The organism is Legionella maceachernii, assembly GCF_900167045.1.
Classification (GTDB): Bacteria; Pseudomonadota; Gammaproteobacteria; order Legionellales; family Legionellaceae; genus Tatlockia; species Tatlockia maceachernii.
The window spans coordinates 1-57,671 of sequence record NZ_FUXJ01000002.1 but is presented as its reverse complement, the minus strand read 5'-3'; the positions used below and the strand labels follow the sequence as shown (position 1 = coordinate 57,671).

The window sequence follows — 57,671 nt, the reverse complement described above, 5'->3', positions numbered from 1 at the left end:
GTCCTAAGCGTAGCGAAGGATCTCCTGAATTAAGGCACTGTCATGAGCCAGGAGGCCCTTCACTTTGCTCAGGATGACAGAGGGGGGGTGTCGTCCTGAGCGTAGCGAAGGATCTCCTGAATTAAGGCACTGTCATGAGCCAGGAGGTCCTTCGCTTTGCTCAGGATGACAAGTTAGATAACTAAGGATTTCCATGTTTAATAAAATTCTCATCGCTAATCGTGGAGAAATTGCTTGCCGTATCATAAGAACCGCAAAGCAACTGGGTATCCATAGCGTTGCAATCTATTCGACCGCTGATAAACACAGCCAACACGTGCTGCAAGCTGACAGCGCCTATTGGGTTGGCGATGCACCAGCCAAAGCAAGTTATCTTAATATTCCTGCAATTATTGCAGCCGCAAAAGCCAGTGGTGCAGAAGCAATTCATCCAGGCTATGGTTTTTTATCTGAAAACCCTCTTTTTGCTCAAGCCTGCGCTCAAGAAGGCATTATCTTTATTGGCCCTCCAGCTTCAGCCATGGAAGCCATGGGGTCGAAACAATTAGCAAAACAAATGCTGGAAAAAACCAATGTCCCCCTCACTCCAGGCTATCATGGTAGCGATCAATCCGATGAACGGTTGTTGAAAGAAGCCCTGCAAATCGGTTTCCCTGTTTTATTAAAAGCAGCCTCTGGTGGGGGGGGTAAGGGAATGCGTGCTGTTCATAGTGAAGCTGATTTTTCCCAAGCCTTAGCAAGTGCTAGACGAGAATCCATGGCGAGCTTTGCCGATGATACCATGATCATCGAAAAATTAATTACCAATCCTCGTCATGTGGAAGTACAAATCATGGCGGACAATCAGGGTCAGGTCGTTCATCTTTTTGAGCGTGACTGTTCTATCCAAAGACGTCATCAAAAAATCATCGAAGAAGCCCCCGCTCCCCACTTGCCTGAATCTTTGCGTCAAAACCTTGCTGAAGCGGCTTGTGAAGTAGCCCGTTCAATTGATTATCGCGGCGCAGGTACAGTGGAATTTTTAGTGGATGGTAAGGATCATTTTTATTTCATGGAAATGAATACGCGCTTACAGGTTGAGCATCCCGTTACTGAAATGATCACTGGGCTTGATCTGGTTGCCTGGCAATTAAAAATCGCAGCAGGCGAACCGCTTTTGCTGACACAAGCTAAAATTTCCGCGAAAGGTCATGCCATCGAATGCCGAATTTATGCAGAGGATCCGCATCAAGGCTTCATTCCTTCAATTGGCAAAATTGATTTCCTTAAACAACCAGAAGGAGAAGGCATTCGGATCGACAGTGGTGTAGCGTGTCATTCGGATATTACTAAGTATTATGATCCCATGATTGCAAAGTTGATCGCTTGGGGAGAAACACGCGAACAGGCTTTACAGCGTTTAAGACAAGCTTTGCAGCATTTTGCTATTGGCGGAGTAAAAAGCAATATTCCTTTTCTACTCGCCATTTGTGAGCATCCACGTTTTACTCAAGCGGATTTGAGCACTGATTTTTTAAGCCAAGAAACGATTCACTTTCCTAAGCCCGATGAAAATTTAGCGGTCTTAATGGCCGCTGCTTATGATTATCTTATGTTGGCTCAACGTCATGATGAGGCACTTTTTCGTCAAAGTTTTGCTTGGCAAATGCATCTATCAAGCCACTGGTATTGGCGATATGTCATTGGGGAAAATCAGCTCGAAGTTAAAGTGATTCCGATAAACTTAACTGCGCTCAAATTACAGCTTAATGAACAAGAATTTGTTTTGAATGCTTGGATTGACCACAATCGAGTGTACGTTAATGATGGTCAGCAACTTTACCATGCTCTATTTGCAAACCAAACCCATCGCATTTATTTTTACACCGAACAAGGGCCACTCGCCATTGAGCGCTTTGATTGGCAAACCTTTGGTGCACAAGGCGCCGCAAAAAGAGGACAACTGACAGCCCCCATGCCTGCCACGGTGGTTGCGATTTTGAAAAATAAAGGGGATAGGGTTAAAGAAGGTGAGAGCTTAATTGTTTTGGAAGCAATGAAAATGGAGCATACTATCCATGCACCTAAAGATGGCATACTTGCTGAGCTGTATTATGAAGTGGGCTCACAAGTCAATGAAGGGGCTGAGTTGCTGGCCTTAAAAGACTAATTCGGTTTAGGGATAACCATGAGCTACCCACAAAAAGTCACGCTTGTTGAAGTTGGTCCGCGCGACGGTCTACAAAATGAATCCTCTTTTGTAGCCACCGAGACAAAAGTAAAACTGATTAACTTGCTTAATGAAAGCGGTCTTAAAAACATTGAAGTGACTAGTTTTGTTTCGCCAAAAGCAATCCCACAACTTGCCGATAACGAAGCGGTATTTACCTCCATTGATAAAAAAGCCCCTATTCATTACTCCGCTTTAGTTCCCAACGAACGAGGTATGCTTAAAGCACTCGAAGTGGGCGTAAAAGAAATCGCAGTGTTTACCGCAGCCAGCGAAACATTCAATCAACGCAACATTAATTGCTCAATTACAGAAAGCATCGCCCGCTTTGAACCCGTGTTTACTTTGGCGAAAGCACATCATATCCGTGTTAGGGTTTATATTTCTTGTGCCCTAGGCTGCCCTTATGAAGGGAGCATTAATCCACAGCAGGTCACGTCGGTTGCTCGTCAATTATTGGCTTTTGATGCAGTCAATGAAATTTGTTTAGGGGATACTATTGGCGTGGGTACACCTAAGCAAACCAAGGCGGTCATTCACGAAATGTTAGGACTTATTCCCCTATCACGATTAGCCATGCATTTTCATGACACTTATGGACAAGCGATTGCTAACATTTATGCGTCTCTGGAGTGTGGTATTACTCGTTTTGACAGCGCTGTAGCCGGACTTGGAGGCTGCCCTTATGCACGAGGCGCGACGGGCAACGTGGCGACTGAGGATGTCTTATATCTTATGCACGGGTTGGGCATTGAAACCGGTGTCGATATTTTTAAAATCGTGGCCGCTGGCGATATGATTTGTAAGGCCTTGGGCAAAAAAAATCAATCGAAAGTAGCCAACGCGTTGATGGCTAATCAAACTTAATACCCCCTCCCTTTTCCTGAACTTTATAGTCCATTAGTTAGGCAATTAATTCTTTTATTTTCCAAAAAGAATTTTGGTGATAAAGTACGCCTTCTGGAATAGCCTCTATCTTTCCCCCGGTTGCGGCTCGAACTACTTAACTTAATAACCGAGACCCAGATGAATAAAAACACATTAAAAATAGGTTTAGTGCAAGAAAAATGGAGTGAAAATCCTAATGAACATCAAGATCGCCTTGCTTCAGGTATTGTTGCTGCAGCCAAACAAGGAGCCCAGATCGTCTGTTTACAAGAATTAACCTTATCGCCTTACTTCTGCACGCGCACTAATGTCGACCCTACTCCCTATATGGAAGACCTAGCCACAGGCCGCACTGCACGCTTTGTTTCAGAGATGGCTAAATCCGCTAAAGTGACCATTACAGCATCGCTCTTTGAAAAAGCTGGCTATAACACCGCAGTTGCTTTTGATGAATCCGGTACATTGGCTGCTGCAACGCGTAAGCAACATATTCCGAGTGGGGAAAAATACCACGAAGACCACTATTTCAAGCCTGGCGACTCCAATTATCCAGTCCATGAATTACTGGGCCATCGTTTTGGGCTCCCTACTTGCTATGATCAGTGGTTTCCCGAGCTATCGCGCATTTATGGCTTGAAAGATACGGAAGTTTTAGTGTATCCCACAGCGATTGGCGCAGAACCTACCGCCCCTGGTTTTGATAGTCAACCCATGTGGCAAAAAGTCATGATTGCTCAAGGAATTATGGCCAACACTTTTATTGTTGCTGTTAATCGCATTGGTTGTGAAGATGGCCTTGAGTTTTATGGCAGCAGTTTTATCGCTAATCCAATGGGTGAAATTCTCGTACAAGCACCGCGTCATGAACCCGCTGTCCTTGTCGCCGAATTGGATTTTAGTCAACGCGCACTGTGGGGACGCTTATTTCCCTTTGCGCTGCAACGTGAACCTGAGACCTATCAGGAATTACTTAAGCCACGTAAATTGGGACGACTTTAATGACAATCAACGCCTTATCTGATGACAATTTATACAACATCGACAACTGGGGTGAAGGGTATTTCAACATAAACCCCTATGGTAATATCGCTGTCAGCAAAAATCCGGCAGATAAAGGAGTTGAACTGCAAGCGATTGTGAATGCTGCAAGTCGTGCTGGTTTGCAATTACCCCTATTGATTCGCTTTACCGACATTTTGCATGACAGAGTGCTGAAGCTCAATAAAGCGTTTGCAGAAGCAATTAAGGAAAACAATTACAGCGGTAGCTATAAACTGGTCTACCCGATTAAAGTGAATCAGGAATACACGGTGGTTAGGGAAATTTTAAAAGCACCTGAGTACTCTGTCGGTCTCGAAGCAGGAAGTAAACCCGAGTTAATGGCAGTTATTGGCCTATTAGGACAGACGCCTTCTACCATTGTTTGTAATGGCTATAAAGACAGCTGCTATATTCGTACTGCTTTAATTGCCCAACAAATGGGGCATGAAGTATTCATTGTCATCGAAAAACGTTCCGAACTCGATATTATCCTCAAAGAGTCAGCACGATTGGACATAAAACCAAAAATTGGCCTACGCATTCGGTTAGTGACCAAAGGAGCAGGTAAATGGGAAAATACCGGCGGTGCTAAATCGAAATTTGGTTTAAATGCGGAACAAGTTCTCGATATGGTTAATCAATTAAAATCCCAAAATTACTTAGATTGCCTGCAATTAATGCACTGCCATTTAGGTTCACAAATTGCCAATATTCATGACATCCGCCATTGCATGCAAGAAGTGGCGCGTTATTACATTGAACTGCGTCATTTACAAGCCCCAATCAATACCATTGACGTCGGGGGCGGATTAGGTGTTGATTATGAAGGAACACACTCAAGTTCAGAGTGCTCAATGAACTACAGCATCAAAGAATATGCAACGAATATTCTTTTAGCGCTTCGTCCTCTTTGCGAGGAGGCCAACATGCCCGAGCCAAATCTCATTTCAGAATCAGGAAGAGCGCTCACTGCTCATCATGCGGTTTTAGTCACCAATATTACCGACGTGGAATCGGTCAAAAAAACCCACGTCCTTCCCCCAGTGACCGATGAAGATCCTCATGTTATTCATGATATTTGGGATACTTACCAATCCATCTCCGAAAGCTCCCCCTCTGAAATTTATAATTATGCGAGCCACTCTTTGGATGAAGCCCATTCTCTCTTTAAACACGGCGTCATGAGTTTGCAGGAAAAAGCTAAGGTGGAACAATTATTTACCGCAATTTGTTTCGAAATTCAGCAAATGCTGGACGAAACCAATCCGATTGACAGCGAATTGCAAACTCTTATTAATGAGCGGATGGCAGCTAAAATATTTTGCAATCTTTCTTTTTTTCAATCACTCCCTGATGCTTGGGCCATCGGACAAATTTTTCCCGTAGCCCCGATTTCGCAATTAACAGCAAAACCCAGCATGCACAGTATTTTGCAAGATTTAACCTGTGATTCTGATGGCACAATCAAAGAATACCCAGGTAAGTCTTGCATCAACACCACCCTCATGCTCCCTCCGTATGAGGAGAGTAATCCTTTTAATATTGCCTTCTTTCTAGTTGGCGCTTATCAAGAAATTTTAGGTAATCTACATAATCTCTTTGGGGACACCAATTCACTCGACGTCAAATTGCTTGGCGATGGTCAATTTGAAATTACTGATTTGGTCAGTGGCGATACCGTCACCAATGTCTTGAATTTCGCCCATTTTGATACTAAAAAATTACTTTTGTCTTATGAAAAACAATTAATTAGTGCGGATTTACCTAGCGAAAAAATTCAAGCTTACCTCAACGAGCTTCGCAGTATTTTTACTCAACAAACTTACCTTGACGGTAATAAAATAAAGGGATAATGATGACGACGACACCTAAACAAGCCGGATTTAGTATGCCACCTGAATGGCATCCTCATGCAGGTTGCTGGATGGCGTGGCCCTGCCATCAAGACACCTGGGCACTCATCGGATTTGAGCGCGCACGTAAGGCTTATGCGCGTGTGGCTAAGGCCATTGCACAATATGAACCGGTGACAATGCTGGTTAACCCCGGTGATGAAGCATCCGCCCGGACATTGTGTGGAGAGCAAATTCGGCTAATAACCCTACCTATTAATGACTCTTGGACTCGAGACACTGGCCCTACTTTCTTAATCAATGCGCAAGGTGAATTAGCAGGAGTGGATTGGATCCACAATGCCTGGGGAGGCAACTACAACGATTGTGCATTAGATAATCAAATTGCGGGAACAATCATTCATGAAACCCAGGCGCGCCATTTTAAAGCCCCTTTAGTGATGGAAGGTGGCTCATTTCATGTCGATGGTGAGGGAACTGTCCTAACCAGCAAAGAATGCCTATTGAATGCTAATCGTAATCCCCATTTGTCTCAAGCTGAAATTGAAAATTACCTTTATGACTATCTTGGTGCACAAAAAATCATTTGGTTAAATCGCGGGTTGATTGGTGATGAAACCGATGGGCACATTGATGAAATTGCCTGTTTTGTCGCTCCCGGCAAAATACTTTGCTTGATTACTCCTGATGAGCAAGATGAAAACTATTCTATTTTGCAAGAAAACTTGAAAATCCTTCAATCGGCGACCGACGCCAAAGGGCGCCCTTTGGAAATCTTCACTGTCGAACAGCCTCCAGCAACCTACGTGGAAAACGAGCGCCTAACGTTGTCTTATATTAACTTCTATTTGGCTAATCAGGGCATTGTGATGCCTGCCTTCGGTTATGAGAAGCAGGATAAGGCAGCTTATCAACTCTTCTGCGAGCTCTTCCCCAACCATCACATCACGCAACTTAATGCGCTGGATGTGTTTGCTGGGGGAGGAGGGATTCATTGCATTACACAACAACAGCCAGCACTATGAGGGTAAAAGGGGTGTTCGCTCCTCGTGTACAGGACTGTTCAACATGTTTTTACCCCATTCAGTGAATGTTCTCCAAAAATAAAAGGGATTATCTGACGTTTTTGGCAGCTCTTCTTGTATTGGCACGCTTTGTCGTTGAGTCAAGGCTAAATAATTTGCAAAAATACGGGGAAAACTGGCTTTAATCTGCTGTAACGTCATTTCCTTAGGAAACTCAATGGCATAAACATCGTTGCCCCTTGCGCTTTTTATTATCTTCCCATCCTCCTGAAGCGGCGCATCAAATAAAAGCCAACGCGAAATGTCCCATATTTTATCACCCAACTCATCCCATAAGGAATCATCATCGACGAATAGCATTATTTCGCTATTATTCCGATAAAATTTACTATAAATAAAGTCCGTTGGAGTCGGATATTGCGACAAAAAATTCTGAATTATTTCTTCTTCACTGCCAGAAAAAATAAGACCAGAATGACAGTTAGGATGCGTGTTATCGGCTAAAAGATAAACTTTTTCTACTGCAAATTTTTCAAGATTTTTACCCTTCATAGCAACAGGCCCCGAGTGGGGGATGGTTATTGTCCGACCATTCCCTGCCGTGTAAACCACAGGCAAATTCTCAACAGCCCTCACTATATGGCCCTCTACCAGAAAAAGGTGGCTTTTTTCTTTAAGGGTTCTCATTGCATCTTTAAGTTCATACCCGTACACTTTGCTTACTTGCTGGCCTTGTTCAGCGCGGCGAAGCCTCCGGTAATTAAGAGGTATGGTATTTTCACTCAGCCATTCTTTTGTTACTTCGAATGAAATGAGGTTGTTAGAAGCATTTAGACTTTTATGAATTCGCCATAAGTCAGAAAATTTTACTCTTAGATCACTTAAGTGCAGTGTGTTTGGGAAAAAAACGGCATAAAGCGTTTGAGGGGCATGGTTTTTATAAGTATCAGGTAAAGTTCTTCCTATCGATTGGTATGCATCATTGTTGTCTTTTTGGTGAAGTTTCCAGATTACAATTTCAGGATCTCCAGATCCTTGTTCTTTGCGATGTTGTTGATAATAATGATCGATAGATTCTATAGCAATATCGATTAGCGTCGATGGGAATAAAAGGGAGAGGGATGAAGCAGCCTGAAAACGTTTACTTTCAAAAAAGTGACTCACGGAGCCATATTTTGTTATAAATTCTTCAGCTAATTGCCTACCCTGTGGCGAAGCATAGAAAAAAACCCCTGTCTTTTGACGCTGTAGTTCTTGCAATTGCCCTTGCACGTGATTATACAACTGTTCTTCCAATTGTTTTTGCTCTTGCAATGTTTGATGCAATTGCTCTTGCGATTGCTTGTATTCTTGCAATTCCGATTGCTGTTGCTCTTGCTCTTGCAATTTTTTTTGCTCTTTTTGATGTGCTTCAAGCCTTGCCGCTGTTCGACTGATTTGCTCTTGCAAAGACGTTGCTTCCACAGTGAGTTCTTCAATCTTCTTAGACAGTTTCTCATCTTCTAAGAAAAGAATAGCTGTAGTATCTCGGCCCTCTGGAGCGATTTGATTGCAAGGGATAGAAAGCATCTGCCCGTTGGCCCCTACCAATACCGTTTTAATTCCCTTAGAGACCTGACCGTCATTGACGAATAATGGAAGGAGGCACCAGTTACCCACTTCGGTATTCGATGATGCATCATACCGTCTTCCATACACTTGTTCCCCTTCCTCACTCTTTGTAGGTCCGAATCGGATCGAGGTCGTATTTATTTCTAACCAATCCGTTTTGACATGCAATTGGGTTATTTTTTCTGGCATTATGATTCCTAAAAGCTATAAGGGAGGACCATTATACTCAATAGTATGTAGATATTTCCTATAGTGTGAATAAAAAAAATCCACCACCTTCATCCGAGCAAAAGGGAGGGAGATCCCTCACTACGTTCGGGACGACAATACCACCGTCATCCTGAGCAAAAGCGAAGGACCTCCCAACTCTTGGCAGTAATCCCACCAAGGTGATCCTTCGCTTCGCTCAGGACGATACCACCGTCATCCTAAGCAAAAGCGAAGGACCTCCCAACTCTTGGCAGTAACTCCACCAAGGCGATCCCTCAATAAACCCAAGACGAAATAACCCCCGCGGGTAACTCTGACATTTTTTTATTGACAAGCGGTAATGAATACCTAAAGATTTTACTTCAGATTCATGACAATAACTCTCAATCAGCAAGGATAGTCATAATGAAGTCAGTCGTGTGGGAACCAAAGCAGCCAGAAAAAACCCGAATGTGGCAATTCATGCGTTTTGCCGAGCAAACACACCAAATGCAATTTAAAAACTATCAAGAACTGCATACCTGGTCTACCAATAACCCAGCGCATTTCTGGCAAGCCCTGATTGATTTTTTTAAAATGTCGTTCACAACTCCTGCAGAGGAAGCGCTTAATCACTATGATCACATGATTAACGCAAGATGGTTTAGCGGAGCAACGTTTAATTTTGCTGAAAAGCTATTATCTCGAAAAGATGAGCATCCAGCGTTAATTAGCATTAATGAAAGCGGCGACCGGCACCTTTTAACTTATAAAGAACTCTATGAACTGGTTGCCCGTTGTGCGGAAGGGTTAAAAAAAGCAGGCGTCGTCGCTGGCGACCGAGTGGCGGCCATTATGCCCAATGTCTCTTACACGATTATTGCCATGCTTGCCACTACTTCGATTGGTGCTATTTGGTCTTCCTGCTCCCCTGATTTTGGTCCGCAAGCGGCTCTCGATCGATTAGGGCAAATTGAACCGAAAGTTCTTTTTATTTGCGATGGCCATCAATATTTGGGCAAAACCCATAATGGCGGTCCGAAAATTATTGAAATGAGTAAAGCAATTCCCACCCTGACTAAAGTGATAGTTTGCCCTATTATTTTCAGTCATCCCGACTTAAGCTCGGTGGAGACAGCAATCTTTTGGGATGAGTTTTTAGAGCCTGCGAAACGGTGTGAATTTAAACAACTCCCTTTTGATCACCCAGTGTATATTCTCTTTTCATCAGGCACAACCGGAAAACCTAAATGCATCGTCCATGGTGCCGGTGGTACCTTATTGCAGCACATTAAAGAACTGGGTTTACATACCGATCTCACTGCCACAGACAACCTTTGCTTTTACACCACATGTGGCTGGATGATGTGGAATTGGATGGTATCTGCGTTAGCTTTAGGGACAACATTAACGCTTTACGAAGGGGCGCCTACGTTTCCTAAAGCAGATCGGCTTTTTAAACTCATTGATGATGAAAAAATTACCGTTTTCGGTACCAGTGCTAAGTTTATTTCCTCAGTCGAAAAAGCCGGAGTCCTCCCCAATAAAAAATTCGCTTTGAACTCATTGCGCGCCATTCTTTCCACCGGTTCACCTTTGCTCCCTAAAAATTATGATTTTGTGTATCAGCAAATTAAACCTGATGTGCAACTGAGCTCCATTTCTGGCGGTACTGATATTGTTTCTTGTTTTGCTTTAGGTAATCCTATCCTTCCTGTTTATCGCGGTGAACTACAATGTCTTGGGTTAGGAATGGCAGTTCAAGTCTTCGATGAGCAAGGACATGCCGTTCGCAAAAAACGCGGTGAGCTCGTTTGCACTAAACCATTCCCTTCTATGCCTGTCAGCTTCTGGAATGACCCTGAGAAAAAAGCGTATTACCGTGCTTATTTCGAGCGTTTTGAAGACGTATGGGCTCACGGTGATTTTGCTGAAATTACGCAACACAATGGGCTTATCATTTATGGACGTTCCGATGCCGTATTAAATCCAGGAGGCGTACGTATCGGTACTGCTGAAATTTATCGCCAAGTGGAAAAAATTCCTGAAATTTTAGACAGTATTGTTATCGGGCAGAATTGGCAAGAAGATGTTCGAGTTGTTCTTTTTGTAAAATTAAAAGATGGCTTAGAGCTTGATCAATCGCTTGAAGACACGATTCGTCAAACCATACGCCATAATGCCTCCCCCCGCCATGTCCCAGCTAAAATCCTCCAAGTTGCTGATATTCCGCGTACCATCAGCGGTAAGATCGTTGAAGTAGCCGTGCGTCAAGTTGTTCACGGGGAAGAAGTGCAAAATGCGAGTTCTCTTGCCAATCCCGAGGCGCTAAAACACTTTAAAAATCGCAAAGAGTTAAGTGAGTAAAATACACCTAAGCAATTTTATTCTAAGGGATGGAAACAGCATTCTTTCAATTTTCGTCTATACTAAAAGCGGAGATATCCAATAAATACAGTGATTTGCTACAAACTCAGTCAAGCAGTAATAAGGAGATGTTCATGTACGACAAGAAAGGTATCAGCAATGGAATAGTTGCTGGGGTGGTAGCTGGTATCGTGTTCGCCTTTTTTTTAATTCTTGGCGGGATGACAGAAACTTTAGGTAGTCTTATTGGTTGGCCAACCAAGCTTGGTGGCTTGATTGTTCATTTTATTGTGAGCATCATTGCTGGTATTGCCTTCGCACTTATTTTAGGCTGGCTAATTCATTCATGGTGGTCTGCAGCGTTTTTGGGACTCTTATTTGGTGTAGCAATGTGGATTGCAGGTCCAATGACTTTATTGCCCAGTATAGCTGCCGGTGCCCCTTTGTTTTCTAAATGGAATTTTGCAGGTATTCAAGCCAATATTCCTCCCTTAATCGGCCATCTGGTTTATGGCCTGGTGCTCGGACTTGGTTATTGTTTCCTGAAAAAAGGAAAATTGCATAAACTCAAGAAACCAAAGCTGTGATTTTGCCACAATCCTAACTAGATGAATTAATTTATTTATAGTATTATGCAGCTTTGCGCCGATTTGAAACTCAGCTTGCGGGCGCTCACTTGTATGGCTTAATTACCATGCACTTGTAAATACGGCTAAAGCGGGTGGGTATCCCTCCCTCACTGTTGTTAGCACCCCGCATTCTGTATACCTAGGTTGATGTGATGATTGAATTAAGCGGGTTAACAAAATCCTATAATGAAACAGTTGCTTTGCGCGACATTAATTTATTTATTCAAGAAGGTGAGATATTTGGCATAATTGGAAAAAGTGGTGCTGGCAAATCCACCTTATTGCGTACCATTAATCTCTTAGAGCAACCCGATAGCGGGGAGGTCATTGTTGATAATCAGACCATTACCGAACTACCACAGAGCAGTTTACGTAAAGCCCGTCATAAAATGGCCATGATTTTTCAGCACTTCAATCTACTGAACTCCAAAACAGTCTATGACAATATCGCTCTCCCCATGCGTATTCAGGGGATTGATGAGGAAAACATTAAAAATAAAATTAATGAATTACTGCCCTTGGTAGAACTCTCAACAAAAGTGGATGCTTACCCACACCAACTCAGCGGTGGACAGAAACAGCGTGTAGCCATTGCTCGCGCCTTAAGTTGCTCACCTAAAATTTTGCTCTGCGATGAAGCCACTTCCGCTTTGGATCCTGAAACAACCAATTCTATCCTTAAATTACTGAAAAAAATTAATCAACTCTATGGAATAACCATCGTATTAATCACGCACGAAATGGAGGTGGTTAAACGGATTTGCCATCGTCTTGCCGTGATGGAAAACGGTGAAATTGTCGAAACGGTTGCTTTATCCAATGTCTTTGCCAACCAGGAAAGTATTGCAAAAGCAATGCTTTACGCCCAGTTAAGCCCACAATTACCTGTTTGCTTAAGCTCCAATATCTCGAGTATTCCCAACGATAAACCTTTATTACGTTTGTTTTTTCAAGGTGAAACAGCAACCGTGCCTTTCATTAGCAAAACGAGTCGTGAGCTACACCTGGATATTAATATTCTACTCGCCAACATCGACCGGTTTGATACGATTACCTGCGGTGTTTTAGTCGTCGAATTAACAGCAAATGATGTTTTATTAAAGCAATTTATTGCACGATGCGAAGAAGCCAATTTAACTGTGGAGATTTTAGGTTATGTCACTGACCATGTTCTATGATTTGCTAATAGCCAGTGGTGAAACGCTCTACATGGTTATTGCCAGCACATTATTTGCTATTTTGCTCGGGCTACCCTTGGGCACGCTGCTTTTTACGAGCAACAAAATTAAGCCTCATCCCTGGCTCAGTCGGTTCATTTCCGGATTAATCAACATAAGTCGTTCTATCCCTTTCATTATCTTGCTGGTGGCTTTGATTCCTTTTACTCGATTTTTGGTCGGAACTTCCATTGGAATTCATGCTGCCATGGTACCTTTGACTTTAGGCGCTACTCCTTTTTTTGCCCGTTTAGTCGATAATGCTTACCAAACACTACCCTACGGTTTAATCGAGGCAGGTTCTTCCATGGGAGCCAGTACTTGGCAGATGATTCGTTTTATCCTATTGCCTGAGGCTTTTCCCGCTCTAATTCAAGCTGTCACAGTGACAGCAATTACGCTCGTGAACTATTCGGCCATGGCGGGTACAGTGGGTGGAGGCGGTTTGGGTGATTTGGCCATTCGCTATGGCTATCAACGCTTTAATGTCGTGATCATGTTAGCAACGGTTTTAATTTTAATTATCATTGTGCAGTTACTGCAAATGGGGGGGGATCGATTGGCGCGTCATTATTCGCACAATTAATCCATCTTATTGCGATAACCCTATTTCTGGGAGATTTTTAATGCGTATTTTCAGTGTTTTTATATTGTTAATCAGTTTAGTCGCTTGCAACAAGCCTTCTCCGAATACGTTGACGATAGGGACTATTGCAGGTCCCGAGACTGATTTAGTGGAAGTAGCAAAAGAGGTCGCGCAAAAACAGTATGGTTTAACCATAAAAATTGTTGAATTTAACGATTACAATTTACCGAATGAAGCGCTCCAAGACGGCAGCTTAGATGCTAACGTTTATCAGCATTTACCTTATTTACAAGCCTCTATTAAAGCGCATGGTTATAACCTAGAACCCATCGGCAAAACGTTTGTTTATCCCGCAGGAATTTATTCCCATAAAATCAAATCGCTCGCTCAATTACCCGAGCGCGGCACTGTTGCAATACCCAATGACCCCAGCAATGAAACGCGGGCTCTGCTACTATTGCAAAAGGCTGGCTTAATCAGCTTAAAAAATGCAAGTATGGTTACTGTGGCTGATATTACCAATAATCCTAAACACCTCGCCATTAAAGAACTCGATGCCGCACAGCTCCCTCGAGTTTTAGACGACGTTGATGCCGCAGTCATCAACACCACGTTTGCTATTCCAGCGGGCTTAAGCCCTTCACGCGATGCCATTTTTATCGAAGGTAAGGATTCACCTTATGCCAATTTAATTGTGATTCGACGTAATAGTGCTAAAAAACCGCAATTGGAAGAATTTGTTAAAGCAATGAATTCACCCGAAGTAAGCCAGAAGGCGAAAGCTCTTTTTGGAGATTCAGCAATACCCGCTTGGTAATTGCCAAGCTTAAGCATCAGTTAAGCATTTAATGTTATACTTTTTATATGCTGTATGCGCGCAAACTCATTTAGCAGGTGAAACATGGCGGATCTTGACGTTAAAAAAGACCTTGAAGCAGAAAGTACGGTTGAAAAAAAGAGAGTTTATAACTACTACATACGCAGCCTGAATGATAGCGGCGGCTTACCCAGTACTAACAATTTTAATGATTTCGAGGCAAATCGTGTAAAAGGCGTTGACGGTTTTGCTAAAATTAAAGCACCCGGTGGCGGAACCATTGCTGAAAAATTAAAAGCAACTGACCCCAGAGAGGCGCCTCTAGCCAAAGTTAAAATCGAAACTGCACTTGAGGAGTCCGATCCATATAAAGCGGCAAGAAAAACATTCAACACTAACTTGGCTAATTTAAATACTCTCCTGCGATCTGGAAAATACACTCTTTGTGACGCAGCTTCTTATTTATTAGAAGCCAAAAATACTGCTGTAAGCGCAATAAAAGCACAACAAAAACAAGAAAAAGATAACCTAGACAATCTTTTTCAGGATGATGCATTTCGGAATGAAATGAAAATGAGCCTCAGCTGTAGTGATGCTCAACTCAATTCCATTAAAACTGAAATGATGTCAGAACTGGCTAAATCCCAAAATGAAGAACTGAAGAAATTTGAAAAATCATTACAAGATAATTCCAATACCCTCTTTAAACGGGCTGAGCAAGAATGGTATCGAATTAGTTTTCTGGGACAAAGGCGTGGCGTCTCGGATAAAGTAAAGAAAGAGATTGACGCCCTTCACTCAAACGCAAATCAGCATGGTGAAAACCTGTCTATTGAAACAGGTAACAAAGGATCCGCAAGGCTCAAAAATGTAAATCCCAAAGATTTACAAACTCATATCACACTAACAGGTAAAACGCTTCAGGCGGGTGAAGATGGTTCTCTTAATACACAGTTCGGACGATGGTTCCAAACTGACGCGGATGTCTATGAGACTATCACTAGCATGGCCGAAGAGATGAAAGCGCGTGGATGCGAATCAATCACCATTCGTGTCAATAATTCCACTGATCCTAAGCTCGCCGAAGAAATTGGTCGCAAAGCGTATGAATCTGCTATTTTAGCTGGTTTTGATCCGAAAAAAATCACTATTCTTGTTAATGGTGACCCTAAATATAAGCATGATGACAAAGGCAAACCTGAGAAGACTGATTTATTTAAAGAATACCCTCAACGGCTTAAATTTGCTCAGGAAAAAGCAATTAAAATAGCCGCGAATAGGGATGTAGCACTCAAGGATCCTGCTAATCAAGCTAACTTGAAAAACGAACTGCAGAAACTTCGACAAGAGCAGGAAGCGGCAGAGCAAGCTGCTCCGGCTAATCCGCAAGTCCCTTAAGCTGCTCCCCATACTGAGCAAAATACTGTCATCCTGAGCAACGCGAAGGACCTCCCAACTCTTGGCAATAACCCCACCAAGGAGATCCTTCGCTTCGCTCAGGACGACAATACCCCTGTCATCCTGAGCAACGCGAAGGACCTCCCGACTCTTGGCAATAACTCCATCAGGGAGATCCCTCACTACGTTCGGGACGACAACACCACCGTCATCCTGAGCAACGCGAAGGACCTCCTAACTCTTGACAATAACTCCATCAGGGAGATCCCTCACTACGCTCAGGACGACAATACCACTCACTGTCATCCTGAGCGAAGCGAAGGACCTCCCAACTCTTGGCAATAACTCCATCAGGGAGATCCCTCACTACGTTCGGGACGACAATACCCCTGTCAACCTGAGCAACGCGAAGGACCTCCCAACTCTTGGCAATAACTCCATCAGGGAGATCCCTCACTACGTTCGGGACGACAATAACCTGTCATCCTGAGCAACGCGAAGGACCTCCCAACTCTTGGCAATGACTCCATCAGGGAGATCCCTCGCTACGTTCGGGACGACAACACAACTCACTGTCATCCTGAGCAACGCGAAGGACCTCCCGACTCTTGGCAATAACTCCATCAGGGAGATCCCTCACTACGTTCGGGACGACAATACCCCTGTCATCCTGAGCAACGCGAAGGGCCTCCCAACTCTTGGCAGTAACTCCATCAGGGAGATCCCTCACTACGCTCAGGACGACAACACCACCGTCATCCTGAGCAACGCGAAGGACCTCCCGACTCTTGGCAATAACCCACCAACAAAATCCCTCACTACGTTCAGGACAATATCCCCACAAAGGATAACTGCACTTTTATTTCTACCTAATTGCTGTTCTCATTTGATTTATCTTAAATAATCCAGATAAAATTGATTTTAAAATTCTAAGGATTGAGGGAGCAGATCTACTTGATATCAAGATCTCTATTTGCAAGGCGCATTTTTTTGGGATTTTTAGCTCTTCTCGTTGCGATGCTTGCCTTCTGGTTCATCCTTACTCACAGCACAGGACCGAAACCGATAAAGAATACCTCTCCTTTACTTCACATCGGTGGGCGCTTGGTTATTCCTCCAGAATCTCCCCTGCGTCGATTCATTGTGATTAAACCGGTAGTAGAGCAATTAGTCATCACGCCTTTTACCCTCCCAGCCATTATTGAAGCTGATCCCGCTAAGCTTGCGAGAGTGCAACCTCCTCTTTCAGGACGCATAGTAAGTCTCAATAAACGCCTCGGCGATTCAGTCCAGGCAGGAGATATTTTATTTACTATCGATTCAGCTGATCTCGCTCAGGCACTGAGCGATGTAGAGAAAGCAAAAGCCAGTTTAACTTTTGCTGAGGCGAATCTTAAGCGTCAACAACGATTAAGTGTTTCCAACATCAATGCTCGGCGTGAACTACAGCAAGCCCAAAGCGATTACGAACAAGCGATGAGTGAATTACTCCGTGCTAATGCACGATTGAAAGCACTCAAAGTCGAAAACATGAACATCAAAGACAATGTACTGGCCGTTCGTTCCCCCATTTCTGGCCAAGTCACTGAATTAAATGCAGCGATAGGAAGCTATTGGAATGACATCACAGCACCTATTATGACAGTAGCAAATTTATCGACTGTGTATATTGATGCAAGTGCCCAAGAGAAAGATCTAAAACACCTTTATGTAGGACAGGATGTGGATGTGGTGATCGACGCTTATCAACAACATTTTCGGTCCAAAATTGATTACATAAGCCCTATGCTCAATCCCAATACCCGCACCGTCGAAGTGAGCATGATCTTTGAAAATAAATTGGGACTATTAAGACCTAATATGTTTGGTAAAGCGATTTTCCTAAGCCAACCGCATAAACGGATCGTTCTCCCTTTAACCACCGTTATCCAAAGAGGATTTGATAGCATCGTGTTTGTTGAAGTCGCCCCCTGGCAATTTGAACCTCGTTTACTCGAGCTTGGTCCACAACTCAATGATAAAGTTGAAGTGCTTTCTGGGCTCAAGGCGAACGAACGAGTTGTGGTCAAAGGGGGAATTATACTCAATGGTTGAAACTATAGTCAGGCAATGCTTTCACCGGCGTGGAATTGTCGCTCTCGTCTTTGTCTTTATTTGCTTTTATGGCTATTACTGCTGGAAACAAATACCGCTTGAGGCTTATCCTGATATTGCCCCTACGACCTCACAAGTCGTCACTCAGGTTAATGGCCTTGCCGCTGAAGAGGTTGAACAGCAAATTACCATTCCTTTAGAACGTGAAATTATGGGAACACCTGGTATAAGTATTATGCGCTCGCGAAGTACTTTTGGGTTATCTCTAATTACCGTCGTTTTCCAGGATGGTTCCGAAGATTATTGGTCACGCCAACGTTTATTGGAACGCATTAATAACGTCAATCTCCCTTATGGCGCACAACCTGGTTTGGATGCGTTAACTTCGCCCATCGGTGAAATCTATCGCTACACCTTAGACTCAAAAACACGAACTTTACGTGAATTATCTGAATTACAATTTTGGAAAGTAATTCCAAGACTCAAGCAAGTTCCTGGAGTGACCGATATCACCAATTTTGGCGGTGTCACTACGCAATTTCTTCTTGAATTTGATCCTATTAAATTAGCCAAATACCATCTTTCGCTTGGAACAATCATTCAAGCGATTAATAACAACAATGCGAATGCCGGCGGAAGTATAATGGTCCGCGGCGAACAGGGTATTGTCGTGCGTGGTGTCGGTTTAATCCGCAGCTTAGAGGATTTTGCAAATACCCAGGTTACACAAGACAAGGGCGTACCCGTTTTTATAAAAGACATAGGCAAAGTGACTCTGGGTTATAAACAGCGTCATGGAATTGTGGGTAAAGATAATAATCCGGACGTGATTGAAGGCATCGTATTATTACTCAAAAAGGAAAATCCATCTCGTGTCATGAAAGGAGTCCAAGATGCAATCAATGAACTTAATGAAAAAATTTTACCCAAAGATGTCAAAGTTGTTCCCTATCTTAATCGCAGTGACCTGGTGAATGCGACCGTGCATACTGTCGGTAAAACCCTATTTGATGGGATGACGATGGTCACGCTTGTCCTACTCTTCTTTCTTGGAAGTGTACGCGCTGCCGCCATCGTTGCCATTACGATTCCGATTTCACTCTTAGTTGCTTTTATTTTAATGTATAACTTCAATATCCCTGCCAATCTACTCTCACTGGGCGCCATTGACTTTGGGATTATTGTGGATGGTGCTATAGTGGTCATGGAGAATATTTTACGCCGCCGTGAAGCCAATGAAGAGGCAACACTGACCGAAGAAGAAGTATTAAAATCCAGCCTACAAGTCACTCAGCCTATTTTCTTTGGTATTTTGGTGATTATTACCGCTTATTCCGTGCTTTTCGCGTTTCAGCAAATCGAATACAAATTATTTTCACCAATGGCTTTTGCGGTGGGTTTTGCCTTAATCGGTGCCTTATTAGTGGCGCTAACACTAATCCCAGGATTAGCTTATTGGGCTTATCATAATCCCATAAAAATATATAAAAACAGAGCCCTCAACTGGTTGTTGCCTCGTTATGAAGCCTTATTAAGGCGATTAATCGGTCGAAATAAGCTCGTAGTGAGTCTTTTTGCAGTGACGCTAGTACTCGTTACTTTTTTTGGCATGTGGATAGGCCGTGATTTTTTACCTTACTTGGATGAAGGATCCATCTGGCTGCAGGTCACTTTGCCTCCAGGTATTTCGTTAGAAAGGGCAACCGAAATGGCCAATGAAATCCGTTCAGCCACTTTAGAATTTAAGGAAGTGGATCATGTTATTTCTCAAGTGGGACGAAATGACGAAGGAACGGATCCATTTACGCCCTCTCACATTGAATGCGCAATTACCCTACATCCTTATAACACCTGGAAATCAGGCTGGACTAAACAAGATCTGATCAGGCATCTTTCTGAACGGTATATGGAATTAGCCGGAGTCCATGTAGCCTTTTCCCAGCCTATGATAGATGGGGTATTGGATAAAGTAGCGGGTGCACACAGTGACTTAGTGGTAAAAATTTTTGGTAATAACCTTATTGGTGTACGCAAAATTGCCAATTCTGCGGTACGGATTTTGAGATCAGTGCCTGGAGCTAAGGATGTGATTATCGATCAAGAGCCTCCTATGACCGAATTTCGTATCGACGTGGACCGCAAAGCGATCGCGCGATTAGGAATTAATATCTCAGATATCATGGATGTGATTCAGACAGGCATAGGCGGGAACCCCATTACCAAAATTTATATTGAAGATCGCAGTTATGATGTCACCGCGAGATTCATGCCCAGTACGAGAAGTAATCCACAAGCAATAGGTAATCTTCTTCTCACTGCAAGCAACGGTGCGCAAATTGCATTGTCACAGCTCGCGAAAATTAAATTCATTGAGGGTCAAACGACGATCACACGTGAAATGAACAAACGTCAACTCACCGTCCGCCTCAATCTTCGCGGACGAGATTTAGCTTCTTTTACTGAAGAAGCACAAAAGCGGCTTGAAAATGAACTTCATTACGACCACACCCGTTACCAAATCACTTGGGGTGGCCAATTAGAGAATCAACGTAGAGCTCAAGCACGCCTCGCAATTATTATTCCAATGCTATTAGGACTGATGTTCGTCCTTTTATTCTCCCAATTCGGCAATTTGCGCCAACCCGGATTAATTCTTTCGGCGGTTCCCTTGGCCATGGTCGGCGGCTTAATTGCTCTTCTGGCACGAGGAATGACCTTCAATGTATCCAGCGCAGTCGGGTTTATTGCTTTATTTGGGGTAGCTGTTCTTAATGCGATTATCATGATTGCTAATTTAAACCGCTGGCAACGACAACCAGAGATCAGCAGCTTAAAAGAAGCAGTCGTTCATGGGGCTAAGGAGCGCATGCGACCAGTGTTAATGACAGCGACTGTCGCCGCGATTGGTATGATTCCTGCGGCTTCTGCACATGGACTTGGTAGTGATGTACAGCGCCCTTTAGCAACAGTTATTGTTGGAGGCTTAATTACAGCAACAGCCCTCACCCTCATTTTATTACCTGGTTTGTACTATTTAATTGAAGAACGATTTCTGGCCCGTAAAGCAAAAAAAGCAGCCAATTCACAAGGGAAGAAAGAGCCATGATAAGCGTTTGGGTAAAAAGGTTTAATTCCTGCTTATTTATCCTACTTACCCTGTCCGTCAGCGGGTGCAAATTGGGTCCTAATTTTTTACGCCCTCCTCCGCCGGCTGTAAACCGTTATACTGACCAACCGATCCCTTTGCGTACCGCTTCAGCACCAACGACAGCGGGAAAAAGTCAATGTTTCGTTATTAATAAGGACATCCCTGCTGAATGGTGGGAAATTTTTCACTCCGAAACGCTTAATCAATTAATTAAGGAAGCACTACTCACAAATCCCGATTTGCGTGCAGCTGATGCCGGATTACGCATTGCTCAGGAAACCGCTTTAGCTCAGCGCGCTGTTTTTTGGCCCCGAGTTGATGCTAATTTGAATGTGACACGTCAAGAAACAGCACATACTTTAACGCCAGTTGTCTCGACCAATTCCTTTTTTTACACTTTAATTACTCCTCAACTCACTGTTTCTTATGTACCTGATGTCTTTGGCTTAAATCGACGTCAAGTTGAATCATTAGAAGCACAGGTAGCGAGTGAAGTTTTTCAGCGAGAAGCGCTGGCTTTAACCATTACCACGAATATTGTGATGGCTGTTGTTCAAGAAGCGTCCTTACGTGCCCAAATTCAAGCGACTCTTCGCAGTATTGCAATCGGTAAGGAGCAGCTTCGATTATTGCGTATTGAACATAACACCGGAGAGATTGGCTTAGAAGGCGTTGCCGCGCAAGAAGCGGCCTTAGCACAACTTGAAACCAATCTTCCCCCCCTACAAAAACAACTGGCTCAGCAACACCATTTAATTAGCGTACTTTGCGGACACTTTCCCAGTGAAATATTACTTAAATTTGATCTGAATAAACTGCATTTACCCAGCGAATTACCTTTTAGTGTCCCTGCTGCTCTTGTAGAACAGCGTCCTGATATTCGTGCTGCGGAATCACAAATTCATGCAGCCAGTGCACTGATTGGTGTGGCTATTGCCCAACGTTTTCCTAATATAGTATTGACCGCCACAGGCGGTTCAGCTGCGTTGACCCCAGAGATGCTATTTAATACCAATACACTTTTCTATGCTTTAACAGGAAACGTAGCTCAAACTGTCTTTGCAGCAGGCATGCTAAAACATAAACAACGTGCCGCAGTTGCCGCCTTTAAACAAGCCGACGCGCAGTACCGCAGTGTTGTTCTGTCTGCATTTCAAGATGTAGCTGATACACTAAAAGCGATTCAATTTGATGCGACCAATCTAAGAGCAGCGCAAAAAGCCGTTCAGGCTACTCGCAGAAGCCTTTCGATTGCCCAACAACAATGGAAAGCCGGGGAAGTAGGCTACTTAGAAGTACTTAATGCTGAACAAGCCTATCAACAAGCACTGATTACTCTCATCCAAAACCAAGCTAATCGCTTTGTCGATACAGCAGCCTTGTATCAAGCGCTTGGTGGCGGTTGGTGGAATCGAGGAGCAATAAAAACAACGACTATTGTACAAAGAGATCATTGCGCGGAGAAACCCAAGAGAGGGTAATCATTAGACAGGATAAACGCATCTATAGGGATATAAAACCAAAAATCGACGTTCCGCGCTTTATGCAACACCGCATAAAGCGCGAGAAATAGGCAAAAAGAAAGGGATTTATGTTCAAAAATTAGAGAGTTTCCTTGGATCATTAGATCTATTGCTTGAGTGATTAAACGTGGTATATTTATTAGTTGTATATCTGGATAAGGAATTCCATACATGAAACCTGTAAATGCCTATCTAAAAACTAACATTGCTACTCAAGTCATTCTTATTCTCTTTTTACTCATTTTCTTACTGAATGAATCTTATGCTAAAGCGGGATGCTGTGCAAACCATGGCGGCGTAGCGGGATGCAATTCTTCTGCAGGATTTCAAAAATGCAACGACGGTACCACGTCACCGACATGTGCATGTGGAGATACGAGTACGTCTAAATCCACAAATACCTCTGGCACGACCAAATCTAAATCAACCAGTACTTCTGACACGACCCAGTCTAAATCAGCCAGCACCTCTGGTAAGACCAAATCTAAATCAACGAGCACCTCTGGTAAGACCAAATCTAAATCAACCAGCACCTCTGGCAAGACCAAGTCTAAATCAACCAGCACCTCTGGTAAGACCAAGTCTAAATCAACCAGCACCTCTGGCAAGACCAAGTCTAAATCAACCAGCACCTCTGGCAAGACTAAATCTAAATCGACCAGTACTTCTAAATCCTCAAGCAAGAGCAAATCTAAATCAAAGAGTACCAAATCAACAAAATCACCTACAACCATCTCTGCAAAAACTAAATCAACAGAAACTCAATCCACTGCAGGAGTGCAATAAATAGTAAGTAGGTAGCCCGGGGTGTAGGCGTAGCCGTAACCCGGGAAATCAAAAAAGAAAGCCCTGGGTACGGCTACGCCTACACCCGGGCTACCTAACTACGCCCAAAAAAGCGTCTAAATGAGTGTGTTTAACCCGCACTTTAAGTCACACCCTATCAAGATTGAATTTTTGCCTTACCTTTTATAATCTTGATACACTACGACAAAACTTTCGCTCTACCAATGATTATTTTATCGCTTAAATTTAAGATAGAAAGAAACAACTATGCTAAATAAAGAAGCAACGAAAGAGAGCTCCCAAGCAACAACAAAAGAATTTTCTAAGAATGTAGCAAGCCTAGCACCCATTAAATCAGACATAAGGACAAAATATTGCGTGAATTGATTAATACTATACCTTTTTGGTGGCTCATGATCGCTAGCATTGTTCTATTTGCTAGTTTGAGCTATTTTTCCTCAAGATTATCAACCCATTTGATTTCTATCTCTAACGATAAAAAACATCGAGCTCTTGTTCACACCTCGATCAATATTCTTAGCACTGGTTTTTTTATCTTAATTGCTTTCGTGATCATCAATACATGGAATTACCTCATGGAAGCGAGAAATGTGACATCCAAAGAAGCGGATTCTCTTGCTTTGCTCTTTCACAATATTTCACAATTTCCTGAGGAAAATAGAGTAAATATTTTTAATGCTGCTCGCAATTATCTTGTTTCTGTCAGAGTTAATGAATGGAAAGCAATGAGAAAAGGGGCTACAAATCAATCCTCTTGGAATAATTTGGAAACATTGTACGGGGAACTACAACACTATAAACCCCAAACACCTCATGAAACCCTTTTCTATTCTCAAGCCATTTTAAATGTGAATAATATTATCGAGGCCCGAAGAGGCAGAGTTAACAAACTCGACAGTGTCATCCCCAGACAAATCTCTGAATCGCTTATTGTAGGTACGATTTTTCTTACAATATTCATTGGACTTATTAGGGCAAGAAGCGATTTAATTTCAAATATTCCCATCTTCCTTTTTGCGATGTGCCTCGCTTTTAATTTGGCTTTAGCATTAAGTTTTGATTATCCCTTCTCGGGTAGCATCTCGGTGAGTAACAAATTATTTTACCAAGGGATATTAGGTAAAATCCCTGATTGATACGTTAAGTTAGCGCAAAGACAGGCGTAACCGTAACCAAAGATTTTCTTTTGATTAAAGGTAAGCGCTCCAGCACTATCCCTAACCCGGACTCTACCTGACTGAGTTATCCTTTCCCCTTACTCCTTCATTGAGGGATGGGGGAAGAATTTACTTCATCTACCGGTGAATCCACATCACGCTCACAAGCCTCTGTTGGTTTTTGCTCATTCAATAAATCCTGGCTAAAAAACCCTAAATTAGTGTGAAAATGAGCATAATAATTCATCTTCCATTCAGGTCTTACGGAAGCGACTAAAAGAGCAAGGCCTGCTACTAAACAAACGAGAGACACAACTAAAATGGCCAACGGAGGGTTAGCGAAAAAGAAAACTGTCAAAGGAGCAAGCACAGCTGCAGCTTCCATCCCAATACCCAATGTTATTAGCCCATTTCTGTATCGCTGTTGCGTGATAATTTTGAGGTCAATTTTTTGTTGAAATTCGTTTAATTGATCAATTATTTTTGACTTATCAGGAGCCGTAGATAGTGAGGCTTCAATGATGTCACAAATTTGATAAAGTTCGTTTAATGATAGAAGGTTCTTTAGATAAATATAATTTAAATTATCAAAGAGAGCCGTTAAATTTTCTTTTCTACCCCATAGCCCTAAATCTTCGTCTGGAAGCCTATCAATATACGCCCAGAATTGGAGTAGAAAGTTAGTCAATTTAACCGGTGCCTGCCTTTTTGCCATAGCACTCCCTCTATTTAGCAATCAAAAAAGTCGTATTATATAAAAAGGGCTAATGATTATCTATCAATTAGCCGCTACCGCCAGGAATTATTTGGATTGATATTGAACTTCTGATCGTCTTAATTTTCAGAAAATGACAATGGATTATAGCTATCAAACCGCACTGTTTTACCGGAAACACTGGACGTTGGTTTTAAAAGTGGCGGCAAATGTTGTGGCCATTTGATTACTACCCTTTTTAGCACTTTGGTTACAGCAAACTCTAATAATTCAAGCACATCGGAATCAGCACCAATAAGCTGCTGCAAAGCCTGCATGTCCTTCTTAACCAATGCCGACTTATTGCGCTGTGGGTGCATTGGATCAATATAGATCACATCAGGATGGTCTTTCTCTTCAAGATGCCGCAGATAATCCAGGGCATCAACGTGGCATAGCTTAAGCTTTAACACTTCTTTCGAGTGCTCATCTTGGCGTTCTAAAGCGTCCCTAAGCAAAACCGCCATCACCGGATTGCGCTCAAGCATCAATACTTCAGCACCAAAACTAGCAAGCACTGCTGCGTCCCGTCCCCAACCTGCCGTCAAGTCAATGACCTTAACACCAGGTCCTGGTTTGCAAGCACGAACAAGTCCTTGTTTCTTGCCTGCATCCCGCCGCTTTTGCCACGTTTTACTGGAAAAATCAGCAAATAAAGCAGCAAAATTCCCCATTTTCAGCTCTAACCTATCTGCTGTCACAAGCAGCTGCTGCTGTGCATGATTATCAATGGGGAGATGCAGTTGCTCTTGCAATTGCGTTGCTTTGGCGAAAAGTGCTTCCGATTCATAGCCGATTGCTAATGCGTTCATGGATTAGCCAACAGCTGATCTACACATTGAGCAAGTGAATTAAAAACAGGAACATGAAGATAAGCTTGCAATCCAACTCGATCGGTCATAGGTGATAGAATCATCATAGGAGTCGCTCCAGCCGCTTCAGCGGCTTGAATATCGGAAACTCTATCCCCAATAAAGGGCACCCCAGTTAAAGAACAATTCAAACGGTCTGCTAACGCTAAAAGCATGCCTGGTCGTGGTTTACGGCAAAAACAATTTTCGTATGGCATGTGAATACAATATTCAATCGCTTCGATTTCCCCCCCTGCTTCATGCACAAGGTTAAGCATTTTGCCATGAATAGCAGCGAGTTCCGCTTCATCATAATACCCGCGGGAAACACCGGATTGATTGGTTGCAACCCCTATCCGGTAGCCCGCTTTTGTCAAACGCGCGATGGCCTCAATACTGCCCGGGATAGGGATGAATTCTTCGGTAGACTTGATGTAATGCAGCGAGTCTTGATTGATTACACCGTCCCTGTCTAAAAGCACTATCCTACTCATAAATTTAATTGTAATAAAGAAATGTCAGCCACACCCTGCAGTAATTTTTGTAACCGTGTGAGTAAATTGAGGCGATTTTTTTTAACTGCTTGATCATCCACCATTACCATGACATGTTCAAAAAATGCATCCACAGGCTCTCGTAAACTCGCCAATTGCGTGAGAATTCTACCATAGTCTTCTTTTGCATACAGGGGTTTAACCATGTCCTCCATCGCTTTAAGATGAGCAAAAAGCGCCTTCTCTGCTCCCTCTTCAAGCAAGCCTTCGTTAATCGCTTCAACTTTCGCTTCAGAATGTTCGGCCTGCAGCAATATATTGTGTACACGTTTGCATGCTGCGGACAACACCGCGGCTTCAGGCAAATTAATAAAAGTAGCTAATGCATTGATGCGTTTATCGAAATCATAAAGCCAATCTTCCTGCCGAGCACGTACAGCCAAAACCAAATCCGCGGTTAAACCATGCCCATGATAATAAGACTGCATACGCTCTAAGATAAACGGTTTTAGTTCATTAGCAATTAACGATTCCGCTGCGGGTAAGGTGTTGCCATAAATTTGCAACGTTTGCGCGATTAAGTCGACTAATTTGAGTTGAGTAGGAATAGCCATTAATATACGAACTACAGCTAAAGCATGGCGACGCAATTTAAAAGGATCTTTCACACCAGAAGGTTTTTGGCCAATCGCGAAAATACCGACTAGCGTATCCAATCGGTCTGCTAATGATAATGCTAATCCTAATTTGGACCCAGGCAGTTGATCCGCTGCGAAACGTGGCATGTATTGCTCATTTAAAGCAATAGCGACCTTCTCAGGTTCTCCATCGTGCTTGGCATAATAATAACCCATCAGTCCCTGTAACTCAGGGAACTCACCCACCATCCCTGTCATCAGGTCGCATTTACTGAGTTCTGCTGCCCGAGCTGCTTGTTGTTTATCTAACTCGAGCGGTTCCGCCAAAAATTCCATCAGTGCTTTAAGACGAACGGCTTTATCGTGCAAACTCCCTAACTGGGCTTGGAAAACAACTTTCGCAGTGGCCGGAATATGGTGACTTAATGGGTATTTTTTATCTTGACGAAAAAAGAAAGCAGCGTCACTTAATCTTGCTCGCATTACTTTTTCATTGCCCGCAGAGACTTGAGAAGGATTTGAGCTGTTAATGTTAGCGACTGTAATAAAATGAGGCAGCAATCGGCCTGAACTATTTCTCATAGCGAAGCATTTTTGATGAGCCTGCATCGCCGCAATTAACGCTTCCGGTGGTACTTCTAAAAAATCCTCTTCAAAATTGGCCAATAGCGCCTGCGGCCATTCAACAATAGACGTGACTTCATCAACTAACTCATCAGGCATCACTGCTTCGGCATTATAATGAGCAGCAAGCTCTTTTACTTGAGAGATAATTAAAGCACGTCGCGTACTAAAATCGGCAATCACATAAGCATCTCGCAATAAGGATTCATAATCTTTCGCTTTATCGATTTTAGTCGCTTGTGGGTGATGAAATCGGTGCCCATAAGTATAACAGCCCGCACTCACGCCTAAGAGAGTACAATCGACCACCTCGTCGGCATACAACAAAACCGCCCAGTGAACCGGGCGGGCGAACTCATGATCACCACTTCCCCAGCGCATGGGCTTCGGAATAGGTAAATGAGCTAACGCTTGGTTAACCATGGCGGGTAATAGGTCTCTTGTTTTTGCTCCCTGAGTCACTGTTTCGTGAATCAGCCATTCACCTTTCTCTGTTTTGCTAATTGTCAAATTTTCAACACCAACACCACACGATTTCGCAAAACCCAGTAAGGCCGAAGTTGCTTGTCCATTAGCATCATAAGCCGCCGCTAAAGCAGGTCCTCGACGAGATACTGTCTGACTTGGTTGTTCCTCTTGCAATTGATCGATTAATACAGCGATGCGCCTTGGAGTGGCAAATTTTCGTACTTCTCCATAACGAATTTGTGCTTTATCGAAAGCCGCGAGTAAATGAGTCGCCAATGCATCCGCCAATGGCCAAACCGCGCCTGAGGGAAGTTCTTCACAACCTAATTCAAATAAAAAATCGTTTGCCATTACACACCCTTCTGCATAGGAAAACCGAGCGCTTCACGCGCATCATAGTAAGCTTGCGCTACAGATCTCGATAGATGGCGCACTCTTAAAATAAACCGTTGTCGTTCTGTCACCGAGATTGCTCGTCTTGCATCCAGCAAGTTGAACGCGTGAGAAGCTTTCATAACCATTTCATAAGCTGGCAATGGAAGATTTAAAGCCACTAACTTTTGGGCTTCCGCTTCATAATAATCAAACTGCTGAAATAAAACATCCACATTGGCATGTTCAAAATTATAAGCTGACATCTCCACTTCATTTTGATGGAAAACATCGCCGTAAGTGATTAAGCCATTGGCTGTGTAAGCCCAGGGTAAATCGAATAAATTATCAACGCCCAGAACATACATCGCAATTCGCTCAAGACCGTAAGTTAACTCACCGGTGATGGGTTTGCAAACAAGTCCTCCTACTTGCTGAAAATAAGTAAATTGGGATATTTCCATCCCATTTTGCCACACCTCCCAACCCAAACCCCATGCCCCTAAAGTCGGTGACTCCCAATTATCTTCCACAAAACGAATGTCATCAGCCAAGGGGTCAACCCCTAAGGCGCGTAATGAATCAAGGTATTTGTCTTGAATATCCAGCGGTGAAGGTTTTAGCACCACTTGAAACTGATAATAATGCTGTACTCGATTAGGATTCTCACCGTAGCGCCCATCGGTTGGTCTTCTAGAAGGCTGTACATAAGCAGCAGACCAAGGCTCTGGTCCAATTGCGCGTAGAAAAGTCGCGGGATGAAATGTTCCCGCGCCCACTTCCATATCCAAAGGTTGCAGTATGACGCAACCTTGGGCAGCCCAAAATTGCTGTAACACTAGGATAATCTCTTGAAAAGTCGTTGGTTTTGTCATTTTTATCTCAAAATACGAACACAGCTGTAGAACAGGGATTTCAAAATCCTCAAATTTCGTCAAAAAACATATCAGGATGCACTATGTTAACACAATTGCCAACCTTCCTGCGAAACAGGTTCGATGTCATTGAACATCGGAGTAGGTTGAGCCTTGCCCCATTAATTTTAGCCAGGGGTAGCCCAATGCTGGCGCACCGGGCCCCTGACTATTTATATCGCTCCCTCATGGTCGTGGCTCAGAGCTTAATTAAATGGGAGTGGGCCAAGGGCCCAACCTACAAATTAAGAATTTGCACCTTCTTTCTTCACTAATTCCTGTAAAGACTCTTCACTTGCGGCACCAGGTATGAATGCGGGTGAGCTTCCCTCTTTCAGCTTACCATCTGAAGTTCCAGCAATAATAAAGGCCGGTGTACCCATTAAGTGCAGCTTTTCTGCTAATTGGCGATTCGCCTCGAGCGCATCACTGACCGTTTGGCTAGACATATCTGCTTTAAATTTCTTCATATCTAGACCTAGGGATTTCGCCGTATCCATAATAATTTGATCATTTAAACGATTTTCCTGCTTAATTAAAGCATCGTGCATCGCCAAATACTTGCCTTGCATTGCGGCTGCCAGAGCAGCTCTTGATGCTGAATCAGAGCTCTTACCAAAAATGGGGAACTCTTTATAAACAACGCGTAGATTAGGATTTTGTTTCACTAAATTGCTAATAACAGGTGCCATTTTCTTGCAATGAATGCATTGATAATCAAAAAACTCAACCAGCGTGACATTGCCTTTGGAGTTGCCGGCTAAAGCAAGATTATCATTGAATAACTGGCTTGCGTTTTCTTTAATAGCAGCCTGAGCCTGAACTTGCATCGCTTGTTGTTGTTTTTGCTGTAAGGCTTGAGAAGCTTCAAGTAAAACTTCAGGATTATTAATTAAATAATCATGGATAACTTGCTCAATTTGTTTTTTTTGATCCGCAGGCATTGCATTGTCATTGTTAGTATCCGCGGCAAGTGCAACAGGCACCGTCATGGCTGAAATTAATGCACTCGCTGTTAATAAATTTGTAAATTTCACACCTAATCCCCTTAACGATAAGTAATCAAAATTATTTGCCCACAAAACGTAGCACCAGCTTAAACTAAATTCAATGTTTTTCTAGAGAAGATTATTTAGCGGTCAACACGAGGCACAATCGTCTTCTAAAACAGTTAAATTGGCATAGGCAAGAACTAACCATTTCACGCCCTCTTCAACAAACTTTACCTGCACGCGCGTATGAGCTCCAGAACCTTCAACAGCTAAAATCACACCTTGTCCAAATTTAGCATGCTTAACACCCTGTCCAAGTTTCAATCCTGCTTCATTGGCGGCGGAGGATTGAGTTTTTTGTGATAGAGGTGTTTGAAAACGCGCTTTAACCCGGACTTCTTCGACTAATTCCGAAGGCAATTCGCGTAAAAAGCGCGAAGGTCGATGGTATTCTTCTCGGCCAAATTGACGTCGGACTTCGGCATAAGACAGAATTAATTTTTCCATTGCTCGGGTCATTCCCACATAACAAAGTCTACGCTCCTCCTCCAGGCGACCTGGTTCGTCCGCAATTTGCTTACCAGGAAACACGCCTTCTTCCATCCCCACTAAAAACACCAGTGGGAATTCTAAGCCTTTAGCAGAGTGAAGTGTCATGAGATGAACATAGCGCTCATGTTCTGCTGCTTGCATTTCACCGGCTTCAAGAGAAGCGTATGCTAAGAAAGCAACGAGTAGCGGCAGCTCGCTTTCCTGTGCTTGCTCATAACGAAATTGCTTGGCGGCATTCACCAATTCCTGCAAGTTATCCAATCGGGATTCCGATTTATCCCCTTTGATTTTGGCAAAATGAGCGTATAAACCACTTTGCTCAATTACTATACTTATTTGCTCATCCAACTCTAAATAAGTGATTTGTTGCTGCAAATTTTCAATGAGCGTGACGAACTTCATTAACGCTGTGGCAGCTCGATGGGGTAATAATTCGGCCTTCAAGATTGTTTTCGTGGCCGCCCATAATGAAATCTGTTCATTTTTAGCTAAATGCCGCAGTTCATCCAATGTTTTTTCGCCAATCCCACGGGTTGGAAAATTCACTACCCGCTCGAATGCAGTATCGTCATCAGAATTAGCGAGAAGACGCAAGTAGGCGAGCGTATCTTTTATTTCGGCTCGCTCAAAAAAGCGCACGCCACCATAAATGCGATAAGCAATACCCGCTCGAAGCAAAGCTTCTTCCAAAACGCGCGATTGAGCATTAGACCGATATAAAATGGCAATCTCATCGGGATTACGCCCTTGATTAATTTCCATTGCAATGCGCTCACTCACAAAACGTGCTTCCTCCAGCTCGTTAAACGCACTATAAACCACAATTTTTTCGCCTGAAGCCCCTGCAGTCCACAACGCTTTACCCATACGTGATTGGTTGTTGGTGATTAATGCATTCGCAGCATCCAAAATGGTTGAGGTAGAGCGGTAGTTTTGCTCTAATCGGACGATCAGGGTATTGTTGAAATCATTAGAAAATTGCTGGATGTTCTCCACCTTAGCCCCTCGCCAACCATAAATGGATTGATCATCGTCTCCCACAACCATCACTGAAGTACGTTCCCCAGCTAATAGACGAATCCACGCGTATTGAATAGTATTGGTGTCTTGAAATTCATCCACTAAAATGGCCTGAAAACGCTGGCGATAGTGAGTCAAAATATCTGGATTGTCACGCAATAGCTCATGAGTGCGCAACAATAGCTCAGCAAAATCAATGACGCCAGCAGTTTGGCAAGCTTGCTCATAAGCTTTATAAATGCTGACCAACGTGCGGCCAGGGCCATAAGGCAATACATGAACGTGCTGTGGGCGTAATCCTTCATCTTTGTTGCTGTTAATAAACGCTTGCGCTTGCTTTACAGGCCACTGATCCTCATCAAGATTGAGTGATGCAATGACACGTTTCACCACTCTCGCTTGATCTTCACTATCGAGAATGTGAAATTGTTCAGGTAAATGAGCGTCTTTATAATGTCGACGCAGTAAGCGATGACATAAACCATGAAAAGTGCCTACCCACAGACCAAGCAAGGGAGTCTCAAGCAGGTTATGTAGACGAGCTCTCATTTCACCAGCCGCTTTGTTAGTAAACGTAACAGCTAAAATAGCGTGGGGTGATAGGTGTTGCTGTTCAATAAGCCAAGCGATTCGGCTAACTAACACGCGTGTTTTACCGCTGCCAGCCCCTGCTAAAACTAACGTATTTCCTAAGGGTGCGGTCACCGCTTCACGTTGCCTCTCGTTTAATCCATCAAGCAGTGCTGTCATTGTCATGAATCTATCCAAATCAAAAATTGTCTGTGCATTATCTTAAATTTAGCAGGCAAAAACAAAGTTATTTACCGAAACGCCCATGCTTTCTAAAGGGAGCGATTAAAGCTGCGGTTTTTCTTAGTCGACATCCCGCTCCCACGGCTCACTGCGGGCGCTTGAGATCGAGAATGAGAAGAACTTAAAAGCTGCAGCTTAATTACATCCTTTCTACAAGGGGTTCTTGACAACTTTATATTTTAATTACACAATTTTTTTAAAAAACTATTGTGGCGTAGACCTATTTTACGTTATGTTGAAATAACCCCATCGAAAAATGGGTTTTCTACAATTGTCATTTAAGGATGAATGCAATTGCTCAATCAGAAATGATTGACGATTGATCAGCTTTAGCAAAAGGAGGAGTCATGGCTACAGGCGAAGTCAAGTGGTTTAATAACGCCAAGGGTTGGGGGTTTATTATGCCCGAAGGCGGTGGTGAAGATATTTTTGTTCATTTTTCTGCTATTCAAGGAACAGGGTACAAAACATTAGTTCCCGGACAGCAAGTTTCCTATGATCTTGAAAAAGGTGAACGCGGTTTACACGCTTCTAATGTCGTTGCGATAAATGAATCAGTTGATGCTTAAGTGAAGATTAGTCTTTTGAAAAGGCTATTGGTCATATTGTATTCATTGCTTGTATCTATACGCTCAATTCTCAGATAAACCTCAAAACATCGATTCATGGGTGCTGCAATATCATAGAATCCTTGCACTTTGAGGTTCTGCTTACTTCATTATCCCAATGAATACCCTCTATTCTCGGGACATATGATATCATTCTAATTATTTTCCAGACGCACATCGATAAAATGAAAGGTTTATTGCTTATTAACCTGGGTACCCCACACAGCCCCAAAAAAACTGCGGTTAGAAAATACCTGCGTGAATTTCTAACCGATAAGCGGGTCATCGATTTACCCGCTTTGGCACGATATGCTTTGGTTTACGGCGCGATTTTGCCGTTTAGACCGAAACAAACGGCTCAAGCCTATCAAGCAATTTGGACAGAGGAGGGCTCTCCTCTATTGGTTCACGGTCAAAATCTCCAGCGTAAATTACAAAACCGCCTTAGGGATGACTGGAAAGTGGCCTTGGGGATGCGTTATGGATCACCCTCTATTGCTCAAGCACTTGCGCAACTTAAAGATTGTGAACAATTAATCGTATTGCCACTTTATCCGCAGTATGCTTCGGCAACAACCGCCTCATCCATTGATAAAGTGATGCAACTTACTGCCCATAAAAAATCTCAAATACCATTAACCTTTATTCGCGACTTTTATCGCCATCCTGGCTTTATTGATGCACAAGCGGCACTCATTCAACCCCACATCAAACATCATGACTATTTATTGCTCAGCTACCACGGGGTACCCGAGCGCCATCTAGCTCGTCTAGGATGTTCACAAATTTGTATGCCTCATTGTGGCCCTATCGAAAAAGCCAATCCAATTTGCTACAAAGCACAATGTCATGAAACAACCCGCGAATTAGCAAAAAGGCTTAATTTATCGGAAAATCAATACGGAATGGCCTTCCAGTCACGATTAGGAAAAACTCCTTGGATCAAACCTTATACCGACGAGCTTCTGCCCCAATTAATCGAAAAAGGGGTTAAACGCCTTGCCGTTTCCTCCCCTTCATTCATTGCAGATTGCCTTGAAACACTCGAAGAAATCGGTATTCGCGCTAAAGAACAGTGGCATGCTTTAGGAGGAGAACAGCTCACTCTAATACCCTGCGTGAATGACAGTGACTTTTGGGTGAATGGGCTCATACGCATAATAGAGCATCATGCACAAAAACATTTCGTACAAAACCGTGGAATTGTCAGCATGCCCTAATTGCAAAACCTTTTATTTATGCTATAGAACATATAATAAAAAATTTCACATTGGGGTGGGTATGCCTAACAAACAATTTGCTGATCGTCTTAATAAGGAGCTTGATAATATAGGTGTACCAACACGCAACGATGAGCGTATTGAAGTCTTTTCCAAATTGATCAAGATCCCCAAATTTAAAGCAGAGGCTTTCATTAGTGGCATCACCCTCCCCGATCAAACCCTACTCACTCGGATTGCCAATGAATTTGAAGTGAATCCTGATTGGTTAGTAGGAAAAAGCGAACAGCGTCAAAAGAAGAGCAGGGCTGAATAAAATAAAACCTCGTATCTTACGGGAAAGACAGCAAAACATTGGCTAACTGAAAAGAATGGGCAAAACCCTTAGTCCCACTCCTCAGGACTGTCAGTGAGTGGCAACTCTAATTCATCCAGATCTTCAAATAAAGCCACATGGAATAAAGCATCGCCCTCATTCACTAAGGGAATATTTGTTTTACCGATGATAACCCCTTCATAAGGACAACAAATAGTATCTCGGTCGTCCCCCAGCGGATCGACAATGTGACACAATAATTCGTTTCTGCTCACTTTATAGCCTAAAGGCTTACTATCGACTACCATACCACTGGTAGAAGCTCGGATCCAAAATGTGGATTTTGCCACTGCACTGGAGCTTCTTTTTTTAGCAATATGCTTTCCAGACGATGGAGATAGCATACCTAAAAAATTCATTACTCTCAGGATCCCTTGCACCCCTAGCTTTATAGCAAATTCATCGAAGCGGAGTGCTTCCCCTGCTTCATAAACAATAACTGGAATATTTAAATTCTCCGTGGCATGACGTAAAGAGCCATCTCGAATACTGGAAGGCACACAGATGGGTGTGGCAAACGCTTCAGCCATTCTCCCTGACTCCTCATTTTTATGACTAAATCGCACTTGGGGGTAATTGCTACGATGAATTGCACCGGTGTGTAGATCGATACCATGAGTAGAATGCTCTACGATTTCCGTCATGATTAAATTAGCCAGTTTAGATGCCATGGAACCATGATCACAGCCAGGAAATTGACGATTGAGGTCGCGTCGATCAGGTAGATATCGCGAATGAAGCATCAAGCCATACACATTGACGATAGGAATAGTGATTAATGTGCCTCGCAGACGTTTAATATAAGAAGAATGATGCAATCGACGCATAATCTCTACCCCATTAATTTCATCACCATGAATTGCTGCTGTGATAAAAAGAACAGGGCCTTCCTTTTTGCCGTGAAAAACATAAACAGGCACCTCAAGAGAAGATGAAGTATAGAGCATTGCCAGTGCTAATTTAACACAACGGGATTCGCCCGCTTTAATGGTTTCATTAGCAATCTTAATTGACTTCCTTTTAATCATCCTTGGAACCGTCGTTTAGCATTTTTAGGTTTAGCATTTTTTTCAATATATTGAATAATTTTAGCAGCAATATTGACATGTGTGGCTTTTTCAATACCTTCTAATCCAGGTGAAGAATTAATTTCCAAGACCAAAGGCCCGTGGTTAGAGCGTATCAGATCAACCCCAGCCACTTTTAAGCCCATGGTTTTCGCGGCACTCACCGCAATTGCTCGCTCTTCCGGAGACAATTTCACTTTTATTGCTTTACCGCCTTGATGAACATTCGCTCTAAAGTCACCTTCTTTTGCCTGCCGTTTTATCGCTGCAACCACTTTATCCCCTATGACAAAACAGCGAATGTCAGTGCCTCGCGATTCTTCAATGTATTCTTGCACAAGGATATTCGCTGACATTTCCTTGAATGCATTAATAATGCTCACAGCCGATTGCTGGCTGTCCGCCAAAATAACCCCCTTTCCTTGCGTTCCTTCTAAAAGCTTAATCACTAAAGGTGCACCGCCCACCATGCGAATTAGATCTTCCGTATCATCAGGAGACTGCGCAAAACTCGTTCGGGGCATAGGGATTCCTTTGCGAGCTAACAATTGCAGAGAACGGAATTTATCTCGTGAACGCGAAATGGCTATGGATTCATTTAGGGTATAAATACCCATTGTCTCTAAATGCCTCAAAAGAGCAGTACCGTAGTAAGTGATCGATGCACCAATACGGGGAATTACCGCATCAAATTTTGGCAAAGGCTCGCCACCACGATAGTGAACTTTAGGATTAGAAGCAGCAATGTTCATGTAACAGTAAAGAGGATTAATTATCTTGACCTCATGCCCTGCTTCCTCACCAGCCATTTTTAATCGCTGATGTGAATATAATTGCGGATTTGTGGCCAATATAGCAATTTTCATGAATCTAGGTTCCCTTTGTTTATTTTTATTCTTTCTATGTAAAGACTAGCACGTAATTTAAGATTATTTTTTTAACCTTTAGATACCCTCTCACTTGCAACCAAGAGAAAGGGTAAATACTTCATTTTAACGGTTAGCTTGAAATACGACCGGGGTTATGAAACCAATAGTTGATAATCTTTAGCCAGCAGCTCAGCTTGATGAGGGGTGGTAAAGAATGCGGTGAGCTCACCTTGCGGGTTAAACAACATCAATGCAGCACTATGTTGCATATCATAATTCTCCGAATTTTGAGAATTAGGAAGCTCAACTTTAGCATAAGCAATGCCCATTTCCCGGGTCATTTTTCTTACCACTTCCTCATCGCCTCTCGCGCCATAAAAATGAGGATTAAACGCTCTCACATAATGATCTAATTTATCCAAACTATCCCTTTGCGGATCAACCGAAACCATTACCACTTTAGGTAAAGGACTAATCTTGTTTTCTTCAAGCAGACGATACATTTTATTTAATTCTGCCATAGTGGTTGGGCATACATAACCACAATTGGTAAACCCGAAAAAAATGATGGTCCATTGTCCCTGTAAACTGACGTTAGTAAATGATTTATTATCAATACCTGTTAAGCTAAATTGCTCAATTCCTCGAGGCTTTTCGAGCAAAGTACCGTGAAACGCATCAACATTAATTTTCTTCTTAAAAGTAATATGTTGAGAGATAAATAAGCCAGCAATCAGCGCTGCAAAGGCCAAGAGGCCCCCCACAGTCAAAGCAATGCGATTTTTTTGAACAGACATTTTATCCCCTTAGATATAATGATCAATCAATAAAAAGACAAATAACATCATCAAATAAACAATGGAGAAACGAAAAGTACGCATAGCCATTGCGGGTCGTTCGGAGCGATATAAAGCAATGGCCCAATATAAAAATCGTATACCTAATAAACTTGCTCCCATGAGGTATAACCAACCACTCATCCCTACCACAAAAGGTAAACTCGTCACCACCAACAGCAAAATGGTGTACAAAAGGACGTTTAATTTTGTAAAAGCGACACCATGCGTAACCGGCAACATGGGGATTTCAGCATGCTTATACTCTTCGATTCGATAGATTGCTAATGCCCAAAAATGGGGAGGAGTCCAAGTAAAAATGATTAATACTAAAAGCAATGCCTGCGGATCCAACTGATTAGTGACCGCAGTCCAGCCTAATAAGGGTGGTGCTGCTCCTGCTAGACCACCAATGACAATATTTTGAGGCGTAGCGCGCTTTAAATAACCGGTATAAATCCCAGCGTATCCTATCAAGGTTACAAAAGTTAAGATGGCGGTTAAAACATTCACGAAAATAATAAGAATAGCTAATCCTAAGGTTGCGAGTAGGGTTGCAAAATACAGCGCTTGTCTGACGGATACCCTACCTCCTGCAATTGGCCTTCGTTTGGTGCGTGCCATAATGGCATCAATACGTTTATCAACTAAGTGGTTAATTGCCGCAGCGGAACCGGCACACAGTCCGATACCCACCAATGAGGCGATAAGAATAGGGATTGGCACCCATCCAGGCACCGCTAAATACATCCCGACAACCACCGTCAACAGCATAAGGGCAACGACTCTGGGCTTACAAAGCTCCATGTAGTCTCGCCAATTTATTTTACTTAAACCTGACTCTGCATTAGCATCCATCATCAAGCCTCCTTTGCGTGAGATAGAGCATCATTAAGAGTGTCGCCATTAGGAGAGCAGCAATGCCGTTGTGAGCAACAGCAACCCATAAAGGCAGTAGATAAATAACATTCATTATGCCGAGAATAAATTGCACAATAACTAACAGAAGGGCAATCACCGCCAATCGGCGTAAAGCATCGCTTTTAATCTTCGCCAGTAATAACGAAGACAAAGTTAAAACATACACTGCAGTAATTACGGCTCCTAAACGATGGATATATTGGATGGTCATACGAATATCGTTATCAAGCACTCCTCCTTGATAGTTGGCCCCTATCGGTGAAAACAAGTTAAATCCTTGGATAACATGCAATTCAGGTAACCATTGGCCGTTGCATTGCGGAAATCCTATACAGGCTATGCCTGCATAATTGGAACTCACCCATCCGCCTAAAGCAATTTGCAAAAAAACAATAATTACACCGAGTAAAATCCAAAAACGCCATTGTGGTAGACAAATGGGTTGTGCAGCACTGAATTGTAACCGCAACCGGCTAAGGCATGAAAAAATTAAGATTCCTCCTAATAAATGCCCCATCACAACAACCGGCAATAGTTTCATTGTCACAGTCCACATTCCTAATGCAGCCTGAAATAAAACTAAAAGAATTAAAATGAATGATAATTGCCAAGGCAAGCGAATCCCTTGAAAGCGACGCCAAACGATTGCACCCGTAATAAAGAGAATAAGAAGTCCAAGGGTACCTGCCGCATAACGATGAACCATCTCTGTCCACGCCTTATGCGCCTCAATGGGAATTTGCGGATATTGATTCTGCGCGGATTGCAATTCATTTTGGGTACTTGGAAGCACCATATGGCCATAACAACCTGGCCAATCGGGACAACCTAATCCCGCATCAGTTAGTCGCGTGTATGCCCCTAACATAACCACCACTAATGCCAAAAGTACCGCTAACGTTATCGCATATCGTATTGCTGTAAATTGCATCGTTACCCACTCTTTTCTGTACTTAACAATCGTTTAATATCGTGATAAATGTCTCCAGGCTTGGCATTTTCAACGTAAGTCAACACCAAGTAACCCTGAGGATTGGCAATAAACACCTTGGGTGTATCCGTAAGGATCGGCAAATGCTCTAAACTCTTCTTTGATAAACGGGATACATGAATATCTTGTTCTCGCAGCGCTTGTGCGGCTGCAGTTTGCATTGGCTGGCAGTCTTCATTGAGCAATAACCATTGGTCGACTTCATATAAATGTCGCCCTAGCGCCAGTCTGATGCGAGCTAACTGATCTGTCTTTTGCAAGCAGTCAACGTCACAATTTTTAGGGTACCAAAGAACAAATCGCCACTTTTTCTTGCCATCCTCCATGGGGCTAAGTAAGACAGGTGGGTTCAACAAAGTTCCCTTGTTTGTTGTATTCACAATAAGCCATTGAGGATTACGATAATACAAATAAGCCGTCAGGCCTGGGGCCGCAAAAAGTAAAGCCAGTACTAATAAGATTAAATAATTGCGCTTAGTCATCTTTTTTCTTCAAATTCAAAGCAATGAAAAGGATTAAAATCACCAATGCCATCGCAAACCACTGTAGAGCATAAGCATAATGCCGCTCTGGAGGCATGGCTACTACAGGCCATTCTCGCACAAATTCCTGAGCAGCCTCTTTGTTGAGGCGAATGATAAACGGATAAACTGATTTATGCAAAAACTGACCTATTAATTTTGTATCGATGCGTTCAATAATTGTTACATTGGCTGTTCGCTTTTCATAACTCTGTCCTAAAACCCAATTTTTTTCGGATGGAAAATAGGCATAACCGGTTAACTTCATTAACGTCGTTGGCACGATCACTTCTGGCAATACTTGACGATTCACTTCACCCGCTATCCAGCCTCGGTCAACCAAGACCACCTTATCATCGTCGTTTAATTGCACAGGGCTAAGCACATGATAGCCGAACTGATGATGATAATGCTGATTATCTAAGAGAAAAATGGTAGGTAAATAATTGCCCTCAATCTCTACTTGCTGATATTGCTGAGGAATGTCCATCCCTGCTTTCCAAACGAGAGGCCTTTGCTTTGCATAACTGGCTTGTGTGATCAACATGTGTTTTTTTTCTTCCGCACGGCCTAATTGCCAAAATCCCAACCGCGTGAAAAAAAGAATCATTAAAAAAGCGAGCATAGCGATACGCCAATTTAACGTGAAACAACGATTAAAACAGGTTACACTGACCATCTTTTTAAATACCCAACTTTGCAGTTTCGGGAGTATAGCAAATGTTCGCTAAAGCAATCATCTTTGTCGTTATGTTGATTATTTTATTTGCCTTAGGCAGCGGCCTTGTCTTCCTCGTTCGTGATGAGGGTAAAACAAAACGGACTGTGAAAGCACTCACCTGGCGTATCGCGCTATCATTGACCCTATTTTTATTCCTATTTTTAGCATTCCTTATGGGCTGGATCAAACCCCATGGGGTTTGATTCGAGCATATTGTTAAAATTTCATCGGCCTCTCCACCTTAACCACGATTCCCATTCGAAACTATCTTGGGTATAGTAATATAAAATAAAAACGTCATCGCTCTAGTTGACTCGATGTTCCGAGACAAACTGTGGGACGACGGCAAAAGAATAAAACTACCGCTCAAGGACGACAAAAATGTACAAACTGTATTCACTCGGCACGCCAAACGGAATTAAACCCACCATCATGCTCGAAGAACTAAAAGTTCCCTATGAAATTACCTTGATTAATATTCGGGAAGGGGAGCAATTTACGCCTGAATTTTTACGTATCTCTCCCAACAATAAAATTCCCGTTATCTATGATCCTGAAATGGATTTTTACCTTTTCGAGAGCGTTGCTATTCTCCAATACCTTGGCGAAAAGCATCATCGCTTTTTGCCTGAAGAACTGAAATCTAGATTTACTGTACTGAAATGGTGTTATTTTCAAGTTGGGCATATTGGACCAATGTTCGGTCAATATGGTCATTTTCATCGCTATGCATCCGAAGACATACCTTATGCAAAAAAACGCTATGCCGATGAAGTCTTGCGTCTGATGGGCGTCATGGATAAACAACTGGAGCAACATCCCTACATCAGTGGCACGGATTACACCATTGCTGACATGGCCATCTGGCCTTGGCTTTACTGCTATGAAAATTTCTATGAAACCCCGATTAGTGCGGAACAATTTCCGAATTTAATGCAATGGTATAAAACGATCGGGAAACGGCCTCAGGTGAAAGCAGCAATCGCGGCTTATGAAGAGCCATAAGCTTCGTTGATATTGACAACACCTATGACGAGCTGGTTAACTAAAAATTATAAAAAATTCAATGCTAAACACCTTGACAGTATCAATTTTTCATATCTACACTGTGGAAGCTATTAGTCCAGAACTCATAGCTCTTTCGTAATTTTTTGTAAAATCTAAAAGGAACTTTTTATGAATAAGGTAAAAGCGACTGGTACAGTTCTAGCATTAGGTGCTGCAGCAATGTTTGCAATGGCACCCGTGTATGCATCTTCTTCTGATGCATCTTCTACTATGGTTAATTGTAAAGGTGTTAACGCTTGTAAGGGACAAGGCAGCTGCAAATCAGCGACTAACTCTTGCAAAGGCCAAAATTCTTGCAAAGGCCAAGGTTTAGCGCAAATGACTAAAGACCAATGTGAAAAAGCCGGTGGTACTGTTGAAGCGTCTAACGCGAGCGGCAGCAGCGAGTCAGGCAGCGGCTCACAGTCTCAATCTCAATAACAGATTGGTACCAGGTATGCCTAAGGCATACCTGGATTCTGATAAATGACTTACACCACAGCAGAACAACGAAAATTACCCTATCTCGGATTTGGTTTAGGATTACGACCTGAACATTATGAGGACATTTTGCTCCACAAACCCCAGATAGATTGGTTTGAGATTCTAACCGAAAATTATTTAATTCCTGGCGGTAGGCCGCTGTATTTTTTAGATAGAATTCGTGAAAACTACCCCGTAGTAATGCATGGTGTTTCTCTATCCATTGGTAGTACTGATCCACTTGATCGAAATTACCTTAAAGATTTAAAAACATTAGCAACACGTGTCAATCCGGTGTGGATTTCAGACCATTTATGCTGGACTGGCGTCCAGGGTCTCAATATGCATGATTTGTTGCCTATTCCTTATACTGAAGAAGCGATAAAGCACATTGTTTCACGAATTCGTGAAGTACAAGATTATTTGGGACAACGTATCCTTATTGAAAATGTTTCGAGTTATCTTACTTTTATTCAATCCGAAATGACTGAATGGGAATTTATTTCTGAAATTGCCGAGCAAGCTGACTGCTATATTCTACTGGATGTGAATAATATCTATGTGAGTTCAATTAATCATGAATTCCATGCACTGGACTACTTAAATGGGATACCCCCCGAACGAGTGATGCAAATTCATCTCGCAGGTCATTCAAATTATGGTGATTATATTATTGATACTCATGATGCGCCTATCATTCAGCCAGTCTGGGATCTTTACGCGAAAACCATTACCAAATTAGGCCTGGTTTCCACCATGATTGAACGAGACGACAAAATTCCTCCTTTAGCTGAATTAATAGCGGAATTGGATCAAGCAAGGAAAATCGTCGACAAAATACATGACAAAGAGCTATTAGCATGACTGATTTACTTCACTTACAAGATCAGTTTCAAAGCTATTTGCTAAAAGGTCAATCAGCAATTCCCCAATGGATTGTGGCCACAGAAAAAGTCTCAATCGAGCAAAGGCTCGCCATTTACCTCGATTCTTATCGCTATCGCTTATTAGAATCGCTAGCTGCTAATTTCCCCGTTCTTGAACTTTATTTGGGTAGAGACGAATTTTATAAATTAGGGGAAAATTACATTACCCATCACCCTTCTTCCTACCGATCGATACGTTGGTATGGAGATCAATTCGCAGAGTATTTAAAAAGAAATAGCAAACCTTATTTAGCTGAATTGGCCGAATTTGAGTGGAAAATGACACTTAGCTTTGATGCTGCCGATGAAGGGGTATTAAAAATTGAGCAAATGGCATCCGTTCCTCCAGAAGCCTGGCCTCATCTCCGATTTAGGCCCCATGCTTCACTCCAGCGCATGGATTTTGCCTGGGATGTGGTGAAAATATGGGAAGCGATATCCAATGAACAATCTCCAGCACCCCCAATGAAAAGCGCTGATATTATCCCTTGGGTTTTGTGGCGAAACGAATACCTCAACCGCTTTTACTCCCTTGGAGAAGAGGAAGCTTGGGCATTGGATGCTTTAATTAGAGGCGCAACATTCGGCGAATTATGTGAAGGACTTTGCAAATGGCTTGAGGAGGCCGAAGTAGGTCTGCGAGCAGCCTCATTATTAAAAGGATGGATTCAATCCGGATTACTAGCGGAGCTAAGTATTACGGAGTGTTTATAGGCGGAGCTGACAAAGGAGAGGTATGGATGCGAATAAAAAACACTGAAACGCATTTTGGTACAGTAGCCATTCTTCTTCATTGGATTATTGCCCTTTTGATCATTGGATTGCTCATTTTAGGTTTGTACATGGTTGAGCTACCAATTAGCCTTGAAAAACTTAAATTGTATGGTTGGCATAAAGAATACGGATTGCTCGCTCTCGCATTAGTCATTATTAGACTTGGATGGCGTTTAATAAACATTACCCCTGCCCTATCGCTTCCCCTATGGGAAAAAATCGCGGCACGCACAGTCCATTGGGCCTTTTATGGTTTTATGTTAGCTATGCCGCTCACCGGATGGCTTATTACCTCCTCAGCTGGATTACCTGCTTCTTTTTTTGGTTTATTCACTTTGCCCGACTTAGTTGCCCCAAACGAGGAGAACCGACATTTATTTGAAGCACTTCATCGTTGGATTGGCTATGGGCTCATCGTCACGATAATCTTGCATACCTTAGCCGCCTTGAAGCATCATTTTGTTAATAAGGATGATATTTTACGGCGAATGATTTCGTAGTATAAAATGGGATATGCACCCTATCATTTTTTTCTTAGTTATTGTTGCAAGAAAAATTTTGATTTAGGCCTTAACAATAGCGAATAGGGTGACCATCCTTGGGGTCTAGTAATCACTTCTTATTACTGAGAATTCGATATCCCAATCGACTTTCCTAAGATTTAACTGAATATTAACTGACTATGAAAATTAGCTATGCACGAGTTTCAACATTAGAGCAAAATTTGGACTTGCAAATTGATGCCCATGAAAAAATAGGCTGCAAAAAAACCATCACCGATGAAATTAATCGAGCTGTAGCCGAAAAGTTTAGCCTTACTCGGCTAAAAGAAAGTTTAAAAGAATGTGCGAAGCATCCAAATTTATATAAGGTAATGATATTTCTTATCCATATGTTTTGTTTAAAATCAGCAATATTTGCAGGGCAATATCACAAAACACTTCTTACAAAACAATTGCGTCAATCTATTTTACAAACCAAAAAAGAATTTAATATCAATGCAATTTCTCTTGCTATAAAACTTCCCAATGAAGATCAACCTATTGTTATTCATGCAGGAACAACAGAAATGGGAAATAGAAAAAGGATTACAAACAGTAACCTATTTCAGGTAGCAAGCATTACCAAAACTTTTACCGCCGCATTAGTCGCTAAAGCAATCATTGAAAATCACATTAAGAAATCAGATACAATTGGAAAATTTTTTCCACAATATAAAAAATGGGCAAGAGTTACAATTGAGCAATTAATTAATCAAACAAGTGGAATACCCGATTACGATCAAACAAAGGGATGGTGGAAAAAGCTCGTTAGTAATCCACATAAAGAGTGGTCTGCAAAATCACTTATCAATATCGCTTACTCCATGCCGGAAAATTTTAAACCAGGATCGAATTGGGCCTATTCCAATACTAATTATGTGCTATTAGGGATGATTGTCAGTAAAGAAGCAGGCCATTCCCTCAATATCTTAATGAAAAATCTCATAAACGAGAATGGGCTTAAAAATAGTTATTTTTTGAGTGGAAACCCTCCAAAATCAATAATGAATAAAATGGCTCATGGATATTATGCAATCTATGATCAAACACAAATTAATACCTCATGGTTGCAGGGAGCAGGAGGGATTGTCTCAAACGTAGAAGATCTAACGAAATGGATGTTCCAGCTCTTTAACCGAAACGATCTTAATGGATTTCCCATAACAAAATTGACACAATTTGTAAGTACTGATAATGGAGAAAATAGTCATACAGTCACACAAACTGCCTATAGTTTTGGATTATTTAGAATGAATACCCCTGAAGGCTTAATCTTTTTTGTACCAGGTTTAGCACCAGGGTATACAAGCATGGTGGTGTACGCGCCTTGCTTGGATGTTTATTTTGCCTATTTAGCTTCGCGGGGGACGATGCAGGGATTTCACAAAAAAATGTTAATGAGCGTGATGAAACTGGTAAAACAAAACTTAGCCCACGAAATAGGATATGCCCCCAAGTATTGCGCAGGCTTAAAGCCCAGCAGTAGGTTTGCTTTTCCAAAGATTGGTTAATGATTGAAATTTATAATGAAAAGAAAGACACATAGTTGGCCAGTTAATGTCATAAAATATGAAAATGAAGTCATTTTCTTATTTAAAAAGGGAAAAGTCAGAGAGTGCTAGAAAATGGGGTATTGGACACACCTCCGTAAGAAGAATGCTCACTCGCAAAAAAAGCCACCATCTATCCATGTGGGACCAAAAGAATGCTCGGCATTTCAACTCATGGAATGCCTTTAAGCTGCTAAGCTTAATAATATACGAATTAAGGAGTCAGTTTTGGCTTTTTTAGACACAGAAGCAAAACCTCCTCATCATAACAGTATAAAACAGCCAAAACCGACGTGAGAGCAATGCGATGCGATCTGAGTTGATAAGTATCCTTTTAGGCTTTATCGAAGGATTTGGACTTATTATTTCCCCTTGTATTCTTCCCATCTTGCCTATTGTACTTGCAAGCTCCTTGGTCAATTCCAAAAAGCGGCCACTTGGAATTATTAGCGGTTTTACGATTATCTTTGCTTTGTTTGCTTTTTTCTCACGTCAATTTGTTCAATACATAGGCATTAATTTAGATGCCCTTCGCCATATCTCTTACCTTATTTTACTGCTATTAGGTCTCATAATGATTTCCTCCTATTTGAGTGAGAAATTGAGTCACTTCACTCAGCGTCTCGCCCATATGGGATCAACATTTTCTTCAGCCAATAATCCTCAAGGAGGATTCTACAGCGGTTTTTTTTTAGGGGGCTTGATCTCCATTATCTGGACGCCTTGTGCTGGTCCCATTCTCGCGGCTGTAATTGTGCAAACGGTTATTCAAAAAACAACCCTCGTGAGTTTTTTCATTCTACTCGCTTTCGCTTTGGGCGCAGCAATTCCGATGTTTATCATTGCTCTTTATGGAAGAAAACTGATTGAAACTTTTACTTTTTTAAAGCAAAAAACAATTCTTTTTCGCAAACTATTAGGTGTCATAATTATTGCAAGTGTAGGTTATATGCTCTACCAAGAAAGAGGGTATTCTGCTGACTACACGGTACCTGAAACTACCACTCATCCAGCGACCTCGCTGGAGAATGCACTATGGATTCCCTATAAGGCCCCTGCCATTGAGGACATCGAGGCTTGGATTAATTCACCGCCACTCACAATGGATCATTTAAAAGGGAAAGTGGTGCTTATTGATTTCTGGACTTACTCATGCATCAACTGTGTCAGAACTTTGCCTTATTTGAAAGAGTGGTATCAAAAATATCGTGATAGAGGGCTCGTAATCATTGGTATTCATTCACCCGAATTTGCTTTTGAAAAAAATTTGAACAATGTGGAAAGCGCGGTCAAACGCAATGGCATTCTTTATCCCGTAGCACTTGACAACCAATTCACCACCTGGCGCAATTATAATAACCATTATTGGCCTGCCCATTATTTAATTGATCAACAAGGGGAAGTTGTTTATCAACATTACGGCGAAGAAGCTTACGAGACCACCGAAAACAATATTCGCTTTTTGTTAGGGATTGATAAATTACCTCAAGAACAACTGACTATGACTCGCCGCCTTTATTCTTCTCTTGAAACACCAGAAACCTACCTAGGATATGCCCGTGCTAATCGAAGTCTAAGTCCTTATTTAGTCCATGATAAAATAGCTCAATATTCTTTTCCTACACAACTTCCGCTTAACGCTTGGGCCTTGCAAGGTGCGTGGCAAGTGAGCGAAGATAAGATCATTGCAGGCGCTGCGAATGCTTCCCTTGAAATACATTTTAATGCGCGCAAAGTGTTTATGGTAATGAGTAATCCTACAGGAAAACCCATTAAAATTCAGGTGCTTTTAAATGGTAAAGCACTGCTGGAAGATGCAGGGAAAGATGTCAATAAGGGGAATATCTTAGTCGGCAAGGATTCCATCTATGAAGTCGTAGTCAACAAGCAGTTTACTAGCGGTCTATTACAGATTATAACTTCAGAGCCTGGGGTGGAAATTTATACCTTTACTTTCGGAAGCTAAAGTATGCGGAACGGAGTTCTGCTTAAAACAAGGATGAGGAAATGCACTTTGACAAACTATATCAACAGAAGTTGTGTTCTGCTGAAGAAGCCATTCAATTAATTCCCAAAAAAGCGGCTATTTCCATGGGAATGCGCGTCGCAACACCTCCTGCTTTATGCCATGCATTGGCAGAACGAGCCAAGGCGGGTGATCTACAAGAAGTCAAGGTTTATTATCTTCGCTGTGGTGATGTAGCCTTACAAACCATCTTTCAAGAAGACCTACTTTCTGTTATCAAACCCTATTCCTCAATGATGTCTAAGGGTGAAGTTCTACTTGCAGAACGAGGTTACGCGCTGGGTAAAAAATACATTAACTTCGTTCCTGTGAGCTTCAGTCGTTACCCCAGCACAATCAAAGAAGTTACCAAGCTGGATGCCTTTATGATGACTGTAGCCCCAATGGATCAGTATGGTTTTTTCAACTTAGGAACCAATGGCGATTATGCCATTGAGTTAGCACGCTATGCCGATAAGCTCATTGTTGAAGTCAATGAAAACATGCCAAGAACAGCAGGTTCTACCCTCCTCCATATTAATGAAGTGGATGCACTGATTGAAAACACGACTGCTTTGCTTGAAGAGCCATCAAAACCTGCCAGCGAATTGGATAAACAAATTGGTCAACACATTACTTCTCTGATACCTGACGGCGCCACCATTCAAATGGGAATAGGTGGCGTACCTAACGCCGTGTGTGAACAGCTCAGTGGGCACAAAAACCTGGGCATCCACACGGAAGTGATTACAGCCGGCATGATCGATTTAATTAAAAAAGGCGTTGTCACCAATACCCATAAAACCCTAAACCCCTACATCAATGTGTTTACCTTCGCTATTGGTGATAAACAACTGTATGATTTTATTAATCTTAATCCATCAATGGTTTGCCTTCCTGTTTCCTATGTTAACGAGCCTTGTATTATTGGAAAAAATAATTTAATGACTTCAGTCAATGCCTTTATTGAAATTGATTTTAGTGGCCAAGTGAATGCTGAATTCATTGGTCATCAATTCTCTGGTGTTGGGGGACAATTGGATTTTATTCGAGGAGTTCATTATTCGGAAGGCGGAAAAACCATCATTGCCAGTAGCTCGACAGCTAAAAAAGGTAGCTTATCGCGAATTGTGCCCAGGCTCTCTTCAATTGCAACAGACACCCGTCTTGACATTGATTATGTAGTCACAGAATATGGAATAGCGCAATTAAAAGGGCGTTCGACGACTGAAAGAACACATCAACTGATTAAAATTGCTCATCCCTCGTTTAGGGATCAGTTACAACAACAGGCAAAACAACAAGGATTTATCTAAGGACAACTCAATGGACTTATCCATTTCACCAGCACTTTTATTCACTCCAGGTAATAAGCCTGAACGTTTCAGTAAAGCATTGGCTTCTGGAGCTAATGGCCTTATCTTAGAGCTTGAAGATGCAGTACCTCTTGAAGAAAAAAATCAAGCACGGGATAACGTATTGCAATTTTTATTGCAAAAAGCGCCTTCTTCCCTACCTCTCATCGTTCGGATAAACCACATCACCAGTGAAGCTGGTTTAGCCGATTTGCTTGCTTTTAAGCAAACCAATCTTGTTTTAGATGCCATTATGTATCCCAAAACAGAAAATGCTGAAGAATTAACGATGATTTATAAAGCACTTCAGCTGGAGGCAAGAAAAATTCAATTATTTGCCTTAATCGAAACCAGCAAAGGTATTCACCAACTTCCTTCTATCGTAACCAATTCGCCCGTGTCTGGGCTTTTCTTTGGCGCGGCTGATTTTGCAGCGGATGTCGGTTGTCATTTAAATTGGGACGCTTTATTGTTCGCTCGCTCGCAAATTATTCAAGCAGCCGCCTTAACGCATATACCCGCAATCGATTCTCCCTTTTTCGATTTTGCCAATGAACAGGAATTGATTTCAGAGACAATAAAAGCCAAACAACTTGGATTTAAGGGCAAATTGGCTATTCATCCTAAACAAATAGCACCCATAAGACAAAATTTTGCTCCCACGAAAGAGCAAATCGACAGAGCTAAAAAAATCGTTAGCCTCTTTGAGCACGCAGGTGGAAAAGCCTGCCAATATCAAGGAGAAATGATTGATATCCCTGTCTATACACATGCTCAGCAGTTACTGCAACTGGCAAAAGCGATCAAAGGAAATGAACATGACTAATCAAAGTTATCTCTCTCTTGGCAATAACCGCTTCCGTGAAGATTTTGGTTTTTATTTTGAGGATTTTACAGTAGGGCAAATTATCGAACACCGTCCCGGCAGGACAATTACTCAAAATGATAATATCTGGTTTACTTTACTGACAATGAATACCGCTCAACTTCATTTCGATGCCCATTATGCCGAACAAACTGAATGGAAAAAACCTTTAGTAAACAGCACGTTTACTTTAGCCATCATCACAGGAATGACAGTGAACACCATTTCTAAAAAAGTGGTCGCTAATCTTGCTTGGGATAAAGTCAAACTGCTAAAACCTGTTTTTGAGGGAGATACCATTTATGCCGAAAGCGAAATAAAGGCTAAACGAGAATCCGTCTCAAGACCCACCCAGGGCATCGTGACAGTCGAGACCAGAGGTATTAATCAGCATAAAGAAATCTTCATGTCTTTTGAGCGTACTGTGCTTGTATATAGGCGAGGAGGGGCACCTGATTACAGCATTTAGCTAACGAATTAGCTCCCAGTGAGCTGTTATTAGCTAATGGCTAGAACCTCTGTGGGTATCTCAAGAAATTTTTGCTCCCCTACTTCTTTAGCGCCGTGCTTTTTATAGAAGCTATTCAAATTGGGGTTAAGCGTCTGAAGAAGGATAACGTGCTCTTCTTTCGCGTGAGCTATTTTTTTTGCTTCCTGAATGATTTTCTTACCGATACCTAAACCTCTAAATGGTTCATCCACATAGACATACTCTAATTCTTTACTTGGAAAAGATTTGTTTGACCAATCCGCGATTTTTTTACCACCCAACACAGCAAACATTCCCACAGCGTGATCACCATAAGTGACTATATAAAAATGATCTTTTATCTCATTAATGTCTTTTATACGGAATTTCAAACCTGGAAAATTTCGCAGATAGCCCCACTTACTCTCTCCCCAAATTGCAGCCTGTTTAAGATATTTGAGGTTTTCAGACAATTTTTTAAATTCCAATTTGTCTAAAGGGAATCGATTAGAGGTATAAAAAAAAGGCATGCTACAACTCCTGCAAATGACTATTTCCAAAAAACGAAAATTATATCATTTTATAACTATACTGTTCAAATTAAAATCATTTATCCGTTAATGACATAACAATTGCTCACAAAATAATTGCCCAAGAAACAATAAAATCACCAGCAGATTCGCAATTTCTCGCGGACTTATTCCTTTCTGGGAAAAAGCATAGTGAGCTTCTTGCGCGTGGAGAAAACGCGTTTCAATACAATCAATTGCTAAGATCTCACCCGCAACTTTTTGGGCAAAATCCAACGCGAATCGCCCTTTATGTAAAAGAACATGAGTATCATCAACTCTGGCCAAAAGTTCTAAATAAGCAAATAAACAGATGGCATCCATGGATTGAGTTTTCTTATAGAGTGCAATGAATGCAGGCAATAATTGAAAAATCAACTCAAACACACGAATAGAGACTTGCTTGACTTCGCTAATCGCAAATTCTTTGCGCGCAAAGGCACTGGTGTTTAGATTAGTGAGAATAATTTGCCGATCGTTTAATAATTGCTGATGAAGATTTGCAGGGGTGAAAGATCGATTTTCTTGCGTCAATCTGGCTGTAGAAACACAGATTAACCCTAGAATAAAAATGGCATCGCAATGGGTGTTAATTCCTTTTGTTTTTTTCAACATGCGCTGTTCTGCATTAAGGGCCGTGTGCACTAAAATTTCAAATGATTTTCTTTCTAATCCTTGACTTACAATTTGATAAAAATAATGTCGCAAAGTAAAAAGACTACGAAAAAGAACTTCGCCATTCATATCCTGATGGGCACCTGAATCAATAAAGCTAACCAATCCCGGTTTAGGATAGGCTTTCACTTCAAAATATAAAGCCCTTATTGCGATTTTGGCAAGGAATTTTGCAACGCTATGATTTGCTACATAAGGTGGGATACCATTCATGACTTACTGCTCTCGTAATAACTAAACTCTCTCTTTTGAACAAATTAGTTTTTAGTCAAACTCGACTTCACAGCGAATTTGACCTCATTAAACGATTATAGTGTTACTACAATTTTGCCAATTTGTTCATTCGACTCCATGTAACGATGTGCTTCTGCAATTTCATCCAAATTAAACCTGCGCGCAATTTTGGGCTTGAAAGTACCCTCTTTTAGGTGATCAAAAATATATTTCTGTGCTTTTTCACGCCACTCAGGTACGGTAGTTAATTCGAACAATGTATAACCGCGAATCGAGAATCCCTTTGCCAGTGCTTGAAGAAGAGGAAAAGCCATCGGCTCATTAGACAAGTTACCGTAAATAAAGATAATTCCTTTCTCTGCCACCGCATTAGCAAGCTTTTCTATGCTTTTTCCGGCGACAGGATCAAAAATAATTCTTGCTCCTTTTCCTTGGGTAATTTCTTTTACGCGAGAAGGTAAATCTTCCTCATCAGTAACAATAACATGATTCGCACCCAGCTTCAGTAATTCGGCTTTTTTCTTCCGCGTTCTTGTCACGGCAATACTTACTGCACCTTGGGCACGTGCGATTTCAATCGCAGCGAGGCCAACACTGCTACTTGCTGCTGTAATTAAAACAAAATCCCCTTTGGTAAGCTTTCCATAATGCACGAGGGCACCATAAGCGGTCGTGTATTGCATCCAAATAGAAGTTGCTTCAGCGTAAGAAAGCGTTTCGGGATAGGAGGCAAGCGCATAGGCAGGTAAAATGGCCACTTCCCCATAGACACCATATTTGCCTAGGTCAAAACAGGGGATTGAACTGAATTTTTTACCAATCATTCCTTTATCGACCCCAGGTCCTACCGCTTCAACCACGCCAGAGGCTTCATAACCATTCTTTGAAGGGAGTCTAGGTTCAACAAGATAACGTCCAAGACGAAACATCGCTTCAGCTCGATTCAAACCAATTGCATGGACGCGCAATCGAACCTCCCCTTTCTCAGGCTGAGGTAGTGGTGAGTTCTCTAATTTTAATACTTCAGGACCACCAAGCTCATGAAAACGAACAATCTTGGCCGTTTGATTTGACATAGCAATTTCCTTATTCCAATAACAAAACGAATAACTTAATGAGAATAAAATTCGTGCCGCAAAAGTAGGCATATATTCTTAACACAGAAGTGATTTTGAATAAATCTTTTATTTGAATTAGGGTAAAATCATTGAAAATTTTGATTAGATAATCGGTCTTTCTTAGACACTAAAATTGCCATTTTTTATGGACAGTAGAGGTATTTATTGTCATTCCCACACAGGTAGGAATGACGGAAAAATAATAAGATCAAAGGGTTAGGTTACTTTCTTACAATCAGTTCATTTTGTACGGATTTGACACCCGCAACTTTTCCAGCGATATCGCCCGCCGTATCGCTTTGACGAATGGTTTTAACATAGCCACTCAAAATCACTGTTCCTTTATGTGTTTCAATGTGAATGCGCTGAGTAGAAAGATCAGGATGACTAGCAAAAGCAGAATTCACCGAAGTGGTGATGGTTTCATCCGATGGGCCCATTCTAAAGAAATTTTCATGCGTCAATGACTGACAGCCTACTAAGACAGCAAAGCAAAATCCGATTAAGCCAGTTAAACAGTATTTTTTCATCTTTTCTCCTCATTTTGGATTCGCTGCGCCACCTTAACACGACTTAACTTGAATTCCTAATCAAAAATGCCATTTTAAGCACAAATTTTAATGTTTCTGATTTTAATTAATCCATATTTAGTCTAAAACAATCAAGGTTGGACCTTGGCCCTACAATTCCGAGTGCATTGTGCCATCGCTGTTGGGCCAAGGCTCAGTCTATTCTTTAGTATTTTTCTTAACTTACGCCATTCCTTTATTGCGCAGCATGGCATGCAAGCGGTCAATTTCTTTGAGTAATTCAAGAGCTAATGCAGCACCCGCTAAATTTACTCCCAAATCACGATTTAATCGCAACACTGTACGAATACAGCGCACAGCCTCGCTATCAAACTGCCACTCGTCATGCTCATCTTTTTGTGCTGGAATGATTCCTTCATTGACAATTTCAATCACCGTTTCCTTAGAAACACCGAATGAGGAAGTGACTTCAGCTAAGGATAAATAAAACCATTCTTCACATTCCGTTGCAGTGGGCTTTTTTTCATGCTCAGTCATTTGCTCACTCCTAATTTTTCGCGTGGATTAAAATGAAGGGTATGAGCGAGTTGCTCGTACAATTTATCTGCTTGAGAATTCTCAACTTGAGGGATAACAATTTCCAGAATGACGTATTGATCGCCTGGAGGACTACCCGGTAATCCTCTGCCTTTTAATCGCATCCGCTTGCCTGTTTGAGATAGTTTAGGAATTTTCAAATTCACAGCGCCAGCAAGTGTGGGAACCTGAATAGTAGAGCCAAGAGCGGCTTCCCAAGGGGTGATTGGAACATGCAACTGAATATCCTTATTATGCAAACTAAATAGGGGATGGGGGCTTATATTAATTTCTATATATAAATCGCCGGCTTGATGATGAGGGCCCTTTCCTCCTTGGCCTTTTAAGCGAATTTGTTGTTTATCACCAATTCCTTTCGGTATTTTGACGCGAACCGAGCGCTCATGGTATTGCGCATGTCCACGATTGTCGAACACTGGAGTTTGCAGCTGCAATGTTTTTTCGGTGCCTAAAAAACTGTCTTCCAAACTGATCGTGAGTTTCGCATGAATATCCCTGCTTTGATTAGAAAACGGGCTGGACTGAAAGCCAGAGCGCTGTCGTAAAATACTATCAAGAAAATCTTGGAAGTCAGCAGCACTGTCCTCATCAACGAATTGATAATGTTGATAAGCACCCTCCTCGTGAGGCCGATAACCCGTTTGCTCTTGTTCTTTCCAATATTGACCATAGCGATCATATTTTGACCGTTTTTCAGGATCACGAAGCACTTCGTATGCCTCACCGAGCTCCTTAAATTTAGCTTCCGCATTTTCTTCCTTACTGACATCAGGATGATATTTTCTAGCCAATTTACGGTAGGCTCGCTTGATTTCCTCCTGGCTTGCTCCCCGTTCAAGTCCCATTATTTTATAATAGTCTTTATATTCCATAACCTGATCGCTTTAAATGAGTCTTTGCTCATTTTGGGCGACCATTGAGACGCTGTCAATTTGTAGTTAGCGTAGAACCAACAATTTTGAAATATCGCGCTTCCAGTGTTAGACCAAGGCCCAAGCTACTCGCTTTTATTAATGCGACCTTTGAATCCCTTTTAGTAATTCTCCTTCAATCTTTTCAACTGTACGTTTTGACTCGGGGGCAAAAAATGCTTGAGTAGCTTTCTCTAAGGTTTTTTTAGTTTTTGCTTTGGCTTCATGATGACCAAATTTATCAGAGGAGGCTTCTTTGGCACCAGCGAGATAATCCTTAAGCGCCGGCTGAATTTTAAAATGCGTTTCAAAAAAAGAATTTTCGGCAAATTTACTACTCTTACCGTAAAAACCCTTACCCGAAAAGCCTTTCCTTAACTTTAATTCTTTTTTAAGTTCCGCTTCAGGGTCAAAAGCCGTACGATCTAGAACTTTCACTGCGTGATGATCAAATTTCATCTCAGGCATGTTCTGGCCAAGAACGATTAATGCAGTCCATATATACTTGAGTTGAAGCGGGTCGCTGCCATCTATAGGAATCGGATGTTCTTTCGTGGGAGGGACACCGTAGCGCGTTAACAATAGACTCGCTGTGGCAATTGCATATTGAACACGACCAGTCACCACTTCTGGATCATCTTCACTTCCTTGAGGAAAACCTAGTACAGTATATTTAAATATTGGTTGTTGTTTAGTAGGATCAGGCTTCTTATAAACACCACTATCGAAACTTGTTTGTTGCTGTTCCTCCAAAAGTGTTCCAACTGTCTTTGGATTATCTGAATTAATCGTATGTAACCGACCTTTGCCCGGTTTAAGATCATAGATAGTACGATAGTAGTTATGACTCGATGTATCCTGCACCAACAGCGATGTGGCTTTTTTATCTTTCAGTTTCGGTACAAAGCCTCTGAGAAAATTCGTTTTATTGTCTAAATCAAAATCCTCATATTCGCTTGAGAACACCGTAAATTTAAGATTAAATTCCCCCGATCTTGCTTGCTCTAATGTTTCTAATATCCCTTGCTGTAAAAGCGAATTGTTTGCTTTGCGATCCCCATAAAATTTCTTTTGTAAAGGTTCGTGTAGATCTAAGTCGGATTGTATTTCTTTCAATATCACATTGAGCGAATGCCGTCTTTTCTGAATCGCTTGCTTTTGGGGCGAATCTTTGCCCAAAGCCTCTAATTCAAAATCAGTAGGTAGACTAGCCAATTTATCTTTTAAGTCGGCACGTAAGATCTTCAAATACTCAAATAGAGGGGTGCTCTTTGCCGCTAAGCCCTCATAATAACTGCCCAATTCGTCCGCATGTTTTTTAGCCGCAGCTTGAAATCCAGGATTGAATAAATGGATAGGCGTAATAGCGGCTAACTTCCTTAATGCCGGTTCGGCATCCTTATTAAGGTTTCTAATGTCGCGCAGGTTTCTTATCGCGCTTCTTAATTCCTCAAGATCTTCACGTAAAGTAGCTTTGCATTGTGCCGGATCTAAATACCGTGCCTTTCTAACCTCTCTCAGGTGCTTTAACTCTTCAAGCCTTGCTTGTGCTGGGCCAATAAGCTTCTGGTAAGAGGTCTTCTCGACCAAGGCTCTTACCAATTTACGATTAAGCCCCGCATCCTCCAATTCGCCATTGCTTTCTGCATCACGAACCTGTTCAAGTAACTCATCGTCTTTACTTCTTGATATCTCTTTTATCAAAGCAGCAAGTACAGGATTGTCACCCATACCTTCTATGTCAGCTAATCTGCGAGCTTCTTGACGAAGTTCTTCCTCACGTGCATTGATTTCCTCATTTCGTTGACGCAAATCCTCCTCAGCACGGACCATTTCTTCG

General features: G+C 42.0%; 53 protein-coding genes. 29 read left to right on the top strand and 24 right to left on the bottom strand.

Going from position 1 to position 57,671, the window contains the following annotated elements; genetic code table 11:
• Positions 1 to 193: 193 nt before the first annotated feature.
• The 5 genes from B5D33_RS00275 to aguA all read left to right on the top strand — a co-directional run bounded on the left by B5D33_RS00275 (position 194) and on the right by aguA (position 7,016).
• Positions 194 to 2,149 carry an acetyl/propionyl/methylcrotonyl-CoA carboxylase subunit alpha gene (locus B5D33_RS00275; protein ID WP_058451540.1) on the top strand — a complete coding sequence of 652 codons (1,956 nt, stop codon included), beginning with the start codon at positions 194 to 196 and terminating at the stop codon, positions 2,147 to 2,149.
• Positions 2,150 to 2,167: 18 nt separating this feature from the next.
• On the top strand, positions 2,168 to 3,076 hold the full coding sequence (locus B5D33_RS00270; RefSeq protein ID WP_058451539.1) for a hydroxymethylglutaryl-CoA lyase: 909 nt from the start codon (positions 2,168 to 2,170) through the stop codon (positions 3,074 to 3,076).
• Between the two features lie 159 nt (positions 3,077 to 3,235).
• A complete protein-coding gene (locus B5D33_RS00265) occupies positions 3,236 to 4,096 on the top strand; it encodes a carbon-nitrogen hydrolase (RefSeq protein WP_058451538.1) in 861 nt (286 codons plus the stop codon).
• On the top strand, positions 4,096 to 5,991 hold the full coding sequence (speA, locus tag B5D33_RS00260; protein WP_058451537.1) for a biosynthetic arginine decarboxylase: 1,896 nt from the start codon (positions 4,096 to 4,098) through the stop codon (positions 5,989 to 5,991). Before B5D33_RS00265 ends, speA begins: the two co-directional genes overlap by 1 nt.
• Positions 5,992 to 5,993: 2 nt before the next feature.
• Positions 5,994 to 7,016 carry an agmatine deiminase gene (aguA, locus tag B5D33_RS00255; RefSeq protein ID WP_058451536.1) on the top strand — a complete coding sequence of 341 codons (1,023 nt, stop codon included), beginning with the start codon at positions 5,994 to 5,996 and terminating at the stop codon, positions 7,014 to 7,016.
• On the opposite strand, the gene B5D33_RS00250 is transcribed toward aguA, so the two are convergent.
• Positions 7,011 to 8,816, bottom strand: coding sequence for a hypothetical protein (locus B5D33_RS00250; RefSeq protein ID WP_058451535.1), 1,806 nt, complete (start codon positions 8,814 to 8,816; stop codon positions 7,011 to 7,013). The genes aguA and B5D33_RS00250 overlap by 6 nt on opposite strands.
• A gap of 426 nt (positions 8,817 to 9,242) precedes the next feature.
• Here B5D33_RS00250 and B5D33_RS00245 point away from each other — a divergent pair, with 426 nt between their 5' ends.
• From B5D33_RS00245 to B5D33_RS00220, 6 genes are all read left to right on the top strand, one after another.
• A complete protein-coding gene (locus tag B5D33_RS00245; protein ID WP_058451534.1) occupies positions 9,243 to 11,183 on the top strand; it encodes an acetoacetate--CoA ligase in 1,941 nt (646 codons plus the stop codon).
• Positions 11,184 to 11,317: 134 nt separating this feature from the next.
• The gene (locus tag B5D33_RS00240; RefSeq protein WP_058451533.1) at positions 11,318 to 11,770 is read left to right on the top strand and encodes a hypothetical protein; all 453 of its coding nucleotides are present in this window, start codon (positions 11,318 to 11,320) and stop codon (positions 11,768 to 11,770) included.
• A gap of 194 nt (positions 11,771 to 11,964) precedes the next feature.
• A complete protein-coding gene (locus tag B5D33_RS00235) occupies positions 11,965 to 12,990 on the top strand; it encodes a methionine ABC transporter ATP-binding protein (protein ID WP_058451532.1) in 1,026 nt (341 codons plus the stop codon).
• Positions 12,968 to 13,615 carry a methionine ABC transporter permease gene (locus tag B5D33_RS00230; RefSeq protein ID WP_058451531.1) on the top strand — a complete coding sequence of 216 codons (648 nt, stop codon included), beginning with the start codon at positions 12,968 to 12,970 and terminating at the stop codon, positions 13,613 to 13,615. The genes B5D33_RS00235 and B5D33_RS00230 overlap by 23 nt, the downstream gene beginning before the upstream one ends.
• Before the next feature lie 40 nt (positions 13,616 to 13,655).
• Positions 13,656 to 14,432, top strand: coding sequence for a MetQ/NlpA family ABC transporter substrate-binding protein (locus B5D33_RS00225; protein WP_058451530.1), 777 nt, complete (start codon positions 13,656 to 13,658; stop codon positions 14,430 to 14,432).
• 84 nt (positions 14,433 to 14,516) lie between these two features.
• Entirely contained in the window at positions 14,517 to 15,830 is a 1,314-nt protein-coding gene (locus B5D33_RS00220) for a hypothetical protein (RefSeq protein ID WP_058451529.1), read from the top strand.
• A gap of 529 nt (positions 15,831 to 16,359) precedes the next feature.
• Here the strand turns inward: B5D33_RS00220 and B5D33_RS00210 are convergent.
• Positions 16,360 to 16,674 carry a hypothetical protein gene (locus tag B5D33_RS00210; RefSeq protein ID WP_078767270.1) on the bottom strand — a complete coding sequence of 105 codons (315 nt, stop codon included), beginning with the start codon at positions 16,672 to 16,674 and terminating at the stop codon, positions 16,360 to 16,362.
• 146 nt (positions 16,675 to 16,820) lie between these two features.
• Here B5D33_RS00210 and B5D33_RS00205 point away from each other — a divergent pair, with 146 nt between their 5' ends.
• From B5D33_RS00205 to B5D33_RS00195, 3 genes are read left to right on the top strand one after another with little or no spacing between them, the layout of a single operon-like run.
• Entirely contained in the window at positions 16,821 to 17,924 is a 1,104-nt protein-coding gene (locus tag B5D33_RS00205; RefSeq protein WP_234802414.1) for an efflux RND transporter periplasmic adaptor subunit, read from the top strand.
• Positions 17,917 to 21,030, top strand: coding sequence for an efflux RND transporter permease subunit (locus B5D33_RS00200; RefSeq protein WP_058450931.1), 3,114 nt, complete (start codon positions 17,917 to 17,919; stop codon positions 21,028 to 21,030). Before B5D33_RS00205 ends, B5D33_RS00200 begins: the two co-directional genes overlap by 8 nt.
• Positions 21,027 to 22,553, top strand: coding sequence for an efflux transporter outer membrane subunit (locus tag B5D33_RS00195; protein ID WP_058450930.1), 1,527 nt, complete (start codon positions 21,027 to 21,029; stop codon positions 22,551 to 22,553). Before B5D33_RS00200 ends, B5D33_RS00195 begins: the two co-directional genes overlap by 4 nt.
• Before the next feature lie 368 nt (positions 22,554 to 22,921).
• Here the strand turns inward: B5D33_RS00195 and B5D33_RS00190 are convergent, their stop codons facing one another.
• Positions 22,922 to 23,329, bottom strand: coding sequence for a hypothetical protein (locus B5D33_RS00190; RefSeq protein WP_058450929.1), 408 nt, complete (start codon positions 23,327 to 23,329; stop codon positions 22,922 to 22,924).
• A 426-nt stretch (positions 23,330 to 23,755) separates the two neighbouring features.
• Between B5D33_RS00190 and B5D33_RS00185 the strand changes: the two genes are divergently transcribed.
• Entirely contained in the window at positions 23,756 to 24,538 is a 783-nt protein-coding gene (locus B5D33_RS00185; RefSeq protein WP_058450928.1) for a bestrophin-like domain, read from the top strand.
• Positions 24,539 to 24,665: 127 nt separating this feature from the next.
• On the opposite strand, the gene B5D33_RS00180 is transcribed toward B5D33_RS00185, so the two are convergent.
• From B5D33_RS00180 to uvrD, 7 genes are all read right to left on the bottom strand, one after another.
• Positions 24,666 to 25,274, bottom strand: coding sequence for a hypothetical protein (locus tag B5D33_RS00180; protein WP_058450927.1), 609 nt, complete (start codon positions 25,272 to 25,274; stop codon positions 24,666 to 24,668).
• Positions 25,275 to 25,393: 119 nt separating this feature from the next.
• Positions 25,394 to 26,125: a class I SAM-dependent methyltransferase gene (locus B5D33_RS00175; RefSeq protein ID WP_058450926.1), complete on the bottom strand. Its 732-nt coding sequence runs from the start codon at positions 26,123 to 26,125 to the stop codon at positions 25,394 to 25,396.
• Positions 26,122 to 26,658 (bottom strand): D-glycero-beta-D-manno-heptose 1,7-bisphosphate 7-phosphatase, encoded by a 537-nt coding sequence (gene gmhB, locus B5D33_RS00170; RefSeq protein WP_058450925.1) that lies wholly within the window; start codon positions 26,656 to 26,658, stop codon positions 26,122 to 26,124. The genes B5D33_RS00175 and gmhB overlap by 4 nt, the downstream gene beginning before the upstream one ends.
• Entirely contained in the window at positions 26,655 to 28,739 is a 2,085-nt protein-coding gene (gene glyS / locus B5D33_RS00165; protein WP_058450924.1) for a glycine--tRNA ligase subunit beta, read from the bottom strand. The genes gmhB and glyS overlap by 4 nt, the downstream gene beginning before the upstream one ends.
• On the bottom strand, positions 28,739 to 29,635 hold the full coding sequence (gene glyQ, locus B5D33_RS00160; protein WP_058450923.1) for a glycine--tRNA ligase subunit alpha: 897 nt from the start codon (positions 29,633 to 29,635) through the stop codon (positions 28,739 to 28,741). Before glyQ ends, glyS begins: the two co-directional genes overlap by 1 nt.
• Before the next feature lie 284 nt (positions 29,636 to 29,919).
• The gene (locus B5D33_RS00155; protein ID WP_058450922.1) at positions 29,920 to 30,711 is read right to left on the bottom strand and encodes a DsbA family protein; all 792 of its coding nucleotides are present in this window, start codon (positions 30,709 to 30,711) and stop codon (positions 29,920 to 29,922) included.
• A gap of 102 nt (positions 30,712 to 30,813) precedes the next feature.
• Positions 30,814 to 32,994: a DNA helicase II gene (gene uvrD, locus B5D33_RS00150; RefSeq protein ID WP_058450921.1), complete on the bottom strand. Its 2,181-nt coding sequence runs from the start codon at positions 32,992 to 32,994 to the stop codon at positions 30,814 to 30,816.
• A 404-nt stretch (positions 32,995 to 33,398) separates the two neighbouring features.
• Here uvrD and B5D33_RS00145 point away from each other — a divergent pair, with 404 nt between their 5' ends.
• From B5D33_RS00145 to B5D33_RS00135, 3 genes are all read left to right on the top strand, one after another.
• Positions 33,399 to 33,620: a cold-shock protein gene (locus B5D33_RS00145; protein WP_058450920.1), complete on the top strand. Its 222-nt coding sequence runs from the start codon at positions 33,399 to 33,401 to the stop codon at positions 33,618 to 33,620.
• 224 nt (positions 33,621 to 33,844) lie between these two features.
• Positions 33,845 to 34,879 (top strand): ferrochelatase, encoded by a 1,035-nt coding sequence (gene hemH, locus B5D33_RS00140; protein WP_058450919.1) that lies wholly within the window; start codon positions 33,845 to 33,847, stop codon positions 34,877 to 34,879.
• A 61-nt stretch (positions 34,880 to 34,940) separates the two neighbouring features.
• Positions 34,941 to 35,195 (top strand): hypothetical protein, encoded by a 255-nt coding sequence (locus B5D33_RS00135; protein ID WP_058450918.1) that lies wholly within the window; start codon positions 34,941 to 34,943, stop codon positions 35,193 to 35,195.
• Between the two features lie 68 nt (positions 35,196 to 35,263).
• Here the strand turns inward: B5D33_RS00135 and B5D33_RS00130 are convergent, their stop codons facing one another.
• From B5D33_RS00130 to B5D33_RS00100, 7 genes are all read right to left on the bottom strand, one after another.
• Positions 35,264 to 36,283, bottom strand: a complete 1,020-nt coding sequence (locus B5D33_RS00130; protein ID WP_234802412.1) for a succinylglutamate desuccinylase/aspartoacylase family protein — start codon at positions 36,281 to 36,283, stop codon at positions 35,264 to 35,266.
• Complete coding sequence (gene rimK, locus B5D33_RS00125; protein ID WP_058450917.1) at positions 36,280 to 37,188, bottom strand: 30S ribosomal protein S6--L-glutamate ligase; 909 nt, start codon at positions 37,186 to 37,188, stop codon at positions 36,280 to 36,282. Before rimK ends, B5D33_RS00130 begins: the two co-directional genes overlap by 4 nt.
• A gap of 155 nt (positions 37,189 to 37,343) precedes the next feature.
• Positions 37,344 to 37,988 (bottom strand): SCO family protein, encoded by a 645-nt coding sequence (locus B5D33_RS00120; RefSeq protein ID WP_058450916.1) that lies wholly within the window; start codon positions 37,986 to 37,988, stop codon positions 37,344 to 37,346.
• Between the two features lie 9 nt (positions 37,989 to 37,997).
• Positions 37,998 to 38,885 carry a heme o synthase gene (cyoE, locus tag B5D33_RS00115; protein ID WP_058450950.1) on the bottom strand — a complete coding sequence of 296 codons (888 nt, stop codon included), beginning with the start codon at positions 38,883 to 38,885 and terminating at the stop codon, positions 37,998 to 38,000.
• A complete protein-coding gene (locus B5D33_RS00110) occupies positions 38,875 to 39,879 on the bottom strand; it encodes a COX15/CtaA family protein (RefSeq protein WP_058450915.1) in 1,005 nt (334 codons plus the stop codon). The genes cyoE and B5D33_RS00110 overlap by 11 nt, the downstream gene beginning before the upstream one ends.
• A gap of 2 nt (positions 39,880 to 39,881) precedes the next feature.
• A complete protein-coding gene (locus tag B5D33_RS00105) occupies positions 39,882 to 40,421 on the bottom strand; it encodes a hypothetical protein (protein WP_058450914.1) in 540 nt (179 codons plus the stop codon).
• Positions 40,414 to 41,139, bottom strand: a complete 726-nt coding sequence (locus B5D33_RS00100) for an SURF1 family protein (protein ID WP_058450913.1) — start codon at positions 41,137 to 41,139, stop codon at positions 40,414 to 40,416. Before B5D33_RS00100 ends, B5D33_RS00105 begins: the two co-directional genes overlap by 8 nt.
• A 41-nt stretch (positions 41,140 to 41,180) precedes the next feature.
• Between B5D33_RS00100 and B5D33_RS00095 the strand changes: the two genes are divergently transcribed.
• From B5D33_RS00095 to B5D33_RS00045, 11 genes are all read left to right on the top strand, one after another.
• Complete coding sequence (locus B5D33_RS00095) at positions 41,181 to 41,384, top strand: twin transmembrane helix small protein (RefSeq protein ID WP_058450912.1); 204 nt, start codon at positions 41,181 to 41,183, stop codon at positions 41,382 to 41,384.
• A gap of 178 nt (positions 41,385 to 41,562) precedes the next feature.
• The gene (locus B5D33_RS00090) at positions 41,563 to 42,186 is read left to right on the top strand and encodes a glutathione S-transferase N-terminal domain-containing protein (RefSeq protein WP_058450911.1); all 624 of its coding nucleotides are present in this window, start codon (positions 41,563 to 41,565) and stop codon (positions 42,184 to 42,186) included.
• A gap of 171 nt (positions 42,187 to 42,357) precedes the next feature.
• Entirely contained in the window at positions 42,358 to 42,669 is a 312-nt protein-coding gene (bufA2, locus tag B5D33_RS00085; protein WP_058450910.1) for a BufA2 family periplasmic bufferin-type metallophore, read from the top strand.
• A 45-nt stretch (positions 42,670 to 42,714) separates the two neighbouring features.
• Positions 42,715 to 43,575, top strand: a complete 861-nt coding sequence (gene bufB, locus B5D33_RS00080) for an MNIO family bufferin maturase (protein ID WP_058450909.1) — start codon at positions 42,715 to 42,717, stop codon at positions 43,573 to 43,575.
• Positions 43,572 to 44,351: an HvfC/BufC N-terminal domain-containing protein gene (locus B5D33_RS00075; protein WP_058450908.1), complete on the top strand. Its 780-nt coding sequence runs from the start codon at positions 43,572 to 43,574 to the stop codon at positions 44,349 to 44,351. The genes bufB and B5D33_RS00075 overlap by 4 nt, the downstream gene beginning before the upstream one ends.
• 26 nt (positions 44,352 to 44,377) lie before the next feature.
• Positions 44,378 to 44,911, top strand: a complete 534-nt coding sequence (locus tag B5D33_RS00070) for a cytochrome b (protein WP_058450907.1) — start codon at positions 44,378 to 44,380, stop codon at positions 44,909 to 44,911.
• Positions 44,912 to 45,093: 182 nt separating this feature from the next.
• Positions 45,094 to 46,464 (top strand): serine hydrolase, encoded by a 1,371-nt coding sequence (locus B5D33_RS00065; protein ID WP_058450906.1) that lies wholly within the window; start codon positions 45,094 to 45,096, stop codon positions 46,462 to 46,464.
• Between the two features lie 346 nt (positions 46,465 to 46,810).
• Positions 46,811 to 48,469, top strand: coding sequence for a cytochrome c biogenesis protein DipZ (locus tag B5D33_RS00060; protein ID WP_058450905.1), 1,659 nt, complete (start codon positions 46,811 to 46,813; stop codon positions 48,467 to 48,469).
• 41 nt (positions 48,470 to 48,510) lie between these two features.
• Entirely contained in the window at positions 48,511 to 49,824 is a 1,314-nt protein-coding gene (locus B5D33_RS00055; RefSeq protein WP_058450904.1) for an acetyl-CoA hydrolase/transferase family protein, read from the top strand.
• A 10-nt stretch (positions 49,825 to 49,834) separates the two neighbouring features.
• Positions 49,835 to 50,689 (top strand): HpcH/HpaI aldolase/citrate lyase family protein, encoded by an 855-nt coding sequence (locus tag B5D33_RS00050; RefSeq protein WP_058450903.1) that lies wholly within the window; start codon positions 49,835 to 49,837, stop codon positions 50,687 to 50,689.
• Positions 50,682 to 51,197: a MaoC/PaaZ C-terminal domain-containing protein gene (locus B5D33_RS00045; RefSeq protein ID WP_058450902.1), complete on the top strand. Its 516-nt coding sequence runs from the start codon at positions 50,682 to 50,684 to the stop codon at positions 51,195 to 51,197. The genes B5D33_RS00050 and B5D33_RS00045 overlap by 8 nt, the downstream gene beginning before the upstream one ends.
• A 29-nt stretch (positions 51,198 to 51,226) precedes the next feature.
• On the opposite strand, the gene B5D33_RS00040 is transcribed toward B5D33_RS00045, so the two are convergent.
• The 7 genes from B5D33_RS00040 to B5D33_RS16480 all read right to left on the bottom strand — a co-directional run.
• Positions 51,227 to 51,727: a GNAT family N-acetyltransferase gene (locus tag B5D33_RS00040; RefSeq protein WP_058450901.1), complete on the bottom strand. Its 501-nt coding sequence runs from the start codon at positions 51,725 to 51,727 to the stop codon at positions 51,227 to 51,229.
• Between the two features lie 87 nt (positions 51,728 to 51,814).
• On the bottom strand, positions 51,815 to 52,654 hold the full coding sequence (locus B5D33_RS00035; RefSeq protein ID WP_058450900.1) for a triphosphoribosyl-dephospho-CoA synthase: 840 nt from the start codon (positions 52,652 to 52,654) through the stop codon (positions 51,815 to 51,817).
• 95 nt (positions 52,655 to 52,749) lie between these two features.
• Positions 52,750 to 53,751, bottom strand: a complete 1,002-nt coding sequence (locus tag B5D33_RS00030) for a zinc-dependent alcohol dehydrogenase family protein (RefSeq protein ID WP_058450899.1) — start codon at positions 53,749 to 53,751, stop codon at positions 52,750 to 52,752.
• A 263-nt stretch (positions 53,752 to 54,014) separates the two neighbouring features.
• Positions 54,015 to 54,323, bottom strand: a complete 309-nt coding sequence (locus B5D33_RS00025; protein ID WP_058450898.1) for a BON domain-containing protein — start codon at positions 54,321 to 54,323, stop codon at positions 54,015 to 54,017.
• Positions 54,324 to 54,545: 222 nt separating this feature from the next.
• Positions 54,546 to 54,860 (bottom strand): chaperone modulator CbpM, encoded by a 315-nt coding sequence (locus B5D33_RS00020; protein ID WP_058450897.1) that lies wholly within the window; start codon positions 54,858 to 54,860, stop codon positions 54,546 to 54,548.
• Entirely contained in the window at positions 54,857 to 55,792 is a 936-nt protein-coding gene (locus B5D33_RS00015; protein WP_058450896.1) for a DnaJ C-terminal domain-containing protein, read from the bottom strand. The genes B5D33_RS00020 and B5D33_RS00015 overlap by 4 nt, the downstream gene beginning before the upstream one ends.
• 138 nt (positions 55,793 to 55,930) lie before the next feature.
• A partial coding sequence (locus B5D33_RS16480) for a coiled-coil domain-containing protein (protein ID WP_176119734.1) occupies positions 55,931 to 57,671 on the bottom strand: 1,741 nt, incomplete at its 5' end.

Bases quoted from the DNA above. Each gene is read 5' to 3' on its own strand.
- B5D33_RS00095 (WP_058450912.1), top strand. From the start codon at position 41,181: ATGTTCGCTAAAGCAATCATCTTTGTCGTTATGTTGATTATTTTATTT.
- B5D33_RS00070 (WP_058450907.1), top strand. From the start codon at position 44,378: ATGCGAATAAAAAACACTGAAACGCATTTTGGTACAGTAGCCATTCTT.
- glyQ (WP_058450923.1), bottom strand. From the start codon at position 29,635: ATGACAAAACCAACGACTTTTCAAGAGATTATCCTAGTGTTACAGCAA.
- bufB (WP_058450909.1), top strand. From the start codon at position 42,715: ATGACTTACACCACAGCAGAACAACGAAAATTACCCTATCTCGGATTT.
- B5D33_RS00135 (WP_058450918.1), top strand. From the start codon at position 34,941: ATGCCTAACAAACAATTTGCTGATCGTCTTAATAAGGAGCTTGATAAT.
- B5D33_RS00040 (WP_058450901.1), bottom strand. From the start codon at position 51,727: ATGCCTTTTTTTTATACCTCTAATCGATTCCCTTTAGACAAATTGGAA.
- B5D33_RS00055 (WP_058450904.1), top strand. From the start codon at position 48,511: ATGCACTTTGACAAACTATATCAACAGAAGTTGTGTTCTGCTGAAGAA.
- B5D33_RS00245 (WP_058451534.1), top strand. From the start codon at position 9,243: ATGAAGTCAGTCGTGTGGGAACCAAAGCAGCCAGAAAAAACCCGAATG.
- B5D33_RS00020 (WP_058450897.1), bottom strand. From the start codon at position 54,860: ATGACTGAGCATGAAAAAAAGCCCACTGCAACGGAATGTGAAGAATGG.
- B5D33_RS00025 (WP_058450898.1), bottom strand. From the start codon at position 54,323: ATGAAAAAATACTGTTTAACTGGCTTAATCGGATTTTGCTTTGCTGTC.
- B5D33_RS00015 (WP_058450896.1), bottom strand. From the start codon at position 55,792: ATGGAATATAAAGACTATTATAAAATAATGGGACTTGAACGGGGAGCA.
- B5D33_RS00220 (WP_058451529.1), top strand. From the start codon at position 14,517: ATGGCGGATCTTGACGTTAAAAAAGACCTTGAAGCAGAAAGTACGGTT.
- B5D33_RS00060 (WP_058450905.1), top strand. From the start codon at position 46,811: ATGCGATCTGAGTTGATAAGTATCCTTTTAGGCTTTATCGAAGGATTT.
- B5D33_RS00200 (WP_058450931.1), top strand. From the start codon at position 17,917: ATGGTTGAAACTATAGTCAGGCAATGCTTTCACCGGCGTGGAATTGTC.
- aguA (WP_058451536.1), top strand. From the start codon at position 5,994: ATGACGACGACACCTAAACAAGCCGGATTTAGTATGCCACCTGAATGG.
- B5D33_RS00235 (WP_058451532.1), top strand. From the start codon at position 11,965: ATGATTGAATTAAGCGGGTTAACAAAATCCTATAATGAAACAGTTGCT.
- cyoE (WP_058450950.1), bottom strand. From the start codon at position 38,885: ATGGATGCTAATGCAGAGTCAGGTTTAAGTAAAATAAATTGGCGAGAC.
- B5D33_RS00225 (WP_058451530.1), top strand. From the start codon at position 13,656: ATGCGTATTTTCAGTGTTTTTATATTGTTAATCAGTTTAGTCGCTTGC.
- B5D33_RS00180 (WP_058450927.1), bottom strand. From the start codon at position 25,274: ATGGCAAAAAGGCAGGCACCGGTTAAATTGACTAACTTTCTACTCCAA.
- B5D33_RS00090 (WP_058450911.1), top strand. From the start codon at position 41,563: ATGTACAAACTGTATTCACTCGGCACGCCAAACGGAATTAAACCCACC.
- B5D33_RS00120 (WP_058450916.1), bottom strand. From the start codon at position 37,988: ATGTCTGTTCAAAAAAATCGCATTGCTTTGACTGTGGGGGGCCTCTTG.
- B5D33_RS00195 (WP_058450930.1), top strand. From the start codon at position 21,027: ATGATAAGCGTTTGGGTAAAAAGGTTTAATTCCTGCTTATTTATCCTA.
- B5D33_RS00065 (WP_058450906.1), top strand. From the start codon at position 45,094: ATGAAAATTAGCTATGCACGAGTTTCAACATTAGAGCAAAATTTGGAC.
- bufA2 (WP_058450910.1), top strand. From the start codon at position 42,358: ATGAATAAGGTAAAAGCGACTGGTACAGTTCTAGCATTAGGTGCTGCA.
- B5D33_RS00270 (WP_058451539.1), top strand. From the start codon at position 2,168: ATGAGCTACCCACAAAAAGTCACGCTTGTTGAAGTTGGTCCGCGCGAC.
- B5D33_RS00045 (WP_058450902.1), top strand. From the start codon at position 50,682: ATGACTAATCAAAGTTATCTCTCTCTTGGCAATAACCGCTTCCGTGAA.
- B5D33_RS00050 (WP_058450903.1), top strand. From the start codon at position 49,835: ATGGACTTATCCATTTCACCAGCACTTTTATTCACTCCAGGTAATAAG.
- B5D33_RS00130 (WP_234802412.1), bottom strand. From the start codon at position 36,283: ATGATTAAAAGGAAGTCAATTAAGATTGCTAATGAAACCATTAAAGCG.
- B5D33_RS00275 (WP_058451540.1), top strand. From the start codon at position 194: ATGTTTAATAAAATTCTCATCGCTAATCGTGGAGAAATTGCTTGCCGT.
- B5D33_RS00190 (WP_058450929.1), bottom strand. From the start codon at position 23,329: ATGGTTGTAGGTGATTTTGTTGATTTGGTACTCTTTGATTTAGATTTG.
- hemH (WP_058450919.1), top strand. From the start codon at position 33,845: ATGAAAGGTTTATTGCTTATTAACCTGGGTACCCCACACAGCCCCAAA.
- B5D33_RS00110 (WP_058450915.1), bottom strand. From the start codon at position 39,879: ATGCAATTTACAGCAATACGATATGCGATAACGTTAGCGGTACTTTTG.
- speA (WP_058451537.1), top strand. From the start codon at position 4,096: ATGACAATCAACGCCTTATCTGATGACAATTTATACAACATCGACAAC.
- B5D33_RS00075 (WP_058450908.1), top strand. From the start codon at position 43,572: ATGACTGATTTACTTCACTTACAAGATCAGTTTCAAAGCTATTTGCTA.
- B5D33_RS00265 (WP_058451538.1), top strand. From the start codon at position 3,236: ATGAATAAAAACACATTAAAAATAGGTTTAGTGCAAGAAAAATGGAGT.
- B5D33_RS00105 (WP_058450914.1), bottom strand. From the start codon at position 40,421: ATGACTAAGCGCAATTATTTAATCTTATTAGTACTGGCTTTACTTTTT.
- B5D33_RS00035 (WP_058450900.1), bottom strand. From the start codon at position 52,654: ATGAATGGTATCCCACCTTATGTAGCAAATCATAGCGTTGCAAAATTC.
- gmhB (WP_058450925.1), bottom strand. From the start codon at position 26,658: ATGAGTAGGATAGTGCTTTTAGACAGGGACGGTGTAATCAATCAAGAC.
- B5D33_RS00030 (WP_058450899.1), bottom strand. From the start codon at position 53,751: ATGTCAAATCAAACGGCCAAGATTGTTCGTTTTCATGAGCTTGGTGGT.
- rimK (WP_058450917.1), bottom strand. From the start codon at position 37,188: ATGAAAATTGCTATATTGGCCACAAATCCGCAATTATATTCACATCAG.
- glyS (WP_058450924.1), bottom strand. From the start codon at position 28,739: ATGGCAAACGATTTTTTATTTGAATTAGGTTGTGAAGAACTTCCCTCA.
- B5D33_RS00250 (WP_058451535.1), bottom strand. From the start codon at position 8,816: ATGCCAGAAAAAATAACCCAATTGCATGTCAAAACGGATTGGTTAGAA.
- B5D33_RS00240 (WP_058451533.1), top strand. From the start codon at position 11,318: ATGTACGACAAGAAAGGTATCAGCAATGGAATAGTTGCTGGGGTGGTA.
- B5D33_RS00100 (WP_058450913.1), bottom strand. From the start codon at position 41,139: ATGGTCAGTGTAACCTGTTTTAATCGTTGTTTCACGTTAAATTGGCGT.
- B5D33_RS00230 (WP_058451531.1), top strand. From the start codon at position 12,968: ATGTCACTGACCATGTTCTATGATTTGCTAATAGCCAGTGGTGAAACG.
- B5D33_RS00145 (WP_058450920.1), top strand. From the start codon at position 33,399: ATGGCTACAGGCGAAGTCAAGTGGTTTAATAACGCCAAGGGTTGGGGG.
- B5D33_RS00175 (WP_058450926.1), bottom strand. From the start codon at position 26,125: ATGAACGCATTAGCAATCGGCTATGAATCGGAAGCACTTTTCGCCAAA.
- uvrD (WP_058450921.1), bottom strand. From the start codon at position 32,994: ATGACAATGACAGCACTGCTTGATGGATTAAACGAGAGGCAACGTGAA.